Source organism: Anaerocolumna jejuensis DSM 15929 (assembly GCF_900142215.1).
In the GTDB taxonomy this organism is placed as follows: domain Bacteria; phylum Bacillota; class Clostridia; order Lachnospirales; family Lachnospiraceae; genus Anaerocolumna; species Anaerocolumna jejuensis.
In genome coordinates, this window is the sequence record NZ_FRAC01000042.1 from 1 (window position 1) to 44,039 (window position 44,039).

36 protein-coding genes, 1 tRNA gene, 1 rRNA gene and 1 riboswitch are annotated in these 44,039 nt (G+C 41.7%); of the genes, 7 read left to right on the forward strand and 31 right to left on the reverse strand.

Annotation, left to right across the window (positions count from 1 at the left end; all coding sequences use genetic code 11):
- Positions 1–452: 452 nt before the first annotated feature.
- The 10 genes from BUB77_RS26905 to BUB77_RS26945 all read right to left on the reverse strand — a co-directional run bounded on the left by BUB77_RS26905 (position 453) and on the right by BUB77_RS26945 (position 10,369).
- Positions 453–1,913: a deoxyguanosinetriphosphate triphosphohydrolase gene (locus BUB77_RS26905; protein WP_073280273.1), complete on the reverse strand. Its 1,461-nt coding sequence runs from the start codon at positions 1,911–1,913 to the stop codon at positions 453–455.
- A gap of 442 nt (positions 1,914–2,355) precedes the next feature.
- Entirely contained in the window at positions 2,356–2,988 is a 633-nt protein-coding gene (locus BUB77_RS26910; protein ID WP_073280274.1) for a hypothetical protein, read from the reverse strand.
- The gene (locus BUB77_RS26915) at positions 2,945–4,207 is read right to left on the reverse strand and encodes an ABC transporter permease (protein WP_073280275.1); all 1,263 of its coding nucleotides are present in this window, start codon (positions 4,205–4,207) and stop codon (positions 2,945–2,947) included. The genes BUB77_RS26910 and BUB77_RS26915 overlap by 44 nt, the downstream gene beginning before the upstream one ends.
- Positions 4,198–5,088 (reverse strand): ABC transporter ATP-binding protein, encoded by an 891-nt coding sequence (locus BUB77_RS26920; protein WP_073280306.1) that lies wholly within the window; start codon positions 5,086–5,088, stop codon positions 4,198–4,200. The genes BUB77_RS26915 and BUB77_RS26920 overlap by 10 nt, the downstream gene beginning before the upstream one ends.
- 129 nt (positions 5,089–5,217) lie before the next feature.
- The gene (locus BUB77_RS26925) at positions 5,218–6,402 is read right to left on the reverse strand and encodes a HAMP domain-containing sensor histidine kinase (RefSeq protein WP_073280276.1); all 1,185 of its coding nucleotides are present in this window, start codon (positions 6,400–6,402) and stop codon (positions 5,218–5,220) included.
- Positions 6,390–7,064: a response regulator transcription factor gene (locus BUB77_RS26930; RefSeq protein WP_073280277.1), complete on the reverse strand. Its 675-nt coding sequence runs from the start codon at positions 7,062–7,064 to the stop codon at positions 6,390–6,392. Before BUB77_RS26930 ends, BUB77_RS26925 begins: the two co-directional genes overlap by 13 nt.
- A 139-nt stretch (positions 7,065–7,203) precedes the next feature.
- A complete protein-coding gene (locus tag BUB77_RS26935; protein WP_073280278.1) occupies positions 7,204–8,205 on the reverse strand; it encodes an alpha/beta hydrolase family protein in 1,002 nt (333 codons plus the stop codon).
- Positions 8,206–8,260: 55 nt separating this feature from the next.
- Positions 8,261–8,431: a hypothetical protein gene (locus BUB77_RS30185; protein ID WP_170866767.1), complete on the reverse strand. Its 171-nt coding sequence runs from the start codon at positions 8,429–8,431 to the stop codon at positions 8,261–8,263.
- Positions 8,432–8,732: 301 nt separating this feature from the next.
- Positions 8,733–9,470, reverse strand: a complete 738-nt coding sequence (locus BUB77_RS26940; protein ID WP_084124793.1) for a class I SAM-dependent methyltransferase — start codon at positions 9,468–9,470, stop codon at positions 8,733–8,735.
- A 29-nt stretch (positions 9,471–9,499) separates the two neighbouring features.
- Entirely contained in the window at positions 9,500–10,369 is an 870-nt protein-coding gene (locus tag BUB77_RS26945; RefSeq protein WP_073280279.1) for a GNAT family N-acetyltransferase, read from the reverse strand.
- A gap of 407 nt (positions 10,370–10,776) precedes the next feature.
- On the opposite strand from BUB77_RS26945, the gene BUB77_RS26950 reads away from it, so the two are divergent.
- A complete protein-coding gene (locus tag BUB77_RS26950) occupies positions 10,777–11,013 on the forward strand; it encodes a hypothetical protein (protein WP_073280280.1) in 237 nt (78 codons plus the stop codon).
- A gap of 268 nt (positions 11,014–11,281) precedes the next feature.
- Positions 11,282–11,911, forward strand: a complete 630-nt coding sequence (locus BUB77_RS26955; RefSeq protein WP_242962596.1) for a YczE/YyaS/YitT family protein — start codon at positions 11,282–11,284, stop codon at positions 11,909–11,911.
- Here BUB77_RS26955 and BUB77_RS26960 read toward each other — a convergent pair.
- The 10 genes from BUB77_RS26960 to BUB77_RS27005 all read right to left on the reverse strand — a co-directional run bounded on the left by BUB77_RS26960 (position 11,895) and on the right by BUB77_RS27005 (position 25,148).
- Entirely contained in the window at positions 11,895–13,070 is a 1,176-nt protein-coding gene (locus tag BUB77_RS26960) for an MFS transporter (RefSeq protein WP_073280281.1), read from the reverse strand. The genes BUB77_RS26955 and BUB77_RS26960 overlap by 17 nt on opposite strands.
- Before the next feature lie 81 nt (positions 13,071–13,151).
- On the reverse strand, positions 13,152–14,720 hold the full coding sequence (locus BUB77_RS26965; RefSeq protein ID WP_073280282.1) for a hypothetical protein: 1,569 nt from the start codon (positions 14,718–14,720) through the stop codon (positions 13,152–13,154).
- A gap of 15 nt (positions 14,721–14,735) precedes the next feature.
- Complete coding sequence (locus tag BUB77_RS26970) at positions 14,736–16,025, reverse strand: glycoside hydrolase family 125 protein (protein ID WP_073280283.1); 1,290 nt, start codon at positions 16,023–16,025, stop codon at positions 14,736–14,738.
- A 72-nt stretch (positions 16,026–16,097) separates the two neighbouring features.
- Positions 16,098–17,651: a M17 family metallopeptidase gene (locus tag BUB77_RS26975; RefSeq protein ID WP_073280284.1), complete on the reverse strand. Its 1,554-nt coding sequence runs from the start codon at positions 17,649–17,651 to the stop codon at positions 16,098–16,100.
- A 54-nt stretch (positions 17,652–17,705) separates the two neighbouring features.
- Entirely contained in the window at positions 17,706–19,058 is a 1,353-nt protein-coding gene (locus BUB77_RS26980; RefSeq protein WP_073280285.1) for a family 4 glycosyl hydrolase, read from the reverse strand.
- Positions 19,059–19,062: 4 nt separating this feature from the next.
- A complete protein-coding gene (locus BUB77_RS26985) occupies positions 19,063–20,004 on the reverse strand; it encodes a carbohydrate kinase family protein (protein ID WP_073280286.1) in 942 nt (313 codons plus the stop codon).
- 132 nt (positions 20,005–20,136) lie between these two features.
- Positions 20,137–21,036, reverse strand: a complete 900-nt coding sequence (locus BUB77_RS26990) for a carbohydrate ABC transporter permease (protein ID WP_073280287.1) — start codon at positions 21,034–21,036, stop codon at positions 20,137–20,139.
- A 122-nt stretch (positions 21,037–21,158) separates the two neighbouring features.
- Entirely contained in the window at positions 21,159–22,919 is a 1,761-nt protein-coding gene (locus BUB77_RS26995; RefSeq protein WP_073280288.1) for an extracellular solute-binding protein, read from the reverse strand.
- A 99-nt stretch (positions 22,920–23,018) separates the two neighbouring features.
- Positions 23,019–23,969 carry an ABC transporter permease gene (locus BUB77_RS27000; protein WP_073280289.1) on the reverse strand — a complete coding sequence of 317 codons (951 nt, stop codon included), beginning with the start codon at positions 23,967–23,969 and terminating at the stop codon, positions 23,019–23,021.
- Positions 23,970–24,236: 267 nt separating this feature from the next.
- The gene (locus BUB77_RS27005; RefSeq protein WP_073280290.1) at positions 24,237–25,148 is read right to left on the reverse strand and encodes a CehA/McbA family metallohydrolase domain-containing protein; all 912 of its coding nucleotides are present in this window, start codon (positions 25,146–25,148) and stop codon (positions 24,237–24,239) included.
- 240 nt (positions 25,149–25,388) lie between these two features.
- Here BUB77_RS27005 and BUB77_RS27015 point away from each other — a divergent pair, with 240 nt between their 5' ends.
- Positions 25,389–25,868: a DUF6669 family protein gene (locus BUB77_RS27015; protein WP_073280292.1), complete on the forward strand. Its 480-nt coding sequence runs from the start codon at positions 25,389–25,391 to the stop codon at positions 25,866–25,868.
- Entirely contained in the window at positions 25,861–26,787 is a 927-nt protein-coding gene (locus BUB77_RS27020) for a CehA/McbA family metallohydrolase (protein ID WP_073280293.1), read from the forward strand. The genes BUB77_RS27015 and BUB77_RS27020 overlap by 8 nt, the downstream gene beginning before the upstream one ends.
- 10 nt (positions 26,788–26,797) lie before the next feature.
- Here the strand turns inward: BUB77_RS27020 and BUB77_RS27025 are convergent, their stop codons facing one another.
- Both BUB77_RS27025 and BUB77_RS27030 read right to left on the reverse strand, forming a co-directional pair.
- On the reverse strand, positions 26,798–28,405 hold the full coding sequence (locus tag BUB77_RS27025; protein WP_073280294.1) for a response regulator transcription factor: 1,608 nt from the start codon (positions 28,403–28,405) through the stop codon (positions 26,798–26,800).
- Between the two features lie 13 nt (positions 28,406–28,418).
- Positions 28,419–30,191, reverse strand: a complete 1,773-nt coding sequence (locus BUB77_RS27030) for a sensor histidine kinase (RefSeq protein ID WP_073280295.1) — start codon at positions 30,189–30,191, stop codon at positions 28,419–28,421.
- A gap of 614 nt (positions 30,192–30,805) precedes the next feature.
- Between BUB77_RS27030 and BUB77_RS27035 the strand changes: the two genes are divergently transcribed.
- A complete protein-coding gene (locus tag BUB77_RS27035) occupies positions 30,806–31,624 on the forward strand; it encodes a MerR family transcriptional regulator (protein WP_073280296.1) in 819 nt (272 codons plus the stop codon).
- Positions 31,625–31,748: 124 nt separating this feature from the next.
- On the opposite strand, the gene BUB77_RS27040 is transcribed toward BUB77_RS27035, so the two are convergent.
- Together BUB77_RS27040 and BUB77_RS27045 are read right to left on the reverse strand one after the other, a co-directional pair.
- A tRNA-Gln gene (locus BUB77_RS27040) sits at positions 31,749–31,820 on the reverse strand.
- Between the two features lie 307 nt (positions 31,821–32,127).
- Positions 32,128–32,217: riboswitch (cyclic di-GMP riboswitch) on the reverse strand.
- Positions 32,218–32,360: 143 nt separating this feature from the next.
- The gene (locus tag BUB77_RS27045; protein WP_073280297.1) at positions 32,361–34,070 is read right to left on the reverse strand and encodes a S8 family peptidase; all 1,710 of its coding nucleotides are present in this window, start codon (positions 34,068–34,070) and stop codon (positions 32,361–32,363) included.
- Positions 34,071–34,288: 218 nt separating this feature from the next.
- Between BUB77_RS27045 and BUB77_RS27050 the strand changes: the two genes are divergently transcribed.
- Complete coding sequence (locus BUB77_RS27050) at positions 34,289–35,134, forward strand: glycerophosphodiester phosphodiesterase family protein (protein WP_073280298.1); 846 nt, start codon at positions 34,289–34,291, stop codon at positions 35,132–35,134.
- 52 nt (positions 35,135–35,186) lie between these two features.
- Here BUB77_RS27050 and BUB77_RS27055 read toward each other — a convergent pair whose 3' ends face one another.
- From BUB77_RS27055 to BUB77_RS27080, 6 genes are all read right to left on the reverse strand, one after another.
- Entirely contained in the window at positions 35,187–36,299 is a 1,113-nt protein-coding gene (locus tag BUB77_RS27055; protein ID WP_073280299.1) for a phosphotransferase enzyme family protein, read from the reverse strand.
- A gap of 30 nt (positions 36,300–36,329) precedes the next feature.
- Complete coding sequence (locus BUB77_RS27060; protein ID WP_073280300.1) at positions 36,330–37,253, reverse strand: sugar phosphate nucleotidyltransferase; 924 nt, start codon at positions 37,251–37,253, stop codon at positions 36,330–36,332.
- Between the two features lie 145 nt (positions 37,254–37,398).
- On the reverse strand, positions 37,399–38,235 hold the full coding sequence (locus tag BUB77_RS27065; protein WP_073280301.1) for a carbohydrate ABC transporter permease: 837 nt from the start codon (positions 38,233–38,235) through the stop codon (positions 37,399–37,401).
- A 12-nt stretch (positions 38,236–38,247) separates the two neighbouring features.
- Positions 38,248–39,141, reverse strand: a complete 894-nt coding sequence (locus tag BUB77_RS27070) for a carbohydrate ABC transporter permease (RefSeq protein WP_073280302.1) — start codon at positions 39,139–39,141, stop codon at positions 38,248–38,250.
- 124 nt (positions 39,142–39,265) lie between these two features.
- A complete protein-coding gene (locus BUB77_RS27075) occupies positions 39,266–40,618 on the reverse strand; it encodes an ABC transporter substrate-binding protein (protein WP_073280303.1) in 1,353 nt (450 codons plus the stop codon).
- Between the two features lie 82 nt (positions 40,619–40,700).
- On the reverse strand, positions 40,701–41,954 hold the full coding sequence (locus BUB77_RS27080) for a Gfo/Idh/MocA family protein (protein WP_073280304.1): 1,254 nt from the start codon (positions 41,952–41,954) through the stop codon (positions 40,701–40,703).
- Between the two features lie 537 nt (positions 41,955–42,491).
- Between BUB77_RS27080 and BUB77_RS27085 the strand changes: the two genes are divergently transcribed.
- Positions 42,492–43,511, forward strand: a complete 1,020-nt coding sequence (locus tag BUB77_RS27085; RefSeq protein WP_073280305.1) for a LacI family DNA-binding transcriptional regulator — start codon at positions 42,492–42,494, stop codon at positions 43,509–43,511.
- A gap of 258 nt (positions 43,512–43,769) precedes the next feature.
- Here the strand turns inward: BUB77_RS27085 and BUB77_RS27090 are convergent.
- Positions 43,770–44,039, reverse strand: a 23S ribosomal RNA gene (locus BUB77_RS27090); the annotation flags it as partial.

Genomic DNA, 44,039 nt, shown 5'->3' on the forward strand with positions numbered 1-44,039 from the left:
AAGCTATTTTTATATCAATCCTTCAAGTTATACTTCATAACTTCATTAACTCTTTTATTAATTTTAAATCAAAGCTCAAAGTATATTATGATTAGCTCATCAAATGCCCTGTTTCTATATAGCTAAAGGCAATTGCACAAAATAGAAAGCTTCCTGCGCCTATGGAAATGTATTAGAAGTCCTTTTCTCTGAAGCTTTTGTGCTATATCATCAAACAGATTGTCTGAGCCCACGAGTTATCTGTTTGATGATATGTCCAGCACAAAAGCTTCAGAGAATTAGGACTTCTTATACATTGTAATCGAAGCAGGAAGCTTACTATTTTGTGCAAATTGCCGTCCCCTTGCGAAAAACTGCCCATTTGTCGTACTAATCATATTATTTTATAACCCGGGCTTATTTTGTTTACAGCTGTTTCTTATTCAAATCTATTACGGGAGAGTAAGTAAATTTTATTTCAGTCCATTTAATTCCTGATATAAATTCTTCGCATAAGAGTCCGTCATTCCGCTGATATAATCCGTGACCATTAAAAATCGCAAATATAAATTTTCAGCCTCATTATCTGTCTTTGCACACCTGTAATCTTCTTTGTAATTAGCGGATATTATATTGATCAACTTTTTATCAGCTTTTGAAATCCTATACTCCTCACCCTCTACAGAGCTTTCAGCATCCCAGTATAATACCGCATAAATGAAATCATCCAGTAATGCCGTAATAATTTTCCGGGCCGACAATTCTAACTTTAATATTTCCTTATTGTCATATACAAACTCTTTCATTGCGCCTTTTAAGATTTTAATTGACTCCTGATGGTTTGTTTCATAGAACATATCCTGTTTAAATGCACCGCTCATAATATCGTCATAGCTTTTGGAAAATCTATAGGATACTATGTACATCAACCATTTCCTCACATATTCCATCCACTTTTGAAAAGCGACCAGGTCCCCCTCCGTGCTTCTGTCACTTCCCTCAAGACGTTTTTCCAAATCTGAAATCAGTTCCTGGGTATATTTCTTATGGGACAAATTTGTAATATCATTAATCGCTCTGTTAAAATAGTCAATAAACTGATTCAATGAAAACAAGCCTTTTTTTACAGCATCCTCCAAATCAGCCGTTGCATATGCTATATCATCTGCCGCCTCCATTAAATATACAAGAGGATGACGTACATATTCATTCTTATTCTTTGTCCCTGTAATCATGCAGATATATTCCATTGTATTTCTTTCTGCATAAAAATATCCGGGCTTATGCTTTTTGATATCCTCACTCTCGGCGTCAAAATCAATTGAGTTCGTTGGGTATTTTATAAGTGTATTTAATACTCCATATGTTAAGTTTACATCATAGCCTTCTTCCTTATTTTTTACTTTTGAAAGAATTCTCAATGCCTGTGCATTACCTTCGAAATTTTCCAGGTCCTTTTTCATTTGTTCCTGTAAAACTTTAGCTACCGGTTTTCCTTTAAATTTAAAATTTGTATTTTTAAATTCTTTTTTAAACCACTCACCAATAACTACCTCACCAAAGTGGCCAAAGGGCGGATTCCCGAGGTCATGCAGCAGGCCGGCACATGACAATACTACCGGTATTTCATCCGTATACTTGCTGTTGTTTTTAAAGTCCTCCTGTAGATATTGGGAAGTATTCCTGGTAATCATAATACCCAATTGCCTGGCTATCGTAGAAACTTCGATTGAATGTGTTAACCTTGTCCTTACAAAATCACTTTTATCCAGGGGAAATACCTGTGTCTTATCCTGCAGCCTTCTAAAGGCCGCACTGGATATAATAGCTTTATAATCTGTTTCCAGATCACTGATTGGATATTTTTCAAAATCCCTTGGTTCTTCCTCTCTTACGACCTGTGTATTTAACGCCAATAATTTATTCCATTCCATAAAGTACCTCCTCCGGTGGAGTTTTTCCAATTTTCAAATTATTATAACAACATTAGCTTTTCAAATAATACCTTCATGGCATACTCATCCATTAAGCAGCCTGGCTTTTATTACGCTATTTTGTAACTATTATTATATCTTCTATAAATTGTAATTTCAACAAATCCGGAAAGAATTTAAGAACATACAGCTAGAATTTATAAGCAGCCTCCAATAAGAATTCCCGGACAAGCAAGCACTCCGTTAATAAACCTATTATAAAAATTGATTACTCAAAAAAGGATGTTCCCCAGACAGATAAATCCATCCAAAAAACATCCCATTTGAACAACCCACTATTCCTCATTTGATATTTGAATATTACAGGCCTATTCCTGCCAGGCACATTAAACTGGAATCTTATAGCTTTGAAGCTTGAGTCTATAACTTTTACCCTAAGGTTCTATATCAATTTCTTCCAGAGAACATCCCGCCATATAATTGCCAGAAGCAGCAGGGCAGCTCCGCCTGCCAAAAGATAATACTTCTCGGTAAAGCTTCCGTTTTGCATCGAAAACAAAAAGAAATTGCCCATGTATTTCCTGCCGGTTCCAAAATTAATTAAAAAGTATAGAATAGACATCATATATCCTAAGACCGGCTGGTTGGAAAGAGAGAAGAAAAATGTCCCCAGTCCGCCTAAAAAGATACTGTTTGCCAGGAAGCCAAAAAACAGCTTAGGGAAAGAAAAACGGCAGCCACCTGCCCACATCCATAAAAGGAACAATACCCCCACTGCTGCCAGCAGAACTACCGCTGACAGTGTGCGAAGAAGATGGGCTGATACCATGGATTCTTTTTTAGAGGCTATAATATCCCTGATATCCCCATCAATATCCGGTGCAAATACGGTCATTAAAAGTATAATCCCGATAAGGCTTAAGAATACCTCAATGACCTTGGCCGCCTGCGCACCATCCAGATTCTCAAGCCCTATAAGAAAGGGTGACAGCAGACAGAGCACCAGTACAAGCGCTGAAGGAATTAACAGATTATGCTTTAGATTTACGTACAAAAATTTTTGATACTTTTCCATTATTTCGATAGATTCCTTTCCTCTTGCAGTCATAAAGATAAATGAGGGCTGTCACAAGAACCAGGGCCGCTGCGGTGTAAAGGATACGGTTAGCCACAAGCTGTCCAAAGGTTCTATGAAAGACATCATATTCTCCCAGGGTATTGAACCGCGGAACAAGGTTAAAGCCGAAGTTGCCCGTCATCCGGCTGACTCCCGCCAGAATTGACACAAACCACCAGATTACCTGGATCAGAATAGGAAATACCCCTTCTGTCAGCTCTCCCAGGAAATACCCCAAAGCTGCCACAACCATAATACTCGGCAGAAGCCATCCGGTACAGTACTTTAGAAAAGCAAAGTAATCCGCTGTAACTCCTGCATTTTTGGCAGCATAAACTGCCTGGGACAGAGGAAGCAGGGATAGGAGCAATACAGGCAGAAACAGCATGAAGCATATGGCTGCCAGGCGGGCCGTTATGATAGCCGCCGACGAGGCACTCTTTCCGTAAAGCACACCGTTTACATGGCTGTGCTTATCCTTTAGTACTCTGGAGGTAACAAAAAATACCGGTATAAGTCCTAAAAGGATACCGAAATAGTCGCAGAACAGTCTGGCATAGGCACCGGAAAAGCGGTCCTTCTCCTTTATCTGATTATAGTCCTTCAATGCCTCCTCATAGGTAACAGGTACTCTTGCATTACTCGTCAGATAGGTTTTCCCATACATACTGCCCCTTCCGATAAGCTTCGCCGCCTGATTCATATACCCAAGAAATTCATCATAGGTCACGTTCCCGGAAATCTTCAGTTTCAAAGAGCTTGTATCTTTCTGAACTAGGATTTTATTATTTCCCAGATTTGTGATTTCATTATTATAAGACTCAGTGGCCTTATTAAATTCCTCGGAGGTTGTGTCCGTCAGCTTTAACAGCAATGCTTTGATTTTCTCAGTTTTTTCTTTATCCAGCCGGACGGACTTGTAAAATCCAATTGGATAGGTCGTATATGCTCCATTGCAGTATTCTTGCAGCAGACTGTCCGTGGCAGTCTCCATAATTACCTTTTTGTCGGTGCTGTAATGATAGCCATAGCTTTCCTGTCCGGCCTTTGGCTCTGTGGGAATATCCTCAGAGCCCATTTGTGTCAGATAAAAGAACAGGATAACTGCCAGATATCCGAAAAACAGAATGCTTTTTCTCCAGATTTTACATTCCTTTCGAAACAGGGTCAGCCACATACTGGTTTGCCCCCTTCCTTTCCCATCAGATAAAGATAGGCATCCTCGGCATTGGGCTCCGTAAGTACGGCCTTTTCAAAGGGGGCGCTTTCCTCTGAGAGAAATCGTACCTCAGCCATGCTACCCTTCGATAATATAGCGGTAACAATATGTCTGGCTTTTAATTCCTCCAACTCCATTCTGGATATTTCCGCCCTATAAACCTTTCCTTCTGCCATTTCTATCAGCTCTCTTACGGTTCCCCGAAAAATAATCTTCCCATTATCCAGCACTGCAATATCCTCACAGGTCGCTTCTATATCTCCCACAATATGTGTGGAGAGAATCACAATCCTGTCCTGGGCAATCTCACATAAAAGATTTCGAAAGCGTACCCTCTCCTCCGGGTCCAGCCCTGCCGTAGGCTCATCCACAATCAGAATCCGGGGATTATGAAGGATTGCCTGAGCGATGCCAAGCCTTCTTCTCATTCCGCCTGACATGGCCCTTACCTTTGTCCTGTAATTGGCGGACAGATTCACCTTATCAAGAAGCTCCGGAATACGTTTCTTTCTCTCCTCCTTCTTCATCCCTGAGAGGGTTCCCAGATAATCCATTGCCTCATAAGCACTCATTCCTCCATACATGGAGAAATCCTGGGGCAGATATCCTGTCATACTGCGTATCTCCCTGGCCTCTTTGATATTTATTCCATTGATAGTAACTTCTCCTGCCGTTGGATTATGCAGGGTAGCAAGTATTTTCATCAGGGTCGTTTTGCCAGCTCCGTTTCTTCCCAAAAGCCCGAACATCCCCTCACTTATAGTAAGATCAATACCGTCAACGGCCTTCTTTTTCCCGTAAAATTTGCTTACGTTTTTTAGAATAATCTCTTGACTCATATCAGCCCTTTCCTTTCCATTCCTTACTATGATTACGCTTTGCAGCAGCAACCGTCTGTATCCCGGAAAAATAAAATCACCCCTTTACCGGGATAATTTTATTTTATAATCTAAATATCTATCTTTTCACTACATTACAAAAAAACTTGCACAAACTATACCGCCGCCGTGGATACCATTGGTTATTTCAAGGCTGCCCCCATGTTTTTCACACAGGAGCCTGCAAATGGTAAGCCCCAGGCCAAAATGCCCTTTTTCCGTTGTAAAATAAGGGTTTTTTGCGTTGGCCAAAGCCTTTTTTTCAAAGCCTGCACCATCATCCTTTATATAGAGGAACAGTTTTCCGTTTTCTATCTGAAGCTGCAGCCAAATCTTTTCCGTTGCATACCGTAATGCATTTCCCATCAGGTTCTCTGCCACCTCTAGGATTGCCCCCGTATCCGGAAAAATTTCCGCTTCATTACAGGACTCGTCCACGGTCAAATCAATAGAAAGTGCCGAAGCTGACATTCCGGAAAGAAGCTGCCCTATTCTGGCAGCAAGCTCCTTTGCTGTACTCTTCTCCCTTTTTAATTCCAGTTCCTCAAAGGTATTAATTTCTTTCATAGTATCGGCAAACCGCTCCAGCCTGTCTACCTGGTTTTCGATCAGAGACAGGGTTTCCCACAGCTTCTCCTCGGAAATCTGCCCTCCCGGCTGGAACATACGGAGTATTTGGGTGTAGCCCTTCATAACCGTCAGCGGAGTTCTGATATCGTGGGCAAAGGCAGCATTTAATTCCCTCTGGTCCCTCACCAGCTTCCAGGTATTTTTCCGGTTGTTGATGAGCTGAAGGCGCATCTGGTTAAAAGCCTCACAGATGTCACCCATCTCGTCTCCGCTTAGATAACGGCAGTCCATGCTGAGGTCATCCCTGGCCACGGCTTCCATTTCTTTTTTCAGAACCTCCAGGGGTTCCATTAATTTATTTTTATAATAGATATGGCTGACCATAACAATGGCAATACTAGCATAAAGAAAGACAGAAATTGCTTCCACTCCTTCCAGAAGCCTTAGCTTATTGTTAACGCTTTTCGGCAGAGCCTCCGTGTCAATGGTATAACCCCGGCTGTCCCTGTAAATGACAGCATAGTTCTCTATTCCTTCCAATGACATAATGACATTCTTCCATCCCTCACAAAACAGATAGGTAGCATAATAGCAAAGTCCGCAAGCAAAAATTGCAATTAAAATATAAAATCCCAGTGCTTTTTTCAGACTGGAATTTTTTAAAAACACTTTAATTTTATTTACCTGCTTCTCTATATAATCCATCGGTAACCAACTCCCCAAACCGTTTCTATAATCTCTTTCTGATAGTAACATCCAATCTTTGTCCGAATCCTTCTGATATGCTCCGTTATGATGCTGCTGCTTCCTTCCTTATCAAAACCCCAAAGCTTTTCATAGATTGTTTCCTTATCAAATATCTGTCCTTTGTGAATGCTCAGGATTTCTACAATGTCGAATTCTGTTCTGGTCAGGCCTATTTCTTCCTCGCCCCAGAATATTTTCCTGGTATCATATTCAATCAGCAGCTCTCCTGCCATTCTTACCTTCTGGGTTCCCTTTTGCCTTCCTTCCCTGCGTAAATGTGCAACAACCCTGGCATGTAATTCCTCCAGGCTAAAGGGCTTTGTAATATAGTCATCCCCGCCAAGCAAAAGCCCATTGATCTTATCCTGCTCCTGCACCTTGGCAGTCAGAAAAACAATGGGAGCATTTACATGGTCCCTTATTTTTTTACACACAGAGAATCCATCCATATCGGGCATATTGACATCCAGCAGAATGATATCCGGATTTACTTCTATTTTTTCAATGGCTGAATACCCGCTGTCCGCAGTATATACAAGATACCCGGACAGCTCGAAGTAGTCCTTTAACATTCTTAGTATATCCTCTTCATCGTCTGCAATGAGTATTTTATAAGTCATAATCAATCCCTTTATAATATTCCTATGGCAGTATCCCTTTAAACAACGAAAGTTAAAATTGTTATTCTCCTGCCTGCAATTGAAAGTTTACTATATAAATATCTACAAAATATCTATTTTTCGTTCCTTCTATGCTGCTCTAATGCTGCTTAAGCCAATAGAAATAATCATCCAAAAATGTCCATAGAGGTTCTGAATGATTCATTCCGGGATACTGCGTCAGCTTAACGTCCTTTCCCAGGGAAATCATTACTTTATATAAGTCATCCGAATGGTGGTATGGCACTCTTTCATCCGCTGTTCCATGTACAATATACAGCGGTGTATCTATCCTGTCCTTCCAATTGATTGCCGAACGTTTTTCATATTCCCCGCTGTCTGTCTTTAGATTTCCCACCAGTTCCCGTAAAATCCCGGTCATTTCTGAATTTCCTATCTGATTCATTTCCACATAAAATTTATTCAAATCTGTAACTCCTGCACCTACGACTGCCGCATCAACACGCTTATCACGGCTTAAAATGATATAGGCCTCCATTGTACCTCGGGACCATCCAAACATATACAATTTTTTGTTTGTGCAATTTAGTCTTTTTGCATAGTCAATCAGCTGAATGACATCCTGTACATCTGCGCCGCCGAATTTATCTTCGCCGGTACTGTCCCCACCGCCACGATATTGCGAACCCATGGCTATGAACCCGTATCTAGCAAAGTATTCAATCGTCGTTGGGTCCAGTTCTCCGTAATGTCTATTTCCTCCGCGATTAAAAATCAACACAGGATATGCTTTTTCCATATAATCCTTTGGTGCTGCTACATAACCGTCAATGGTTTCTGCTCCGCTCTTATAGTGAATCCGGTAGCTTAAAATCTGCTCTGGCGCAATTAAAACCGTATCTTCTTTTTGATATACTACATAATCCATATATTGTTTTTTTAAACCCTTGCTATAGGATTCTAATCTCTGTAGATAATTCGTATCCGTGTCAATAGTCTCCATACTGACTCCTGATTTCCAGGCCTGCATGGTTTCTTCCAAGGAATGTTTTTTCCTGTTTAGCCCGATTGCGCTGATAAGTACAATGCACATTACTATCACAAGCAGGACTGGCAGCACTCTGCGATTATGTTTTTTCACCACATTTCCTCTCTATACACCTGACTGCGTTCAAATATAAGTGGATTTTACTATTTTACTTCATGAGCTTATCTATATTTTTTCGTTCTTCATCAAAATCTTCTAATATGCTTTTATGCATATAACGTTTAACACTATAATTCTGTGCCCCTTTTTTCCCTGTGCAGCAAATATTAAAAATCGTTCCGAAAATAATTACCCCTGCCATGTATAAGATATACCTCATCTTAGCAATCTCCTATTATTATTGCTTTATTCCAAAAATCCACAATATTTTTATCATGTGTAATAACTGTATTTATCTTATTCTACTTCAATATATCAAGATAATTCAAAAAAATAATCTTTCTCTCTGGCACACCATATCGTATCAAAAATAGCTCAATTTTTGCTTATAGTTGCAAAGATATTTTATAAGTATATTATTATTTAGCAAGGTTTTTTACAATGGACACATCTGTCTATTTCAATTTTATAAAAGCAGGACCATAGGGAACCCTTATTTTTCATTCCGTAATCCGGTTATTTTAGATGTGTTGGAAATTGTAAGCATCTTGCTTCTTCCACGCTCTTATCATTGGTGTCCGATTCTCTCCTAAATATCCCAGAACTTCAACTTTCTCAAACCCGGCTTCTTTCAAAATTTCTATTTCATGTTCCAGGGTAAGGGGAATATCAAAATGTACGAAAGCTTCTTCGGGTATACCATCCCGTTTCCTTCTGCGCATACATTCCCCAAGTAATAATTCCTCCGCTTCTCTGGAGCCTGCTATGTAGTCGCATTCAATATAACACCCTCCCGGTTTTAAACTGTTGTACAGCTTTCGAAACACCTCAATCTTTCTGTCTGATATAAAGTGATGAAGTGTTTCAAAGGATATTGCTGCATCATAGCATTCCTCCCCGAAGGATACCTTAAAATAATCTCCGCATAGGAAATGAAGGTTCTTATCCCCGTGCTTTACCTTAAGCTGCCCCAGCATCTCCTCAGATAAATCGATGGCAGTCACCTGCATTTCTGAAAATCTTCCAAAGATGGCGTCTAACTCAAGCCCTGTTCCGCATCCAATATCAAGCAATTCCTTCGTTCCTTCCGGAAGTATCTGTGCCATCCAGGTATAATAGTCCTTCCAGGGAGTCATATGCTCCTCATAAATGTTTATCCTTGCTCCAAAAAACTGTCCCATTTCTTCCAGCTTCGTATCCTTTGTTTCTTCCAGCCACTCCTTTAATTCTTCCAGTTCTTGTTGTTGTTTCTCATCCATATAAATACCCCCTTTTGCTCACTGATGACCTATGCATGGGACAGCACCGGAAACCGCAGCTGCCCTTTCCGGAATTCCTCCCATCCCTTTCCCAGGATAAATAGGGTGGTATCCTCTTCTTTTAGTTCCTCCCTGTCAAATCCCTGGGAAGACAGAGGTGTAAACCCTAATACCACTTTTGTGATATCCTTTCCAAAAGCAGCAATTATCCTATCCAGCTCTGCCTCCTGCTCTGATATAACCTGATGCAGAAAGAGGGTGCCCTCTTCTTCCTCTGCAATTACATAGGTTTTAAGCTCTTCTATATAATACACGGAATTCTTCATAAAGTATGTGAGGTAAAACAGATAAAGGCCGGCATTATCCATCTCAAAAAGGCTGTTTTTCCAGCTTTTCCTTATCCTCTCCTCCAGGTAAGCATAACTGCTCTTATCTGTCATGGGCCATGGAACAGCCTTTTTTTCGCCTGTGTTTCTTACTTTTTTACTGTATTGATATTCTGCAGCCTTTTCAAATCCGAATTTCGGGTAATAATCCAATACGCTGTCATTGGCAAAGAGATAAATTCCCTCGCAGGTATCCTTGTAATCCGCTAAGATCCGTTCTATCAGCTGCCTGTTTAATCCCTTTCCCCTGAACTCCGTATCTGTCATTACCGTACCAAGCTGCAGGAAAAATTTTTTTCTTCCGTTGCAATGAAATGACATCTTATTTACAGATACATTGGAGATAATCCGCCTGCCATCCATTATGGAATAGGGAATGTAAGCCTCCCGCCAGAATCCAAGCTGATACCACTCTTCGAAACGGATTCCAAAGGTCTTTTGTGCCAGTGCTTCAAAGCTTATTCTTAGTTCCTTATTATGCTTATAATCTGAGATAAATTCATAATTACCCATCTTAAACCTCCCTACATATCGTAAGCTAGCTTGTGATTCTGCCTTAATAGAAATTTGAAAAATGAATTGTATTTTTCAAACTCTCACCATGCATATTACTAACTAACTTGTGACACTGTTAAATAGGAAATTGAAAATTACATTGTTTTTTCAAACTAATTTCCTTCTACAAAATATTGTAATGATAAACTGTCTTAAATACTACCTTAAAATTATTTATAGTCCTTTTTGTCCCTGCTTTAGCTTCTTTCCCGGCTTTCATAACAATAAAAAAGAAGTACCATTGCTTACTGAAAATTTATATCAGAATAGCTTGGTATTACTATATTATTTTTATTAATTCCAGGATATAAAAGTTGAATTAAGTTTTTAATTCCTTTCCGCATAAAAATACATTTTTAAGGGTTTTGGCCATTGCAGATAACTATTTTTGCTCTGTTCAGGATGCGGAAGAAACCTGTGAGGAAAATTTTAAAATTAATCAAACTGATTGGATAGATATAAGTAATCCATTAAGTCATTGTCAACATGATATTATTTCGCCTATAAGAATAAAGGGTAGAGTATCAGGGAAACCACAATGGGGTAAGTTTGAAAAACTTGAAAATGGGGAATGGATTGATTATGAATTTAATCAGAAGTAATTCGCAATCTTACATTTTTGCGAATCAAAACTTAAGTCTCCCTGTTCTGCTGAAGCCAGGCATTTTTGTCACCCGGTAATCAAATATTAAGCCTACTATAACATTTCCCTTTGGGAAAAACAAGAAAGGAAAACGATAATAAGCCCTGTGACTTGTAAAATTTCCAATGGACATTCCGTTCATTTCCTAGTAATATAAGTTGACTGCCGGAATTATAAAAACTCCGGCAGCCATCATAATCTGCATCAGCTATTTAGGGAGGATATTTGTGAAAACTCAAATGAAATTCGGCTTGAAAGAGAAAAAAAAGATTTTTTTAGTTATTGCGGCAGTTATTCTTATGGGACTATCCCTGTCGTTTCTTATTCGTCTAAATTTCGGGACAGACCCCTGTTCCGCCATGAACCTTGGAATATCCAGGCATTTGCATCTTACCTTTGGAACCTGGCAGGTGCTGTTTAATCTTGTTTTATTTCTGGCGGTCATTAAATATGACCCTTCACAGATTGGCTGGGGAACTCTTGCCAATATGCTGTTGGTTGGCTACAGCGCAGATTTTTTTAAATGGCTGTTTGATCTAATCCTGCCCGCTGATGCCTTTACAGCCTTAGGCATCCGTATTGCAGTTCTAATCCCTTCCCTGCTCCTCTTCATAGTTTCCGCGGCTGTATACATGGCTGTAGAGCTTGGCTCTGCTCCATATGACGCCATTGTATTTATTATTGCCTCGAAATTAAAGAAAGTCCCTTTCCGCCTTGTACGTATTTTCTGGGATATGACCGCCTGTCTCATCGGATTTTTATTAGGCAGCACCATTGGCATTGTTACCGTAATGATGGCCTTTTTGCTGGGTCCGGTCATTACCGCAGTGAAGGAGAGAATCAACCGTTTTTTATAGGCTTTACCGTTTTCAAAAATACCAGGTAGAGCAGGCAGAATATCAGCATACTGGCAGGCAGGATATAAAAGGAAGCCCGTAATCCAATCCACTCGGTCAGCTTTCCAAAAAAGGCATTAAAGCAAATATCATATACCGTAGCCAGGCTTATGATGGCACCGGTAGCCGTTGCAATTCCCTCTTCTTTAAAGAAGCTGCGTATCATAAGTACCAGTGTGGGATATACGATGGAAATACTTAACCCGGATATGCTGAGAAGCACCACCCACTTTCCTCCAAGGAGGATCCCTGCTGCATAAAATATGGTACCTATAGTGCCAAAGATGCCGATGCTTTTTGCAGCTCCCAGCTTATGGACGGCCGGGGCAAACAGCAGACGCCCTGCTGTTATGCCGCCAAAGAATACGGACAGGTATCCTGCCGCTGTTTTTGTTGTCATTGTAAGCTCCTGGGTACCGTAGAGCAGGAGCCAGTTCAGTATCCCGTGCTCTGCTATGAAGTAAAATCCAAACAGCAGGGTAAGGAAAAGAAAAGCCGGTGTTTTCATAACAGCCTTATAGGATACCGCCTTTTTCTCTCCCTTCACATCGGGAATATCCTGAAAAAAGAGAACCATAAGTCCCGCTGCTGCAAGGACTATAAGCCCTATATTGACAGCTTTCCAGGCTGTAATGCCTAACGTAAGCCTTCCAATTCCATTCTGGCTGCCGCTGGTTCCGATGCCCTGTACAAAATAAAGCACGTTAACGATCAATCCCGGGGAGGCTGTAAATATGACTGGAACAAGGATATTAATTGTGGTATTTATCAGGGTGGAGGCGCCCACGCACAGGAACATCCCCACCAATAAGACCAGATAATTATCCGTCAGGATAAACAGAAGGATGCCGCTCATCCAGATAAAAAGCACACAGATAAATACCCGTTTTTTCTGAAAACGGTCAATTAATGCCCCTCCCAGAAATAAAAATACCAGATTTCCAAGATAGCTGACTGTAATAATGCTTGACACCTGTGTTGCATTTAATCTGAAATGCTCTCTAAATACCATGGCAAAAATACCCCTAAGGCTGTCATTTGCCCCCATGGCTATCATAATAAGCATAAAGCTTATAAATATCATGGCATTTCTGCTTCCTTCTTTTGTCTTGTTATTCATCCTATACATCCTTTATGTTTCTGTAATCTGATAAAAGATTCCCTTTTTTTATCCGGCTTGGCTGGTAATCCCCCTGCCTTCTCAGTCCTCAAACTGTTCTATGGTGACCACATTATCCATGAAGCGGTAGCGGAACCGTACAACTGTGTTATCCTTATTCACCCGGAAGAAGCCCTTATTGCTGGAACCGCTTCTGGGATAGGTATCATAGCAGTAGGTTGCTGAAAGAGTTCCGTAGGTGGATATGGCATAGTCATACTCCCCGGCAAATGGTATTACCACCGACAAGGTGTAGGTATTATCCCCGATATAGTACATCCTCGTAACCTCGCTGTTGGAATCATTCTTTACTGCTCCCACATAGGGCTGAAAGCTTCCATATACTACAATCTTCTCCGGCAGCTTCATACCGGTGGCTTCGTCATAGATATTTTTTGCTCCGTAATCCAAAAGTCCCGGAGGATTTCCGGCCTTTTTACGAAGGTCATCCCCTGATTCCCAGAGCCTTTTCACCGTTTCCTCCTGGCTAAAGCCCATGGGGCAGGCAGGACTTTTCTCATTCAGCTGATAATAATCCTGAAAATCCATCTCTCCGTTATCAGCCCGTTTCATATATACAGCCGCTTTTTCCAGGCTCCTTCTGAAAGGTATTTCAAAATAGGCATTCACGTTATTGATAGCCGTCCACTTACAGGTGTACTCCAAAAAATGTCTCTGCCCTTCTTCATCCTGGTTAGCAAACCACCCAATCTGGTCATAGCCCCACCAGTCCATCCAGGCCCGTTCTTCATAGGAATACCGCTCAAAATCCCCTATTACCTTACCTCCCCAATTATCGTACTCCATTAAGTAGGGCATAACCTCCGCACTCCAGCCGTTGGGATTTTCCCCTCCTTCGCTGAAGCCCTCCCTTACAAGTACCAGCTTCTCACCCTTTCTATCCAATAAAGGATATCTGGTAAAGGGCATGGCATGATAGTCCAGAAGGAGCTTTCCCCCTATACTGATACCGTGGCTGTGGGCATCCAGCAGAACCTTGTGCCTTCTTCCGTGAATTCTGGCATAGTCACGGATCATCCCGATTAATTCCGCTGTTTTTACCATTCCTACGTCATTTGCCGTATAGAGGTGTATCTGCCCCATATGAAGAGCCTCATAGCCGGCATCGATATACCGGGTGGCGCGGTAGTAAAACCAGAGCCTGGTCTCCAGCTCATTGATATCCGGAAGTGCTCCGTCCTCTCCCCAGATAAATCCCCGGGGCTTTTGGGGAAAGCGCATTTTCTCAAAATGAAAGCCCCTGTCTTCTGTTTCCAGCCCAAAGGCCTCGAATACATAGGCAGGCACTTTAAAATTCTCAATGTGACGGTATACTGCTTCAAAGATACAAGCCTGCAAAATAATATCAGAGTCTATTTCATGGACCCTGTCAGCCAGATAGCCGGACTTGCGGAAATGCTCTTCGTCATCCTCATCCGGCTCCCAGATTCCAGAGGCCCTGCCGATGAATTTCACTCCCATATTTTTTAATGCCCTCAAGTCATCCTCCAGGGTCTTTGTATGAATAAAAAAGGCAGCGGTTACTGCTCTGGAAAGATAATTTTCCAGAACCTCCTTTTCAATTACAGTATCAAAATAATAATTCTTCATGGTACTTTTCCTCCTTTATTTCCTATAAAGCTGCATTACAAAGAGAGCAAATAAGGAATTCGCCCAGGCAAACCATTCTCTGGTAAACTTTAAAGGGTCGTCACAATGAAAGCCCTCATGCATTACCAGGCAATCGGCATCCGTGTCGAGAAGCACCCGCAAAAGCTCTTCCTTCTCTTCTTTTTCTACAGCTGTAAGCCCCTGCATGGTCAGGGAAATATGCCAGATATAATTCTTTGGCGTATGGGGGCTGCCGATGCCCTTCGCTCTGTTTCCTTCAAAATAATAAGGGTTCGTCAAACTTAATACATACTTCCTGGTGTTCTGGTATATCCTATCGTTCTCATCCCGGTATTTCAGCCAGGGTATTGACAGCAGGCTTGGTACATTGGCATCATCCATCAGATTGTAATTCCCCAGCCCGTCCGTTTCATAGGCATAGATTTCACCGTATTTCTCGTGCCGTATAATTCCATACTTTCGGATTCCTTCTTCTATCTCCCCGGATAGCTTTTCCATCCGGTCTGCAAGGGTACTGTCCTTATAAACTGTCTCCGTCATTTCCTTCATATAGCCCAGCACGGTGACAGCAAACATATTAGCCGGAATGAGATAGCCGTACCGGCAGGCATCATCACTGGGGCGAAAACCCGACCAGGTCATTCCCGTATAGCCGCAGGGCTCACCCCGTCCTTCCCTGGTCAAGGTATCCGAGGGCGGACAGTTCAAGCGCTCAAAGGAATAAGCAGAAGCACTGCCGTGATTCTGTTCCTTCTTCCACTGGTCAACGATGGTTTGGAATACCTGCTTTACCCCGCCGGTAAAGACCGACGTATCCCCGGTTATTTTCCAATATTCATGCAGCAGCCAGACCGGATAGCAAAGAGAGTCCACCTCATATTTGCGCTCCCAGTCCCAGGGATTTGACTCTGTAATGTCCACCTCCCAGCATCTGCCGTTGGCCTCTTCGTTAAAGGCATTGGCATAGGAGTCTATAAGTATGCAGCGCATCTGTCTTTTTAGTAAGCCCCTGATGAACTCCGCTATAATAGGATAATCCTTTGCAAAGGGAAGATAATGCACCACCTGGGCCGAGGAATCCCTCAGCCACATGGCTTCTATATCCCCCGTAAATACAAAGACCTCTCCCCCTTCTAAAAATTTTACCGTTGTTTTTGCCGTACTGGTGTAGCAATTAAGAAATGTCTGATACAGCTTTTCTTCACCGGAAAAGCTTTCCCCGATTTTTTTTGCTATCTCCAATACTGTCTGATTTAATTCCAGTTGTTTTTCCTCTGGTTTCATAAGCGCTCTAACCTCCTGCTGTTTCTTTCACAAAAGACCATCCCCTTGAACTCTTTTCCTATGTCAATTACCTTATTCCAGGAAGGCAGCCACAGAAGCGGCAAGAATGCCGGAGGCACCCTTTGCATGCCGGCTGGTCTCTCTCCGGTTTACGGATGTGCCGACAATATCCATGTGAATCCAGGCGGTATCCTCTTCTATAAATTCCTCCAGAAAGCAGGCAGCTACACTGGCACCTCCCTCTCCCTCGGGAGCGTAGTTTATAAGGTCCGCCGTCTCTGTACGGTATAAGAGCCTGTGGTAGCATTCATCAAGAGGAAGTCTCCAGACCTTTTCCCCCTGCCTCTTTGCTGTCTCCTCAAAGGCCCTGCATACAGCCTCCTCGTTGGAATAAATGCCTGAGATTTCATCCCCCAGAGCTTTTCTGCAGGAATTGGTCAGTGTTGCAAGGTCCAGAATCGTCCTTGCTCCCTTCCTTGCCGCATAGGTCAGGGCATCACAAAGGATGAGCCTTCCTTCCGCATCCGTATTATACACCTCCACGGTCCTGCCGGACATGGTAGTTAAGACATCCCCCATCTTTAAAGCAGCAGGGCCGATGAGATTTTCCACTGCCGGTATAAGAAGGAGAAGATTCTTCCTGCTTTTCTGACGGACGGCGATTTCAAAGGCTGCCGCCATATTGGCAGCGCCGCACATATCGTATTTCATGCCCTCCATAGAGGAAAGGGATTTTAAATGGTAACCGCCGCTGTCGAACATAACGCCCTTCCCAACTAAAGCCGTTACCGGTGCCCCTTTTTGACCCTCATAATAAAGGGAAATAAGCCTTGCTTCCTCCGCACTTCCGCTATTGACTCCAAGAATTCCGCCGCTGTGCAGGGCACTTAATTCCTGATTACCTAAGATTTCATACTCCAAGCCGTAATCCCTGGCCAAATCCTCCAGATACCAGGAAAATTCCCTGGAACGAAGATAGTTTGCCGGAAGGTCTCCAAGCATTCTGGCGTGATTGATGCACTGGCCGTAATCTGCTGCCTTTTTCAGGCTTTCGCCTATGGAGCTGCTGCTGATTACCGTAACCAGAAGGGAATCCTTCTCTTCCTTCAGCTCATTCCGCATGGAATATATCCTTTTGCCTGTCAGCTCCTTTAGCTTTCCCGGCACAAAGGAATAAGCCCCATAGTACATGGCCCTCACGGCCTGCTCCGCCACTTCCTGCCCGCTGAAGCCGGGTATTTGAAGACCTTCCAGAAGAATCTGGCAGTCAGCTGAAAGCTCCCTGCCTAATTCCCGGAAAGCATCTCTCAGTCCTTCCAGAGCTGCTCCCCTATCCTGCTTCAAAGACAGAAAGGTTATGCACAGGGTTCCTTTTCCATCCGTAAGAAATTCAGTCTGCCGGCCGGTGGTCTTTGGCGCTCTCAGAGCCGTGTCCGTAAACCTTCGGGATACCCGCTCCCAGAATGCCGGATGAGGCTCACCTGTCTGGAGAAGGACCGTCTGCTGCTTTTCTTCCTCTGCCAGCTGCTTAAGCCTTTCTTTCAGCTCTTCCAACTTTTCATAGGGAATTACCAGCCAGTCAAAAGGGCATTTTCTTTCATATTTTTTATTCTCTGTAAATTTCATTGTTTTGTATACCCCCCGCCTACTGCCTGCGGTATTTCCTTTCCGCCTTTCATTCTAAAACATTCCGTATGCCTCGTCATACTGCTCCACCAGCTTTTTGGCAAGGGAATAGGAATTGATGAGCGGATGCAGCGTCAGAGCCTGAATGGCCGTATCCTTCGACTTTGTTCTGACAGCCTCTATGGTAAGCTTCTCATACATTTTTATCAGGCGTATCAGAAGATAAGACGGCTCCGGTACCTCGCCGATTGGAACCGGGTGGATACCGCTCTTTGATACGTTGCAGGTGACCTCGATCACATCCTGATCCGAAAGCCCCTTTATGCAGCCATTGTTCTCTACGGACAGGACCAGACTGTACCCCGCTTCACTTTGCAGTCCTTCGATACAATCCAGCATGACGCCTGCATAGCCCATACCGTCGGGTACTTCAAGGGCTCCTCTTTTAATCTCTTCCCTCTTGCCGCTTCCGGTCTCGATGCTCATATAGGAGCTTTCCCTTAATGCCATGTAATAGAGGAATATCTGAAGCGCCCCTTCCGGGTCTGCATCCATGTCCATATTCTTTAATTCCTTCATCATTTCGCAGTTGACCGCTTCAATGGTCCTGCCCCTGGTTTCCCCGGACTTCTGGATATTTTCCAGGGCCTTCTCCCTGTGGTAATAATAATACAGGTATTCGTTGGGCAAAAAGCCGATGGAGCGCAGAAGTTCCGGGTCGAACATAGAGAACTCCTGTACTTTATTTAAAAAGCCGTCATCCTGCAATAAGTCCTGCAGAATTTCCTTTTCTCCTATTTTAACACTTCTTATCCAGGATAAGTGGTTCAGGCCAAAAAATTCCACATATAAATCTTTTTCTTCTAATCCCAGCAGCTTAGCCATTCTGAATTTGGTACTGCTGGGTGCATCACAGATTCCAATGATCCGGTCATAGCCTGCGCTTTTCAAGGCCTGGGTAACCAGTCCCGAAGGATTTGTAAAGTTAAAAATCCAGGCATTGGGGGCATGGAGGCGTATCAGCTCACAATATTCCAGAAGAACCGGTATGGTGCGGACAGCCATGGAAAAACCTCCCACTCCGGTTGTTTCCTGTCCGATTACCCCTTCCTTCAGGGCAATGGATTCATCCGTCACTCGGGAATGGTCCCCTCCCACTCTTAAGGTCGTTACGATATAGTCCGCACCGGTAATGGCTTCAATGGGATTTTCGGCTATCTCCAGCCTGAGCTCTTCCTTCTTCCGGCTGATTACATGGGAGCAGAGCTTTCCGATTATCTTTTGCTTCTCTCCGTCAATATCGTATAATACCACCTTATCTATGTTTAATTTCTTATAGCGCGCCAGCAGACCGTTTATAAATATAACGGTTCTTACTCCTGCTCCTCCGATTACCGCAATCTTCATAATCTTACCTCTCTTTCTGTTCCTCTAAAAATTCATACAGCCCCTTTTCCGTCGGAAATGCCGTATTTCCCCCATAGGCCGTTACCGATAAGGCACCGCAGGCATTTCCAATGGACAGGCATTCCGTAAGGCTCTTCCCTTTCAGATATCCATACAGGAAGCCTGCATTAAAGGAATCCCCGGCTCCGGTAGTATCCACAGCCTTTACCTGAAAGGGGGCCGCCTGAAAGAATTCTCTCCCCATACAGGCAAGGGAGCCCTTCTTTCCAAGCTTGGCTACGGCAATCTTTGCCTGTGCGGCAAATTCCCCGATGGCTTCCCTGGCCTCTGCCTTTCTCCCGTAATGGATTGCTTCCGTTTCATTCATAAATAACACATCAATGAAGGGAAACAGCTCATAGATGCCTTCATACCATTCACCGGATGCATCCCAGCCCACATCAAAGCTGACGCTTACATCCTGAAATTCCTTTACTTCCTTTAAGAGCTTAAGGTATTCCCCGTGGTTTCGTCTTCCTTCGTAGCCGGTAACATGGATATGCCTGGCCTGTTTTACCTGGTCAAGGTCAATATCCCCCAGGTTAATCTCCTCATTGGTTCCCCGGTAGGTCAGAAAGGAACGGTCCTTTTCGTTGGTAAAGCTTAGGGATATGCCGGTTTTATGCTTCCTGCTAAAGCATAGCAGGGAATTATCCACATTACTCTTATGAAACTCCTCCAGAATAAACTTTCCGTAGCAGTCTTCTCCGAGGGAGCCCTGAAAGACCGGCTTTAAGCCTAATTTCCCAAGACCGAGGGTAAAAAGTGCCGCTCCCCCTCCTACATAGGTCTCCATGGTATCCGTTATATCCTCCTGGCCCGGTTCCGGAAACTTCTCCACACCGGGAATTATAATGTCCACGTTCACATCACCGTAAATAAAAACATCCCATCTCTTTTCTGCCATTTTAACCTCTTTCCTGAATACTTATATATAAAAAATTCTTTACCCCCGCTTTCCATCTAATATATTACACCTTGTACCGGAGCAATACTGCCATTACACGTTGGTAAAGAATCCTATGTTCTATTCTATCACTTATTCTTTTACCGCACCTATCATGGCTCCCTTGGCGAAATACTTCTGGATAAAGGGATAAACACACAGGATCGGTACTGTTGTTACGACCACTGCCGCCATTTTCAGGGAATCGGAAGTAACCGTATTGGTATTCTGGGCAATTGCCTGAGAAACCGTCGTAACCTCCCTGCTGGCCATTGCTTTGGATAACATCTGCTGCAGCACAGTCTGAACCGGCCACAAGCTGCTGGAGCGCATATAAAAAGCTCCTGAAAACCAGTCATTCCAATGGTTTACCGCCGTATACAGGCCAACGACCGCCATTACCGGCTTGCTGAGAGGAATAATGATGGTCGAAAATATCTTAAAATATCCGCAGCCATCCAATTTGGCCGACTCCTCCAGGCTTTCCGGAATTGTTTCAAAAAAGGTTCTCATCATTAACAAATAGGTAACACTGACAAGGCTTGGTACGACATAGACCCAGAAGCTGTCGACTAATCCCAGCTTGTTGTACTGGATATAGGTCGGTATCATACCACCGCTGAAGAGCATGGTAAAGGTAATCAGAATAGTCAATAACTTTCTTCCCGGCAGCTCCTTTTCCTTTAAGGAATAGGCTGCAAAGGAGGTAACAATAAGGCTGGCCACGGTACCGATAACCGTACGGGCTATGGTGATGAAATAGGCCTTTGTAATGGATCCGTCCTGGATCACCTCTTTATAATTATCCCAGGTAAACTTTCTCGTCCAGAAGTATATCCCTCCTCTGGCCGCATCTTTTCCGTCATTAAAGGATAAAGCAACGATATTAATACAGGGAAGAATAATCATGAGACAAAGTCCTATCAGTATACAATAGATGACCACCTGCAATACCTGCTCAGAAAAACTGGCTTTAATCCTGTTACTTTTCATATAAGCTGCACCTTATCCTTTCATTTACGAGGGTACCCCAAAAGCCAATGGAAGGCCTTTGAGACATCCCCCGCTGCTGCAGATTTTACTGCTGGTTCTGCATTTCTATTATTTCATTTCTGTTATTTCGTATAAAAGTCAATTGCCTCTTTGTCGTCTTTATATAGCTTGGTGATGTATTCGATGAAGGTGTCATTCCCTGCCTGTTTTATCTGCAGGCGGAAGGACTCAACAATCTGCTTCACTTCATCCTCAGAGCCTGCATAAATTGCCTGCACCAGCATATCCGGGTAATTTAACAGGGACATCTGAGCCTTTACGTCTGTAAGAGAATCTGCGGACAGGTAAGCTGTTGCATCCAGACCGGGAACCAGCTTTAAGGTTCTTGGGTAATCCTTAGCAACTTCAACAGATCTGGCAAAGGTTGTACTGGAACCGGCACCCGGACGGCTTTCTCCGAAGTTTCCTAAATTATCGATATTGGTCAGCATGTAGTAGAAGAATACACAGCCGGAGCCGCCAAAGCCTGCACCGATTTTATTTACCAGGTAATCCTTGTCACCGTCGTTAAGCTTCTTTAATGCCTCATCCGTCAGGACCGGCTTGCCGTCCACCATATTATAGGTTTCGCCCTCTATGCCATACTGGCAGAGCAGCTGTCCTTCCGGACTGGCAAGATAGTCAAAGAATTTTAAAATCTCTTCCGGGTTCTTAGCATCGGCTGAAATTGCCCAGGCGCCATAGCGGTGCTTTCCATGTACTACTGTTGCATTGTTTCCGGTAAAGTCATTTAAAGGTCCTAAGGGTACCCAGTCATCGGAACCGTAGATAATATCCTGATAGTTATGGACATCCGCAATAATTGCAGAATTATGTGACCTTGATACCTCTTCCGCACGGGTAGCGTCCATGGTGAAAAATTCCGGGTTCATCAGTCCCTCTGCCAAAAGCTTTCTTACATAGTCAATCTTTTTATATACATAGTCCGTATCCACTTCATGCTTAATGCTGCCGTCCTCTGCAAGATTGTAGCCGTCACTGACGCCCCAGTTGTAACCGGGTACAATGTACTTCAGGGCATCGGAAGAGCCGCCCCAGTATTTCGGTCCTAAAGGATAAACAGCATTGCCGTTATCGTCCTTGAAGCCGCCCTTTTTAATCTTTACCAGTAAATCATAGAACTGCTCCTGGGTAGTGATCTTGGTGGGGTCTATGCCAAGGGAATCCGCAATGGATTTCTGAATGTACATACCGCCGACATAGGCATCCTGGGGGTTATACTGCAGGGATCTGTCTTCGGAGTCAATGGAAAGCTGAAGGATATAGGCAGCTCCTTTAAATTCATCACGGAACGTAATGTTCTTTTGGGTATCGCTTGGAAGGTATCCATCCTCCAGGTAACGGCTGTAGACCTTCATATCCTTGAGATATCCGGATACATCGGCAAACATGCCTTCACGGGCACCCTTTAAAAGAATCGGGAATTCCGGTCTGGTAGAATCATCCAGATAAGAGACAATGACATCGGGGATGGTGCCGGATGCCAGCTGTGCTGCCATAACACTGGAATCAGTGTCACCGGGTGTATACTGAATATCCAGCTTGATACCCGTACGCTTTGTAAGCTCTTTCATAACCGCGGTGTCATTTAAATTCTTCGGCAGGCTGTTTCCGATATCATCTACATATGCCTGTACGGTAATGGTTCTGTCTGCAATCCAGGTATCCGGCTTGCCGGATGCGGCAGCCCCATCTGCAGCATCGGCGGAATTGCTGCTATTGGATGCATCCTTGCCTGATTTTGAACAGGCAGTTGCACCGGAAACTACCAGCGTGGCAACGAGTCCCACAGCAAGGAAACGTTTCAAAATACTTCTTTTCATAATTACCTCCATTCCTGCGCATATTATTTGCGCCTCTGACGTTTGCACCGGAGCATTGTGCATTGTCCGGTTCCAAACCTGATGAGTGAATATTATTATTTACCATAGGCCGACTTCTGTAAACTTTTTCGAAAGCTTGTTGCAGATAATAACCAATGTCAGTCCCACAACCCCCTGTACCAGTCCTACAGCAGTAGCATAACCAAATTGTCCGTTCATAAGACCAATTCGTACTACAAAGGTGTCCAGCGTATCTGCCACGGACATATTACCCGGTGTCCTTAAGAGAAAAATCTGCTCAAAGCCGGTGGACAATAAGCCTCCCACTCCCATAATAAACAAAAGTCCGATGGTTCCTCTGATACCCGGCAGGGTTATATGCCACATTTTCTTTAGCTTGGAACATCCGTCAATGCTGGCGGCTTCATACAGTGCCAAATCCACACCACTGATTGCTGCCAGGTAGATAATGGAATCCCATCCGATATTCCTCCATAAATCCATGGAGAACAGCAGCTGGAAAAAGTACTTGGAATCCATCAAAAAGAAGGTACTGGAATCTCCTCCCAGCTTTCCGATTATCTGGTTTAACACACCTGTATTAGGAGCCAGTATTCTCTGCATCATGGTAACAATGATTACGGTGGACAAAAAATGAGGCAGATAGGTAATGGTCTGGCTGATTTTCTTAAATTTCATTCCTCGTACTTCATTGAGCAGCAATGCCAGGATAATCGCAAAGGGAAATTCAAGAATACATTTGATAAATCCCACTGTTAAGGTATTGCGAAGCAAACGTAAGAAATCAAAGCTGGTAAAGAAGGTCTTAAAATACCGAAGCCCTACCCAGGGACTTCCCCATATTCCCTTTCGGAAAGAATAGTCCTTAAATGCCAGAACAACGCCTCCCATTGGAATGTAACAAATCAAAATGTAATAAATGATGCAGGGCACCAGCATCAAATACAAAGGCCAGAATTTTAAAATTCTCTTCCCAACAGGCTGTTTCGTATACATTTGCTGTGTTTTTTTAACTGTTCCGGCTGCCATGCTGTTCCTCCTCTCTCTTATTCTGCTTTTATTATAAAAAAGCATACCTGATCCCACAATGGACGAAACTTTTTGATTTAGTGTAAATTTCTACACACTAATTTTAATTCGGGTGCCATAAATTAATTTCATATTTATTGAATGTATACCTGGAGTATAAAAATACACTCAGCTCCGTGAAAGTCGCTTCGCTGCATTTTTATACTCCAGGTATACATAGGCGAAGGCTGAGATTAATTTATGACACCCGAATCACTTTTACATACTTTAAAAGAAAAGAGGATTTGACCATGCCTTTTTCCCATTCTGATCCGTAATTTCTATTCTTACATAACGGGCACCTTCGGGTACTGTAAAGGCTGCCTCTCTTATATCCTTTCCGCTCTTATCATAGACGTTGACACCATGCTCCGGCCAGGAAATAAATGCAATGGATTTCACAGGACTTGTCTGAAGGCTTATGGTACGGTCTTCCTTGTCAATGGTAAGAAATGCCGGCCCGTTGGAAGCGTAGAAATCTCCGGTTTTCATACTGTTTACGATGTTTTTTTGTGACAGTCCTTCGGCGGATACACATATCCAGCCGCCAAAATACTCACTGACATTGCAGTGGATATCCTTTGCATGGGCATCGTCGGAAGCAAAGCCATAGACCCTTTTGCCCTTTCTTAATAAATAATCCCAATAATCCGTGGCATATCCCGTCAGGCTTTCCCTGTCGCAGTTATTGTTATAAATTTCTATCCCTAAGTAGCCCTCTGCTTCCAGCAGCTCCTCATATTCCAGCTTTGTCCATCTGGGATGGTTGATAATGCAGATATTCCCTCTTTTTATATACTCATTTATAGTCTCCTGAGGGCTCTGCTCCGTCACAGGCCAGATACTCTCAGCTTCAAATCTTTCCGCCTCCTCTGCCGAATAATCCGCAATGGCATGGATATGATAGCTGCTGTCTCCCACTTCTCCCTCCATGCCGTCCAGAATGATAAAATTCTCATTTTCCTTTATACTGCTGACATAATATTTACGGTGGTCAGAGATACAAAGGAACTGGTAGCCCATATCCTGATAGGCATGAAGGACGGCATCCAGTTCATAGGCCCCGTCCGAGCGGGTAGTATGGGTATGAAGGTTTCCCCTGTAAGTATTTTCGAATCTTGGAAATATTCTCTTCTTCATTTTGCTATTCCTTTCCGGGCTGACTTTTGTAATACGGTTTTCTCTGTATTAAGCTTATGTAATTTGTCCTTTTTCGACAATGGATAAATCTTTGCAGAACAGTGGATATTTTTATATCTTTTTCCAGCTGCCTTGCATCTGTAATTTGTACGTAGTATATTGAAGCTGACAGCCGGAAGTACAGCAGAACAATTTCCGGCAAATACATATGTCATAAGAAATGACGGACTGGAGGTCAGAATGAAAATTATTTACACCGTAGGAGGTGTTCTAAACAAAGGCTTTGTCGGACAGATATCCTATACTGTCTGCCTGGATAAGGAATACCGTGAGATGGACATTGCCTTTACCTTTGACAAGCAGCATTATACCCATATCACCGAAGAAGCAGAGACTGAATTCATTGCTGCCTGCAAAGGTGAATATGAATCGGAAATCAGGGAGAAGGAGCAGATAATAAATACCCTTAAGGGCATGAAAACGGAAATCCACACCATAGCCACTATGAACGATGCCTTTATCGGCGGCGTACATAAGCAGTTAACTGAAAGGCATATGCATTATTCCTGTGAATACACCAGCGAAGGCTGCCTTCCTCAGGAAAGCCTTCAGGGAGTAATCCGCCTTACCCTGGTGGTCTTTAACGTGATACTGGATGATACCCATTATGAAGTGACCTTGTCCGTAAACGGGGAAGAAAAAGGAGGCTCTCATGTATAAACGCCTGGAACTGCACAACCATACAACGGAATCCGACGGCAGCCTCACTCCTGCTGCCCTGATAGACTTTCTCCAAAAAGACGGGGTAGATGCCTTTGCCATCACAGACCATAACACCATATCCGGCCATCTTAAAATAAAAGAGCTTCTTGCCAGGAATTCCTCTCCCCTTTCCTGTATCTACGGAATGGAATATACCACCTATTACGGACATATTCTTTGCCTGAATTTAACAGAATATGTTCCCTGGGAAAATATCAATATCCATAAGCCGGAGCTCTTATTTGAAGCTGCGAAAGCAAAAGGTGCCCTGGTCGGTGTCGCCCATCCCTTCTCCTATGGCCATCCCTTTGCCAGAGGCTGCCGCTTCGATATGGAAATCCATGATTTTAATTCCCTGGACTTTATAGAGGTCTTCAATAACCTGGAACCCCTCCATGAGGTAAATGAGCGCGGCCTGTTATGGTGGGAAGAACTGGTCTTAAAAGGGTATCCCCTTGCCTTTACCTGCGGCATGGACCTCCACGGGGCCTGGGATATGAGCAACCATTATGCCACCTATATCGAAGGCACCCCCGGCGGTGATATAGCCGGAGAACTGGACACCGCCATAAGGCACCAGAGAACCTGGATATCAAGAGGCCCCCTACTGGAAACCTTTATGGGGAAAGAGAAGGATTGCATCACCTTTCATATCCTGGAAACCGGAAAACCGGGTTACCTGCACGAAGAGCCGGACCCTTATTATCTTGCCATAAAGACAAAAAAAGGAATCCTTACCAAGGAAATCTCCGTAAGGATTCCAGCAGTTGTTACCCTGAAAGAACTGGAAAATGAAAGAATTCTTCTGCCAAAGCTCTACCACAAGGATACCCGTATTGAAAATCTGGTTGCCATAGCTCCCACCATCGTACTGTAAGGGCAGATTTTCATTGCTTACGGTAGGTCCTGCGGTATTCAAGCGGTGTCAGACCGGTAGCCTTTTTAAATACGCGAAAGAAGTACTGGCTGTCTTCATAGCCCACTTCATTGGAAATATCCGAAATGCTCTTATCCGAGCTTACCAGATATTCGCAGGCCTTCTTAATGCGCAGCTCTTTGATAAAGTTTACCGTAGTCTGACCCGTTTCTTTTTTAAATATGGTGGAGAAATAATTGGGGCTGATAGCAAATTTCTCTGCCAATTCATTGATTGCAATATCTCTGTTGTAATGATCCCTGATGTACTTTATTCCCATTTTAATCTTATTTCTTGCATTGACGTCAATATCCGCATTGACCTGTATACAATCCAGCACCAGCATATAGAGGTAGCTGCGAAGGTCATCCATCGATTGAAAGGTATCAAAAATATCAAAATTCAAAATCAGCTTTTCCATATTTTTCGGGTCATTTGTAAAGACCGGGTTTGCCACGTTTAAAAGGATGTTGATTATCCTGGCCCATATAATACGGATATAGGAAGCATTATACCTTCTGATGCTTTCATCGGAAAATATATCATTAATCAAAAATTCAATATTCCCCGCATCCCTGCGCTCAATATACTGAAAAAGCATATGAAGCTCCGAGGAGGGGAACTGGTCGGCTGAAAGTATTCGGATATCATCATAGAAATATAGATTACTCTTCCCATGAATAATCCTCTGCAAAAGAGCTTCCTGCGCCTCCTTATTGCCTTCTGCCGATATTTCCGGCAGGGCGGAGCTGATGCCAAAGGTAAGAGAAATCTTCAGCTTTCTGCCCATATGGTTGGAAAGGCTGGTAAAAAGCTTCTCTGCTTCCACCCGCAGCTGGCTCTCATTGCTATGGGATATGAAGGCAAAGAGCTGATTCATATTGGCAAGATTGCTCACGATAATCTTTTCGCATTGGGAAGGCAGCTCTGTAAAAACATTCCGGATAGAGAATTTCACCAGTTCAATATCCCTGTAGCCAAAGCTGCCCTGCTCATAGCTTTCCACATCAATATTAATGAGAGTCACCATAATCCATCTGTTTTGCACCGGGAACTTCTGATACACCAGCTTGGCATTCTCCCTCTGCCACAGGGGGGAATCGGTCCTCAGCAGGTCATTGACGCTTTTATCAAAGAGCAGTCTTTTTTTCTCTTCAATCGAGCGGTTTCCCTCACTGACGGTACGCTTGAGGCTCTCCAGCTCATCCAGCTTGGCCACAACCTCCTCCACCGCTTTTTTCAAGGAATCATTGGAAATAGGCTTTAAGAGATAGGCCTTCACTCCCAGCTGAATGGCCTGCTCCGCATATTCAAATTCCGCATAGCCGCTGAGGATGATAAACTGAATATTCGGATAAAGGGGCTTTACCTGTTGAATAAAAGACAAGCCGTCCATTTCTGCCATTCGAATATCCGTTATTACAATATCCACCGGATGCTCCCCCAGGATTTCCATGGCCTGTTCCGCATTTTCTGCTTCATACAAGGCTTCCGGGATTAATTCCAGATATTCCAGCCTGGCTTTAATCCCATCCCGGATCAGCTTCTCATCATCCGCTATTAAAATACTTCGTTCCATTTGATGTCCCTCCCTACTGCATTAATGGCAAGTTTATGGTAAAGCAGCTTCCCCTGTTTAGAGCACTTTCAATCGTTATGCCGTATTCACTGCCACAGGCAAGCTTGATTCTCTGATTTACATTGCGGATACCTATGCTATGCCTCTTCTTGTCTTCGATATTGGAGTCATTGATATACCGGCTGATTTCTTCCAGCCTCTCTGCGTCCATGCCTGCCCCGTCATCCGCTATCTTTATCACCAGCAGCTCTTCCTCCCTGCTGATGGATATCTCAAGTGTTCCCTTTCCTTCCATATTGCTCAGTCCGTGAACAATGGCATTTTCAACAATGGGCTGAAGGATGAACCGAAGAATCCGCTTATCCTCCGCCTCCTTGTCCACATTGTAAAATACCTCGAATTTATTACCGAATCTGGTCTGCTGAATATATACATAGTTCTTCGTGTGTGCCAGCTCCTGGGTCACTGTTACAAATTCCCCGTAATTCTTGCCCAGGCTGTAACGGAAATTCTCACCGAGCTTTTCGCATAAATCACAGATGATAAATACTTTGTTCACCGCTGCAATGGAGCTGATGGTCTCTAGGGTATTATACAAAAAATGGGGGTTAATCTGGAGCTGCAGGTTGCGGAACTCACTTTCCTTTTTCTCCAGCTGCTGGATATAATTTTTCTTGATAAGCCCGTCCAGCTTTAAAAGCATGTGGCTGAACTGCCTGTCCAGTACAGTAATTTCATCATTTCCTTCAATTTCTTCGGTAATGGTAAGGTCTCCGGTTTCCGCCACCTTGAATTTATCGATAAGCCTGGCTACCCTTCCTGAAAAGCCCCTGGTAAAGACAAAGGCTGTTACTACAATTACCGCAGCCACAATAAGAAAGATGGGAAAGAGGGTACTCTCAATTTCGGACTTTCTATTTATCAGCTGCTGGTTGCTGAACAGGAAAATCATTTTAAGCCCGTAATTTTTTTCAAAGCCCGTACATACCATAGCATCTTTATAATAATTAATGCGCTTCTTACTAAGCTGCTCATAAGTCGTTTTATCCGTAATGCCATTATAGTCCGTGTTGGAAGAATAGACGGTACGGTTGCCCTGGTCCAGAATAATAACATCGTAGGAATAGTTTTCTTCACTGTCATCCATCGTCGGTGAAAATAGCTTTTCCATATATAAATCCAGCTTGATAAAGCCTACATATTTGGTTTTATAATTGGTAACATCCAGATAGACAATTTTCTGGATAAGGGAAAGAATGGTACTCCTCTTTTTATCACCGGAAGAATAAATGAAATAATCCTTTGTCAATGCCTCATGATTGATATACCAGATTTCCGTACTTGCGCCTTCCATCATGGTAACCCTGTTGCCATAGATCTTATTATCTGTAATATCCGAATACACCATGCAGTTGCGGAGCTCAGGGCTGTCCAGGTGAAGGGATTTATTGATTTCAACACTTACATTTGTGCCCCTTACATAGGGATTCTTATTCTTGGTGTTGCCAAGAAGTGTATCCAATACGATGGTGTTATTGGAAATTTGCCTTAAACTGTCCTTGTACTGGTAAAAACTATTCTCCAGGTTCGAGGTATATTGGGCTGCCAGCTGATAATGGGAATTCACCAGTTCCTCCGTAACCATGCTGCTGATTTTACGAAATAAAACCGTACTGACAAATATAATCGGAATAAAGCTGATAATAACCGTAAAAAGCACCAACTGAGTAAATATTGTGCCTGAATGTAATATATTTCTGCGTTTTTGCTTCCTTCTGACTCTCATGCTAATCTCCATGTGTTATCCCAACAGGTTGTCAATCTATGTTAGCATTGTACTATGAACTTTCATAAGATTCCACCTAAAAATAAATTTACTTCTTTTATAAGTTTATTGATATTGAATATTTTAGTTCCACATTTATATTATTGTCCATACATATTGGTTACTATATTGGATAATAGTGTTCTTCACCTGCATCCTATGTACCGGCTGCATATAATTACGACGATGGTACCTACAAAGGTACACTGAATTTAACCCGTGCAGCATGTTCAGCACCTACTGCCATAGGGAATTACTTACAGGTAACAATATTTACGGATTATTCCGGCACGGTTTACTATAAATAAATCACAGCCTATAGGCCTGTATACGTGAATATAAAGAACATCCTATTATGATAACTACGTCAATACCGAAGTTCCTAACTGGGGAGCCTAAAGCAAAGAAATAGGAAATCCAGTCTGAATAGCATAAGAGCCTGCCGCCAAATAGATTTTAATCCAGGGTGCGGCAGGCTCTTTTTAATTTTATAAAATCACCTGTTGACTCTCACATTATGGTATACTCTATACTGAATATGAGCTCAAGAAACACATATATGTGAGGTATAATAAATGTTAAAAATAGGAGATTTTTCCAAACTATCAAGAATCAGTATACGGATGCTGCGGCATTATGACGAGATTGGACTGCTGGTGCCAAAAACCATTGATTCTTTTACAAGCTACCGGTATTACAGTGAAGACCAGCTGCCGGTCTCCGGAAGGATTACAGCTTTAAAGGACATGGGCTTCAATCTGGCGACCATTGCAGAAATATTAAAAAGCTATGATAATCCCCAGGCCCTTGCGAAATTTTTGGCAGTCAAGCAGGCTGAGGTACAGGAAGAAGTCCATCAAACAAACAACCGTCTGCTGCTTCTTGAAACAGCCATCGAGCGGCTGAGAAAGGACGATACCGCTATGAATTATAACGTTACATTAAAAACATTACCTGAACGATATGTTGCCAGCGTAAGAAAGCTAATCCCGGCTTATGATAAGGAGGGCTTGCTCTGGAATATTCTGATGACCGAAACGGCAGCTTTAAACCTGCAGCCGGCTGAAAACTGCTACACTCTTGCTATCTTCCATGACGAAGGCTTCAAGGAAAGTGATGTGGATGTGGAAATACAGGAAACGGTGAAAGGAACCTATCAAAATACAGAAAACGTAGTATTCAAATCCGTTCCTGCCATCCAGATAGCCTCCGCCACCTACAAAGGCAGCTATGATCAGCTTACAACCGTAAACCATGCCGTTGCCAACTGGGTCAACGACAATGGCTGCGAATTTAACGGTGCCATGTTCTGCATATACCATGTGAGCCCTGCCCAGACCCAGAACCCGGAGGAATTGGTAACAGAGGTATGCTTTCCTGTTAAAAGGAAATAGAACTAATATCTATGTGTGAAGTTAGAGTCTAATTAACAAAAAAGAAAATATCTATATTATATTTGCTTGTTTCCAAGCACAACGAAAAACCCTGTAACCATACCAGTTACAGGGTTTTACTTAGCTGGGCTACAAGGATTCGAACCTTGAGATGCTGGAGTCAGAGTCCAGTGCCTTACCGTTTGGCGATAGCCCAATATTTATTAATCTCTTATGTTTCTGACAAGCTCTGTGTCAGCCACGAATGATATTATAACTCAAACTTTTCTCAAAAGCAAGCATTATTTTGAATTTTTTTTATTTTTTTAATTTTTTTGAACATTCAAACTTTTTGTCTTTATCCGGAAGAAATCAGAGAAAGAGATTATGGAAAGCCCCAAACCTAGCTTTCCATAATCTCTACGCCATACCATCTCCCCATAGGTATGATTCCTGTATTACACTAATTACCCGCCCTCATTGCAAATTAGTAAAATTTATAAAAAAGCATAAAAAAAGCTCCCTTCGGTAACTGGCTGCCAGCTAAATGATTCATTTAGTAAGGCCCTGTAGTTTTGCGTCCCTGTTTTTCAAGAGGTTTGCCTTTATCGGTGAAACCACCGCATTTTCCGTATCTTAAGACTTTTTCTATCTGATTAATATTCTAACATATCTAACTTAGGATGTAAATAGGAATATACTCCGGGTTATCCTGGATAGAAAAGAAGGCAGAGCGGATTCCCCCTGCCGCTTTCTTCTATCCGGGCTCTCCCCGCAAGCTGATAAAGGTATTATAAATATCAATAATACCATATCCCCATTCTGTATTGGGATAGGTATTGTTCGGATCTCTTTTCGCACCTCTGATAAGCAGGTTTTTCATTTCAACACTGTCAAGCTGAGAATAATAACCTGATTGTTTCCCCCATTGCAGCAGCATTGCCGTTATCCCTGCCGCATGAGCAGCTGCACCACTGGTTCCTGTCCTTTTTCCATAGGTTCCTCCCGGCTCGGGTCCCGTTAAATTCACCCCCGGTGCCGCAAGACTTGGGGTTACCGCACCAACTCTTGTAAAGCCTCTGCCTGCCTGCAAATACAAGCTGTTATTTGTATAGTCATAAGCAGTCACTACAATTGGAATAGCCGCATTTCCCGGAGATGTCACGGTAACATTGGGCGTTGGCTGCACAAAAAATGTCTCAGTCCCTATAAACGCCGTAATGGGCAGCCATATATGAAATTCTGCATTTAAATCTCCTGTGGAATATACTTTAAATCTCCATATACCCTCTGTCGGATTATCAAAATTTATTAAAATCAGCTGGTCGCCTGTCTGAGTTTCAAGGAGAAAATAATCCACGTGAATTACCGTTTCTTCAAAAATAAACCTTATTTCTCTGGATTCCCCTATTCTTGCCGGTATTCTGGGTATGTATTCACCAGTGGGAGAAAGGATGTCTATGGAAAAGGTCCCCGGTGCATTTCCCCATAGCTGCATGGAAAAGCCTTTGATATTCGGTCCTACTTTTAATTCTACCATATTGGACTGTTCCCCGCCTCTGCTAATAAGCCCCTGAAAATGGTGTCCTGAATTCCCTTCATTTCCGGCTGCTACCGTGATAGCAACGCCTGGCTGGTCAGCAAGATTTGATATAAAGATTGACAAGGGCACCCTTCCGTCATGGGAGCCCTGGGAAGAGCCAAGTCCAATACATATTGCAATAGGCCTTTCCAATTTTCTCGCCATATCTGCCAAATAACGGACTCCAAACATAATATCATTCTCCTGATAACATACGGCATCGGAGGGTACACGAAAAACTTCCCTGATGTTCTGTTTCGCCTGCTTCAGCTTCACTACAACAAGCTCTGACATCGGGGCTACTCCTGAGAATTCATTCGTAAGACTCGGCGTTCCTGCTGCAATTCCTGCCAAAAATGTACCATGTCCTAACTCATCTACAGTTGGAACTACTGAATGGGGATTCTCACTTCTTAAAGCTTCATTTATCTGTTCTCTGCTATATTCTGTGCCATAATTATAGGTATCAGGATAGGGACCGGCAGGAATCGTCTGATCCCATATTGATATTATTCTGGTCGTTCCGTCTGCATTACGGAAGGCCTCATGGGTATAATCGATGCCGGTATCCACTATGCCAATCAGAACCCCCTCCCCTAACAATGCAAGATTCGGTACATTCCTTACACGGGTCACTCCAGAAGCTTCTAGGCTGCCAACATCCATTAAGCCAAATAAACCCGGAAATATCCCATACCCATAGGTATGTAGCAGGTCTGTTACAGAAACATTTACCGTCGGTGTATATACTACTGCATAATTATCATCTATGGCATTATAACAGGAATTAGGGAATGATTCCAAGGTACTGATATTTTTTCTATATTCAACAATAAAATCACTGTAATCTTCACTAATTATCGAATCCCTGCAAATTTGATCCAAAGTTTTATTCCCTCAAGTTAAGCTTAATTAAATATATGTTTAGTGACTGTGTTTATTCTTTTTTAACGAAAGCCATAAGAAATAACAACTTGCATAAGTTCATTATAAATATATGTAAAATTATTTTAAGCAGGATTGTAGGTTCCCCTTTAGAATGTTATAATGGTTTCATTCGATAAGAATCCATTATCTTACGATTATGCTTTAGGAGGCGATTTATGTTGTTATACTTGATAATAATCCTGTTAATACTCGTTTTGCTGTATTTTGGTGCCATTATGCCCCGGGTATTTAACCGAAAGAACTTTTCACCATTTGACGGAAGATATTATGCACACAGAGGACTTCACAGCGATCCGGATAAAATACCCGAGAACTCGCTTTCTGCCTTTAAACTAGCCGTAGAGCATAATTATGGCATAGAAATGGATGTGCAGCTTTCGAAAGACAACATTCCGGTAGTTTTCCATGATTTCACTTTAAAAAGGGTGTGCCGGCTCAATAAAAAGGTCCATGAATTAACCTATGACGAGCTGAGAAAACTGCATTTAAACCAGTCTACTGAAACCATACCGACCTTAAAGGAGGTTCTTGAAACAGTGAATGGTAAAGTTCCTCTCATCATTGAATTTAAAGTGGAATTTACCAATACATCTGTCTGTGATATTACTGCTCCCATGCTGGAGAAGTATAAGGGCATCTACTGTATTGAGTCCTTTAACCCTCTTGTGCTGTTCTGGTATAGAAGAAAGCGCCCTGCCATTATAAGAGGTCAGTTGGCCAGTAACCTGGTAAAAGACAAAGAGGTAGGCAGCCGTACCTTGTTTTTCATCCTGCAGAATCTCCTCCTGAATTTCATAATTAAGCCTGATTTTATTTCTTTTAATTATAAATACCGGAATATGCTCTCATTTTCTCTCTGCAAACATTTTTACCATACTCCTTCTTTTGCCTGGACTATCAGAGACCAGAAAAGCCTGGAGGAAAGCAGGGAAAGCTTTGATTATTTTATTTTTGACCACTTTATCCCTGATTCATCTCCGAAGGAAAAAACGTCACACTAACTATTTTCAGATTACACAAAACAAAAAGCTGCCGGTGAGCAGCCTTTTCTTTTTAACGATATTTTAATACTATTTTCTGCATCTCATCCCATTTCATCTCCATATCCTCCACTAATCTTAATTGTGTGCGGCATCGGTCCAGATTGTGCCCTTCTCTATGGACTCTAAAATAGGTATCTCCCTGCAAATAATCCGTAAGGAATCTCATTCCACATTCCATTGCCATGGTCTTTGCACCATATGGTAACATTTCAATTTCCATATCCGTAAGACTTCCGCTGCAGCCTTCCAAATATCCTTTCACATAAGTCTCAAACAATTCCAAATCAAGGTGTACTTTTGATAGATCCTGCTCGTCTTCCACCGCTGTATTTGCACCAAAACGAATGGAATCACCAAAATCAAAGATTGCAAGGCCAGGCATAACGGTGTCAAGATCAATAACACAGACTCCTTTTCCCGTTTTATTATCAATCATAATATTATTAAGCTTGGTGTCATTATGTGTTACTCGCAGCGGCAGTGCTCCGTCTGCCAGTTTTTTTGCACATAATTCCATATCTTCTTTATGGCTGATATAGAAATCAATCTCTTTTTTTACAGAAGCAGCACGGTTGCAAACATCTTCTTTTACCGCCTTAAGAAATGTCTGATAGCGAACAGGTGTGTTGTGGAAATCAGGAATTGTTTCATATAACTTTGAAGCATCAAATGAAGTTAATAAGCGTTGAAAATTCCCAAAGGAAACTGCACTTTGATAGAAATCTTCCTTCTTTCTAACCTGTTCAAGAGAAGCTGCATCTTCAATAAAGTTGTACATTCTCCAATAGCAGCCTATACTATCCTTATAGTAGTACTTTCCTTCTTTTGTATAAACAAGATTTAAGGTCTCTCTTTCCGGATCTCCTCCCTTCTCCTGAATTCTGGTCTTCAGAAAATGCGTCACACTTTCAATATTAGCTATAAGCTTTTCCGGCTCTGTGAATATTTCATGATTCATACGCTGTAAGATATATCTCTTACTTGTTTGGTTTTTCTGACAGTTTACAATGAAAGTGTCATTAATATGTCCGTTTCCATATTGTTTATAATTTACAATTTCTCCCTCTACGCAAAATGCTTCCACTGCTGTATTTATCTTTACACAAAATTCTTCTCTTGTCATACGAAATCTCCGTTTTCAACTTATTCTACTTTACTCATTCCAAAGATACTCCGGATAAACTCCTTGTATCTTTAATTGAGCGATTGTTTCAACAACCTTTTCTTTATCTTCTTTATAAGTAACTCCAAACCATTTATCTTTCGTCTTTAATACCTTAACTTCTGACTTTCCGGATTCTAATAGCTGTTGTACAACTGTCGGAAGAAAGAATTCACTCTTTAAAGGATTTGACGGCACTTCCTCCTCAAGGAATTGAAGAAAGGATTTTTCTAATTCATCCATGATACTATTTTTAAATCCCCATAAATTCATTGATACGATGCTATCCGGCGAAATAGAGCTCCATGTTCCTCCATTATCATCCGAATATTCTGCACCACTGCCTCGTTTTTCTATTTTTGTTTTTTCTTCAATTCTTTGTAAATAACCTTGTGCATTTACTTCACAGACACCTCTTGAAACAAAACCATTCTCCGTAAGTGTATTAGCTAATACATATCCGACCATTGCATAGGAATAGGCTTTATGTTCATTTTCCTCTATTAAAGCATTATAAATCATCTTGAATGCCTCAGTCCCATAATAATCATCCGCATTGATCACTGCAAATGGTCCATCAACATGTTCTTTACAGCATAATATTGCATGGCCCGTACCCCATGGTTTGTGTCTTCCTTCCGGAACCTGATATTTCGAAGGAATCCTTTCCACCTCTTGATAAACATATTCCACTTCAACGAGCTTTGAAATTCTATCTCCTATCTTTTCTTTAAAATCTTTTTCGATTTCCTTCTTAATGATAAATACAATTTTCTCAAATCCTGCACGAATTGCATCATAGATAGAAAAATCAATGATTATATGTCCCTGCTCATCCACAGAATCAATTTGCTTTAATCCGCCATATCTGCTGCCCATTCCTGCTGCCATAATTACCAGTATTGGTTTTTTCATATTGTATGCTCCTTTTTTCAGGGTTTATTCTAGTTGTTTTGTTACGTAATTCCTTAATTCTTCTTTGCAGCCTGTCATCTTATACCGGGAATATATTTAAAAAGAATCCGGCAAAAAACCGGATTCAAAATATCTTTTTACTGTTTTATCCCTTAATTCCAGTATGAGCAACGCCTTCAATAAACTGTTTTTGAAAGATTGCAAATATTACAATAATCGGAACAACCGATAATATTGCACCTGCCATTACGCCAGGGAAATCTGTTACATATTGGCCCTGTAAATAAGACAGTGCCGCCGATAACGTCATCTTATCCGTGGAGGTATTAACAATTAAAGGCCACATCAAATCGTTCCAGGAAAATTTAAATGTTAAGATTCCAAGTGATACAAGGCCCGGCTTAACAAGAGGAAGCATAATCTTTACAAATACCTTTCCTCTGTTACAGCCATCAATATAAGCCGCATCCTCCAGCTCCTGCGGTAATGAGATAAAAAATTGCCGTAACAAGAACGTTCCCATCGCACTGAATAAATTTGGTAAAAACAATGCAGGTATGGTATTCAGAAGGCCCATCTTATAGACCATTCTATACTGCGGCAGAATAAAAAAGGTACCAGGTACCATCAGTACTGCAAGCAAGGTAACAAAAATTATATCCCTTCCAGGGAATTTAATTCTGGCAAATGAATAAGCAGCCATAGAGCAGAATATCAGCTGAGCTGTCACTGTAACCACTGCTGAAACCGTTGTATTGAAGTAAATCTTTACAAATGGAAGCTTCTTGGTTATTGAAGTAAAGTTATAAAGCTTTAAGCTTTCCGGAAAGATTGTCGGTGGAATCATCATTGCCTCGTTCGCCGACTTAAAAGAGGTAAGAATCATCCATAAAAAAGGGAACAGTGCAACAAAAGACCCAACAATCAATACAATATAAACTAACGTTTTACGAATCAAAGACTTATTTGACTTACTAGGCATCTTCAGCACTCCTTAATCATAATTTACCCATTTTTTTTGCATCTTCATCTGGAACATCGTGATTATCATAATAATCAGGAACAGCATAACAGCAATTGCAGAAGCATATCCCTTATTGGAATAATCAAAAGCCGTACGATAGAAATACATAACCACTGACTGGGTATACTTAATCGCATTGCTCTTTGTACCAATCATTAAATAAATACCATCAAATGTCTGGAAGGTTGAAATAATAATCATGATTACTACATAAAAAAGTGTCGGTGTCAGAAGCGGAAGGGTTATTTTCCAAAACCTCTTAAAAGTTGTTGCTCCATCCATATCAGCCGCTTCATAATATTCTTTCGATATACCCTGTATTCCTGCAAGCAGAATAATCATATAATATCCGACATTCGACCAGATAGCTACACTGCAGACACAGATAAGTGCCGTATGTTTATTATTCAGCCATTGTACCGGGTCGGCACCAAAGAAACCAAGTATACCGTTTAATACTCCATAATCTCCATTAAAAATCCATCGCCAAACCATAGAAACAGCTGCCGCCATAGTAATTGCAGGAAGGAAATATACTACTCTAAATACAGATAAGCCTTTTATTTTTGTATTAAGAAGCACTGCTATAATCAATGAAAATATAACAGTAACCGGAACAATGATAATTACATATTTAAATGTATTGATAAGTGTCTGCCACATCTGTGCATCTGTTAACATCCTTTTGTAATTATCCAGTCCAACAAATCCCTGTCTTCTATCAAACGCTCCAATCTTAAAGAAGCTGTCAAAAATCACTTGAAAAAAAGGATAAAAATAAAAAGCTATTAGACCAAGCGTAACAGGAGCAATCATTAAATAGCCCCAAAAATATTCATTTCTTTTTTTATTATTTACTTTCATCTATCCAACCTCTCTGCATTGCATTCGGTTTATCAGTTGTCTGATTTTTTGATTATTATTACGATTATCAGGAAAGAGTAGCCTGTTTCCAGGACTACTCTTTCTCCTTATTCCTATTTGCCAATTACTGCTGGGCCTCAAGAATACCATTCATCTGGCTTGTAATATTAGCACATGCATCATCTAAAGATGCCTCTAAGGAGTATACAGGCATTAATTCATTCCAAACAACATCTGCCCATTGAGTAAATCCTTTACTTGCAGGATATGTATAGGCACACTCCTTTGCTTCCTGTGAGAAGATACCCATGTTGTATTGAGGATAATGCTTAAAGAAAAGGTCGGAATATCCTGTATAGGCAGGAATTGCAGCACCTGATTTACCAAGGATTTCGTTTGCTTCAGTACCTGCTAAGTAGTTGACCCATGCCCATGCGGCATCCGGATTTTTTGAACTTGCAGAAATACAGTTTGCTTTTCCATGAATAACAGATGCTCTTTTTCCGTTAATTGTCGGAAGCAGTGCAACATCGCACTTATCAGCAAAGTCAGCTTTCGGATCAGCAAAATTAGCAGCAAACCAGTCGCCGGCAAAAAGCATAGCAACTTTACCTGACATGAATTGAATATAATCAGCATTTTCCGATAAGGAAGCCTGTGAAGGGGAATAACCGGCCTTCATTAAATCAATCCAGCATTGGATACCTTGTTTTGTAGCATCCTGATCAAAGCCGCATGCTGTTTTGTCTTCGTTTAAAATATAGCCGCCTGCTGCAAATACTGTATTATAGAAACCGCCTTGGTCAGAATAGCCTGCAGAAATACCATAAATGTTCTTTTCGGTATTTGTAAGTTTTTTTGCTGCTGCTTTTAAATCATCCCAGGTCCAGGAATCAGTCGGATAAGAAACTCCGGCTGCGTCAAATAATTCTTTATTGTACCATAAGCCGATAGTATCATAATCGATTGGAATACCATATTGCACACTATCAACATTATACAAATCTTTCATCGCTGCAGGATAATTATTCATATCTAAGCCGGATGAAGTAATATAATCAGCAAGGGAAAGTACTATTCCGGCTTCCGCATATTTATTGATATTAGGTCCATTCATCTGGAATACATCTGCAACACTGCCGCCGGTAGCAGCTGTTTCTAATTTTGTCCAATACTCTGTCCAGGTAGTTGGCTCAAGAACGATTGTGATATTGGGATTTTGGCTTTCAAATTTTGTCTTGCACTCTTCCAGATAAGGTGCCAAGCTATCCTGCCAATAAGCATAATGGATTTCTGCAGGTTCACCTGTATATCCCGTAGACTTCCCGCCGTTTGTATTTTCTTTGCCTGCATCAGTTGCTGCTTCTGTTGCTGCCGGTTCCGGATTACTATTGTCTTTCTTGCTACCACAGCCCGCTAACATTGATATGGTTAATCCTACACATAAGATTGAAGCTAATAACTTCTTAGACCTCATAAATTTCCTCCTCTTGTTTGCTTTATTAAATTAACTAGACCCCAGCCTAGGTAATTACAATGAACTGCTTTTAAATCAACTTTTATTTAAGAAGTTCCTTCTTCAGAGCATCCATGTCAATAATTTGATTCATTAATCTGGATTCTTCTGCTGCATATGCCATAACATGGCTTTCTATTGAACGATTGATAGATGTTTTGCTGTTTTTTCCATCTTCCATTGCGCCTGCAATAAAGTCCAGCATCAATCCATAATCCCCACCACCATGGAATCCTTCCGCACTTTCTACCTGTATCGTTTTTTCCTCTCCGGTATATTTGGAGTTGGATGAATACTTTGTGATTTTAATCATGTTATCACTGTCATCCCCAATAATGTCTCCATTTTCGCACATTATTTTGATGGTCCGATGCATCTTATTAGAGAATCCGCTTAAATGGAATGTTGCTGTTACTCCATTCTTAAATTCTATATTGGTAACCTGATTATCGCAAACATTATTATCACATTTATAGACACACCTTCCGTAAGGACTTGTTTCAAAGCTCTTCATAAGTCCTTCTTCCGTTTGGTCCTCACTCACTACAGTTGCAGGCCATTCTCCGGCAACCGGCAGATACGCTTTACGAGCATCAAAGCGGCATTGGTCTGCTACCTTGCATTCCATGCAGCGCTCCGCACTTCCTTCCGGTGCATTCTCACGGCAGAAATATTGTAAATTTCCAAAAGACGATACCTTTTTCGCTTCACTTCCGGCCAGCCAAACAAGTATATCCATATCATGACAGGATTTCTGCATAATGATCGGACTTGTCTCATCGCTGTTTCTCCAATTTCCCCGAACAAAGGAATGTGCCATGTGGAAATTACCTATATTTTCTGCATGCTGTATTGTAATTACTTTACCCAGTTCACCGGAATCAATAATCTGTTTAATAGCGGCAAAGAAATTGGTATAGCGTAATACGTGACATACAACAATGTTTCTGTTACATTCGTTTGCCTTTTCCTGAATCAGCAGGCATTCCTTCGGATCTGGTGAAATTGGTTTTTCAAGTAAAATATTATATCCCAACTCCAATGCTTTTATCGTCTGCAGATAATGATCACGATCCATTGAAGCGATTATGATGGCATCTGCTACCTTTCCGGCATTAAAAAAAGCATCTGAATTATCAAAAGCCATTTCTGGCGATATGTGAAACCTTTCTTCGGCAATTTTTCTTTTTTCTTTATTGGGATCTACAACCGCAACAATTTCATTCTGCATACTATCAAATGCATATCCGGCATAGATCATTCCGCGCTGTCCAGCGCCTATTAATGCTATCTTCAAATGTAAAAACTCCTTCCTCTTATACAACGTCTTATCAACGTTATATAACGTCACATTGACGTCTTTGTTACGTTATGTAATTACCTGTTTGTTTACTAAACTCCTTTAATATAATATCATTATATTTATGATTTTGAAATAGGCTTTTTGCATAATATGAATAGTTTTTTTTGTGCATTTTGTTTATATTTATACTTATTAATTCAAATTAAGTCGTTATCAGCTAAGTAAACGTATCATGATACGTTAAATTTTACGTTTGAAGATTAGTTCAATAAAACATAAAAATGTTTAACGAATTCTAATGTAATTAATTAACAAATCCTTGACTTTTGCCATAATATATCTTATAGTAAAATGTATAATTTACTAAACAATCAATACAACAGACAATATTCGAAATAAAATTAAAATGGTATTAATTGAATTAAGTGCAGAAATTTAACTGAGATTTTTTAGACTTGAAACTGCATAACAACTGTCCTTAGACAAGGGCATAGTTAACAATTAACTACTATAATGCAAGGAGATTCTTCGATGAGTACAATTCGTGATGTCGCTAAACTGGCAAATGTATCTACTGCTACGGTATCCCGTGTGTTAAACAACGATTCAAAATATAAAATGACCACAGAAACCAAGAATCGCGTATTGGATGCGGTAACCACTCTGGATTACAAGGTGCAGACCAGAACTTCCAAGAAAAAAATTATAACTGCTTCACAAGATACAACACGCATAAAAATTGGCTGTATCTTAAGCGTAACCAAAAAAAAATATAACGACCCTTATTTTATGGCTATTTTATCCGGCGTTGAAAAACTACTGTTTTCAAAAGGTTATGATATTTCTTTTATAAGAACCGGTCCTGAATTGGAAGACCACAACTGTTTAACATCCACTTTTCAGGAATATATTTCAGGCCTCATATTAATGGAACCTCTTAACAAGGAGGTCTACAATTATATTCGAAAACATGTTCCTCATATTGTAGGAATAGATACCCAAAGAACAGATATTGATAATGTCGGTTATGATCATTATCAAATTGCCGATGCAGCAACTAAACATCTGATTAGTAAAGGCCACACCAAGATTGGTTTTATAGGAGGAACCTTAGGAGCCCAGCAGATCAAACAAAGCCAGCGTTTTCAGGGTTATTATTTGGCCATGCATTCTGCCGGCCTTGAGGTCAATGACCAGTGGACTATCAATTGCCAATGGGATGAAGAACTTTGTGCCAATAAAGTTGATTATTTATGCAAGACCCAAAATTATCCGACTGCTTTTTTCGTTGCCAGCGACCTTATGGCTATGGCTGCTATGAACAGTTTCTATGTTAACAACATATCTGTCCCGAAAGACGTTGCGATAATAGGTATGTCCGACATTGAAATTTCCCGGTTTTCCAATCCCCCATTAACTACGATTCATGTACCGATGGAGGAAATTGGAATGGTTGCGGCCAATCTGCTATTAGAAAGAATACATGGTTATGATTTATTACCTCAGAAAGTAATCCTGCCAACTTCGTTGGTTCTTAGAAGTTCAACCTGATAAAAGGCGGAACTTCTTTTTTCTGTGGTTAAAACATTAGTTATACACATTTTTCTTTTATAAGGAATTTATTATACACATTTTTCTTTTATAAAGATTTTATTATACACATTTTTCTTTTATAAAGATTTTATTATACACAAAAAAGCTGCCATCAGGCAGCTTTTCATTTATTCGATAACTCTCTAATCTTCTCTATTTAAATATCTTCAAGATTATATCTTCAAAACCACACATTTTTTTGATTCCATCTAATTTTAGGTCAAGCCCTCGACCTATTAGTATTAGTCAGCTACATGCATTACTGCACTTCCACCTCTAACCTATCCACCTGATCGTCTTTCAGGGGTCTTACTAGCTTATGCTATGGGATATCTTATCTTGAGGGGGGCTTCACGCTTAGATGCCTTCAGCGTTTATCCCTTCCCGACTTGGCTACCCGGCCATGCACTTGGCAGTGCAACCGGTACACCAGAGGTCAGTCCAACCCGGTCCTCTCGTACTAAGGTCAGCTCCTCTCAAATATCC

Coding starts and splice junctions, on each gene's coding strand:
- BUB77_RS26905 (WP_073280273.1), bottom strand. CDS start 1,913: ATGGAATGGAATAAATTATTGGCGTTAAATACACAGGTCGTAAGAGAG.
- BUB77_RS26910 (WP_073280274.1), bottom strand. CDS start 2,988: ATGGAAAAGTATCAAAAATTTTTGTACGTAAATCTAAAGCATAATCTG.
- BUB77_RS26915 (WP_073280275.1), bottom strand. CDS start 4,207: ATGTGGCTGACCCTGTTTCGAAAGGAATGTAAAATCTGGAGAAAAAGC.
- BUB77_RS26920 (WP_073280306.1), bottom strand. CDS start 5,088: ATGAGTCAAGAGATTATTCTAAAAAACGTAAGCAAATTTTACGGGAAA.
- BUB77_RS26925 (WP_073280276.1), bottom strand. CDS start 6,402: ATGGATTATATAGAGAAGCAGGTAAATAAAATTAAAGTGTTTTTAAAA.
- BUB77_RS26930 (WP_073280277.1), bottom strand. CDS start 7,064: ATGACTTATAAAATACTCATTGCAGACGATGAAGAGGATATACTAAGA.
- BUB77_RS30185 (WP_170866767.1), bottom strand. CDS start 8,431: ATGAGGTATATCTTATACATGGCAGGGGTAATTATTTTCGGAACGATT.
- BUB77_RS26940 (WP_084124793.1), bottom strand. CDS start 9,470: ATGGATGAGAAACAACAACAAGAACTGGAAGAATTAAAGGAGTGGCTG.
- BUB77_RS26945 (WP_073280279.1), bottom strand. CDS start 10,369: ATGGGTAATTATGAATTTATCTCAGATTATAAGCATAATAAGGAACTA.
- BUB77_RS26960 (WP_073280281.1), bottom strand. CDS start 13,070: ATGAATAACAAGACAAAAGAAGGAAGCAGAAATGCCATGATATTTATA.
- BUB77_RS26965 (WP_073280282.1), bottom strand. CDS start 14,720: ATGAAGAATTATTATTTTGATACTGTAATTGAAAAGGAGGTTCTGGAA.
- BUB77_RS26970 (WP_073280283.1), bottom strand. CDS start 16,025: ATGAAACCAGAGGAAAAACAACTGGAATTAAATCAGACAGTATTGGAG.
- BUB77_RS26975 (WP_073280284.1), bottom strand. CDS start 17,651: ATGAAATTTACAGAGAATAAAAAATATGAAAGAAAATGCCCTTTTGAC.
- BUB77_RS26980 (WP_073280285.1), bottom strand. CDS start 19,058: ATGAAGATTGCGGTAATCGGAGGAGCAGGAGTAAGAACCGTTATATTT.
- BUB77_RS26985 (WP_073280286.1), bottom strand. CDS start 20,004: ATGGCAGAAAAGAGATGGGATGTTTTTATTTACGGTGATGTGAACGTG.
- BUB77_RS26990 (WP_073280287.1), bottom strand. CDS start 21,036: ATGAAAAGTAACAGGATTAAAGCCAGTTTTTCTGAGCAGGTATTGCAG.
- BUB77_RS26995 (WP_073280288.1), bottom strand. CDS start 22,919: ATGAAAAGAAGTATTTTGAAACGTTTCCTTGCTGTGGGACTCGTTGCC.
- BUB77_RS27000 (WP_073280289.1), bottom strand. CDS start 23,969: ATGGCAGCCGGAACAGTTAAAAAAACACAGCAAATGTATACGAAACAG.
- BUB77_RS27005 (WP_073280290.1), bottom strand. CDS start 25,148: ATGAAGAAGAGAATATTTCCAAGATTCGAAAATACTTACAGGGGAAAC.
- BUB77_RS27015 (WP_073280292.1), top strand. CDS start 25,389: ATGAAAATTATTTACACCGTAGGAGGTGTTCTAAACAAAGGCTTTGTC.
- BUB77_RS27020 (WP_073280293.1), top strand. CDS start 25,861: ATGTATAAACGCCTGGAACTGCACAACCATACAACGGAATCCGACGGC.
- BUB77_RS27025 (WP_073280294.1), bottom strand. CDS start 28,405: ATGGAACGAAGTATTTTAATAGCGGATGATGAGAAGCTGATCCGGGAT.
- BUB77_RS27030 (WP_073280295.1), bottom strand. CDS start 30,191: ATGAGAGTCAGAAGGAAGCAAAAACGCAGAAATATATTACATTCAGGC.
- BUB77_RS27035 (WP_073280296.1), top strand. CDS start 30,806: ATGTTAAAAATAGGAGATTTTTCCAAACTATCAAGAATCAGTATACGG.
- BUB77_RS27050 (WP_073280298.1), top strand. CDS start 34,289: ATGTTGTTATACTTGATAATAATCCTGTTAATACTCGTTTTGCTGTAT.
- BUB77_RS27055 (WP_073280299.1), bottom strand. CDS start 36,299: ATGACAAGAGAAGAATTTTGTGTAAAGATAAATACAGCAGTGGAAGCA.
- BUB77_RS27060 (WP_073280300.1), bottom strand. CDS start 37,253: ATGAAAAAACCAATACTGGTAATTATGGCAGCAGGAATGGGCAGCAGA.
- BUB77_RS27065 (WP_073280301.1), bottom strand. CDS start 38,235: ATGCCTAGTAAGTCAAATAAGTCTTTGATTCGTAAAACGTTAGTTTAT.
- BUB77_RS27070 (WP_073280302.1), bottom strand. CDS start 39,141: ATGAAAGTAAATAATAAAAAAAGAAATGAATATTTTTGGGGCTATTTA.
- BUB77_RS27075 (WP_073280303.1), bottom strand. CDS start 40,618: ATGAGGTCTAAGAAGTTATTAGCTTCAATCTTATGTGTAGGATTAACC.
- BUB77_RS27085 (WP_073280305.1), top strand. CDS start 42,492: ATGAGTACAATTCGTGATGTCGCTAAACTGGCAAATGTATCTACTGCT.